At 35.2% G+C, this 56,346-nt stretch carries 65 protein-coding genes and 1 pseudogene (1 of these 66 only partly in view); 43 read left to right on the forward strand and 23 right to left on the reverse strand.

Annotation, left to right across the window (positions count from 1 at the left end):
* The 30 genes and pseudogenes from Q0992_RS06545 to eno all read left to right on the forward strand — a co-directional run.
* Positions 1–172, forward strand: a pseudogene (locus Q0992_RS06545) (50S ribosomal protein L3); the annotation flags it as partial.
* On the forward strand, positions 172–801 hold the full coding sequence (gene rplD, locus Q0992_RS06550; RefSeq protein ID WP_299521544.1) for a 50S ribosomal protein L4: 630 nt from the start codon (positions 172–174) through the stop codon (positions 799–801). The pseudogene Q0992_RS06545 and the gene rplD, both read left to right, overlap by 1 nt.
* A gap of 7 nt (positions 802–808) precedes the next feature.
* Complete coding sequence (gene rplW, locus Q0992_RS06555) at positions 809–1,099, forward strand: 50S ribosomal protein L23 (protein WP_111685495.1); 291 nt, start codon at positions 809–811, stop codon at positions 1,097–1,099.
* 5 nt (positions 1,100–1,104) lie between these two features.
* Positions 1,105–1,932, forward strand: a complete 828-nt coding sequence (rplB, locus tag Q0992_RS06560) for a 50S ribosomal protein L2 (RefSeq protein WP_299521545.1) — start codon at positions 1,105–1,107, stop codon at positions 1,930–1,932.
* A 10-nt stretch (positions 1,933–1,942) separates the two neighbouring features.
* The gene (gene rpsS / locus Q0992_RS06565) at positions 1,943–2,221 is read left to right on the forward strand and encodes a 30S ribosomal protein S19 (protein ID WP_111685493.1); all 279 of its coding nucleotides are present in this window, start codon (positions 1,943–1,945) and stop codon (positions 2,219–2,221) included.
* Between the two features lie 5 nt (positions 2,222–2,226).
* Entirely contained in the window at positions 2,227–2,634 is a 408-nt protein-coding gene (rplV, locus tag Q0992_RS06570) for a 50S ribosomal protein L22 (RefSeq protein WP_299521546.1), read from the forward strand.
* 9 nt (positions 2,635–2,643) lie between these two features.
* Positions 2,644–3,357: a 30S ribosomal protein S3 gene (rpsC, locus tag Q0992_RS06575; RefSeq protein WP_076620335.1), complete on the forward strand. Its 714-nt coding sequence runs from the start codon at positions 2,644–2,646 to the stop codon at positions 3,355–3,357.
* A 20-nt stretch (positions 3,358–3,377) separates the two neighbouring features.
* Positions 3,378–3,797, forward strand: coding sequence for a 50S ribosomal protein L16 (rplP, locus tag Q0992_RS06580; RefSeq protein ID WP_299361178.1), 420 nt, complete (start codon positions 3,378–3,380; stop codon positions 3,795–3,797).
* Positions 3,798–3,808: 11 nt separating this feature from the next.
* Positions 3,809–4,000, forward strand: a complete 192-nt coding sequence (rpmC, locus tag Q0992_RS06585; protein ID WP_299361176.1) for a 50S ribosomal protein L29 — start codon at positions 3,809–3,811, stop codon at positions 3,998–4,000.
* A 17-nt stretch (positions 4,001–4,017) separates the two neighbouring features.
* Complete coding sequence (gene rpsQ / locus Q0992_RS06590; RefSeq protein ID WP_111685488.1) at positions 4,018–4,275, forward strand: 30S ribosomal protein S17; 258 nt, start codon at positions 4,018–4,020, stop codon at positions 4,273–4,275.
* Between the two features lie 2 nt (positions 4,276–4,277).
* Positions 4,278–4,646: a 50S ribosomal protein L14 gene (gene rplN, locus Q0992_RS06595; protein WP_208154601.1), complete on the forward strand. Its 369-nt coding sequence runs from the start codon at positions 4,278–4,280 to the stop codon at positions 4,644–4,646.
* Between the two features lie 12 nt (positions 4,647–4,658).
* Positions 4,659–4,970 (forward strand): 50S ribosomal protein L24, encoded by a 312-nt coding sequence (gene rplX, locus Q0992_RS06600; RefSeq protein WP_299521547.1) that lies wholly within the window; start codon positions 4,659–4,661, stop codon positions 4,968–4,970.
* Between the two features lie 2 nt (positions 4,971–4,972).
* Positions 4,973–5,524, forward strand: a complete 552-nt coding sequence (gene rplE / locus Q0992_RS06605) for a 50S ribosomal protein L5 (protein ID WP_299521548.1) — start codon at positions 4,973–4,975, stop codon at positions 5,522–5,524.
* 2 nt (positions 5,525–5,526) lie between these two features.
* On the forward strand, positions 5,527–5,796 hold the full coding sequence (rpsN, locus tag Q0992_RS06610; RefSeq protein ID WP_299361157.1) for a 30S ribosomal protein S14: 270 nt from the start codon (positions 5,527–5,529) through the stop codon (positions 5,794–5,796).
* A 103-nt stretch (positions 5,797–5,899) separates the two neighbouring features.
* A complete protein-coding gene (gene rpsH, locus Q0992_RS06615) occupies positions 5,900–6,298 on the forward strand; it encodes a 30S ribosomal protein S8 (RefSeq protein WP_299521549.1) in 399 nt (132 codons plus the stop codon).
* A gap of 11 nt (positions 6,299–6,309) precedes the next feature.
* On the forward strand, positions 6,310–6,852 hold the full coding sequence (rplF, locus tag Q0992_RS06620) for a 50S ribosomal protein L6 (protein WP_299521550.1): 543 nt from the start codon (positions 6,310–6,312) through the stop codon (positions 6,850–6,852).
* 89 nt (positions 6,853–6,941) lie between these two features.
* Entirely contained in the window at positions 6,942–7,298 is a 357-nt protein-coding gene (gene rplR / locus Q0992_RS06625) for a 50S ribosomal protein L18 (RefSeq protein ID WP_299521551.1), read from the forward strand.
* Between the two features lie 6 nt (positions 7,299–7,304).
* Entirely contained in the window at positions 7,305–7,829 is a 525-nt protein-coding gene (gene rpsE, locus Q0992_RS06630) for a 30S ribosomal protein S5 (RefSeq protein WP_299521552.1), read from the forward strand.
* An 11-nt stretch (positions 7,830–7,840) separates the two neighbouring features.
* On the forward strand, positions 7,841–8,020 hold the full coding sequence (gene rpmD, locus Q0992_RS06635) for a 50S ribosomal protein L30 (RefSeq protein WP_111685480.1): 180 nt from the start codon (positions 7,841–7,843) through the stop codon (positions 8,018–8,020).
* A gap of 16 nt (positions 8,021–8,036) precedes the next feature.
* Complete coding sequence (gene rplO / locus Q0992_RS06640; protein WP_299521553.1) at positions 8,037–8,489, forward strand: 50S ribosomal protein L15; 453 nt, start codon at positions 8,037–8,039, stop codon at positions 8,487–8,489.
* A 12-nt stretch (positions 8,490–8,501) separates the two neighbouring features.
* On the forward strand, positions 8,502–9,866 hold the full coding sequence (gene secY, locus Q0992_RS06645) for a preprotein translocase subunit SecY (RefSeq protein ID WP_299521554.1): 1,365 nt from the start codon (positions 8,502–8,504) through the stop codon (positions 9,864–9,866).
* An 82-nt stretch (positions 9,867–9,948) separates the two neighbouring features.
* Positions 9,949–10,164: a translation initiation factor IF-1 gene (infA, locus tag Q0992_RS06650; RefSeq protein ID WP_007094967.1), complete on the forward strand. Its 216-nt coding sequence runs from the start codon at positions 9,949–9,951 to the stop codon at positions 10,162–10,164.
* Positions 10,165–10,249: 85 nt separating this feature from the next.
* On the forward strand, positions 10,250–10,366 hold the full coding sequence (gene ykgO / locus Q0992_RS06655; RefSeq protein ID WP_008269159.1) for a type B 50S ribosomal protein L36: 117 nt from the start codon (positions 10,250–10,252) through the stop codon (positions 10,364–10,366).
* A gap of 100 nt (positions 10,367–10,466) precedes the next feature.
* The gene (gene rpsM, locus Q0992_RS06660) at positions 10,467–10,841 is read left to right on the forward strand and encodes a 30S ribosomal protein S13 (RefSeq protein WP_299521555.1); all 375 of its coding nucleotides are present in this window, start codon (positions 10,467–10,469) and stop codon (positions 10,839–10,841) included.
* 103 nt (positions 10,842–10,944) lie between these two features.
* Complete coding sequence (gene rpsK, locus Q0992_RS06665; protein WP_299521556.1) at positions 10,945–11,328, forward strand: 30S ribosomal protein S11; 384 nt, start codon at positions 10,945–10,947, stop codon at positions 11,326–11,328.
* Positions 11,329–11,513: 185 nt separating this feature from the next.
* Positions 11,514–12,119 carry a 30S ribosomal protein S4 gene (gene rpsD / locus Q0992_RS06670; protein WP_299521557.1) on the forward strand — a complete coding sequence of 202 codons (606 nt, stop codon included), beginning with the start codon at positions 11,514–11,516 and terminating at the stop codon, positions 12,117–12,119.
* Between the two features lie 97 nt (positions 12,120–12,216).
* On the forward strand, positions 12,217–13,209 hold the full coding sequence (locus Q0992_RS06675) for a DNA-directed RNA polymerase subunit alpha (protein ID WP_111685475.1): 993 nt from the start codon (positions 12,217–12,219) through the stop codon (positions 13,207–13,209).
* 145 nt (positions 13,210–13,354) lie between these two features.
* Positions 13,355–13,837 carry a 50S ribosomal protein L17 gene (rplQ, locus tag Q0992_RS06680; RefSeq protein WP_299521558.1) on the forward strand — a complete coding sequence of 161 codons (483 nt, stop codon included), beginning with the start codon at positions 13,355–13,357 and terminating at the stop codon, positions 13,835–13,837.
* A 202-nt stretch (positions 13,838–14,039) separates the two neighbouring features.
* Complete coding sequence (carA, locus tag Q0992_RS06685) at positions 14,040–15,143, forward strand: glutamine-hydrolyzing carbamoyl-phosphate synthase small subunit (protein WP_299521559.1); 1,104 nt, start codon at positions 14,040–14,042, stop codon at positions 15,141–15,143.
* A 211-nt stretch (positions 15,144–15,354) separates the two neighbouring features.
* Positions 15,355–16,647: a phosphopyruvate hydratase gene (eno, locus tag Q0992_RS06690; protein ID WP_299521560.1), complete on the forward strand. Its 1,293-nt coding sequence runs from the start codon at positions 15,355–15,357 to the stop codon at positions 16,645–16,647.
* A gap of 58 nt (positions 16,648–16,705) precedes the next feature.
* Here eno and Q0992_RS06695 read toward each other — a convergent pair whose 3' ends face one another.
* Positions 16,706–17,461, reverse strand: a complete 756-nt coding sequence (locus Q0992_RS06695) for a DUF481 domain-containing protein (RefSeq protein WP_299521561.1) — start codon at positions 17,459–17,461, stop codon at positions 16,706–16,708.
* A 212-nt stretch (positions 17,462–17,673) separates the two neighbouring features.
* Here Q0992_RS06695 and Q0992_RS06700 point away from each other — a divergent pair, with 212 nt between their 5' ends.
* Together Q0992_RS06700 and Q0992_RS06705 are read left to right on the forward strand one after the other, a co-directional pair.
* Positions 17,674–18,960: a citrate synthase gene (locus tag Q0992_RS06700; protein WP_299521562.1), complete on the forward strand. Its 1,287-nt coding sequence runs from the start codon at positions 17,674–17,676 to the stop codon at positions 18,958–18,960.
* 59 nt (positions 18,961–19,019) lie between these two features.
* On the forward strand, positions 19,020–19,931 hold the full coding sequence (locus Q0992_RS06705; protein WP_299521563.1) for a dimethylarginine dimethylaminohydrolase family protein: 912 nt from the start codon (positions 19,020–19,022) through the stop codon (positions 19,929–19,931).
* Positions 19,932–19,937: 6 nt separating this feature from the next.
* On the opposite strand, the gene Q0992_RS06710 is transcribed toward Q0992_RS06705, so the two are convergent.
* From Q0992_RS06710 to rsfS, 6 genes are all read right to left on the reverse strand, one after another.
* Positions 19,938–20,204 (reverse strand): acyl-CoA-binding protein, encoded by a 267-nt coding sequence (locus Q0992_RS06710; protein WP_299521564.1) that lies wholly within the window; start codon positions 20,202–20,204, stop codon positions 19,938–19,940.
* The gene (locus Q0992_RS06715; RefSeq protein WP_299521565.1) at positions 20,201–20,854 is read right to left on the reverse strand and encodes a phosphatidylserine decarboxylase family protein; all 654 of its coding nucleotides are present in this window, start codon (positions 20,852–20,854) and stop codon (positions 20,201–20,203) included. Before Q0992_RS06715 ends, Q0992_RS06710 begins: the two co-directional genes overlap by 4 nt.
* Positions 20,844–21,665 (reverse strand): phosphatidate cytidylyltransferase, encoded by an 822-nt coding sequence (locus tag Q0992_RS06720; protein ID WP_299521566.1) that lies wholly within the window; start codon positions 21,663–21,665, stop codon positions 20,844–20,846. The genes Q0992_RS06715 and Q0992_RS06720 overlap by 11 nt, the downstream gene beginning before the upstream one ends.
* Positions 21,665–22,273 (reverse strand): LUD domain-containing protein, encoded by a 609-nt coding sequence (locus tag Q0992_RS06725; protein ID WP_299521567.1) that lies wholly within the window; start codon positions 22,271–22,273, stop codon positions 21,665–21,667. Before Q0992_RS06725 ends, Q0992_RS06720 begins: the two co-directional genes overlap by 1 nt.
* A gap of 103 nt (positions 22,274–22,376) precedes the next feature.
* A complete protein-coding gene (ftsH, locus tag Q0992_RS06730) occupies positions 22,377–24,320 on the reverse strand; it encodes an ATP-dependent zinc metalloprotease FtsH (protein ID WP_299521568.1) in 1,944 nt (647 codons plus the stop codon).
* Positions 24,321–24,352: 32 nt separating this feature from the next.
* Positions 24,353–24,724: a ribosome silencing factor gene (rsfS, locus tag Q0992_RS06735; RefSeq protein WP_299521569.1), complete on the reverse strand. Its 372-nt coding sequence runs from the start codon at positions 24,722–24,724 to the stop codon at positions 24,353–24,355.
* A gap of 93 nt (positions 24,725–24,817) precedes the next feature.
* On the opposite strand from rsfS, the gene Q0992_RS06740 reads away from it, so the two are divergent.
* Positions 24,818–25,549, forward strand: a complete 732-nt coding sequence (locus Q0992_RS06740; protein ID WP_299521570.1) for a biotin--[acetyl-CoA-carboxylase] ligase — start codon at positions 24,818–24,820, stop codon at positions 25,547–25,549.
* On the opposite strand, the gene Q0992_RS06745 is transcribed toward Q0992_RS06740, so the two are convergent.
* Positions 25,546–25,941 (reverse strand): SRPBCC family protein, encoded by a 396-nt coding sequence (locus Q0992_RS06745; protein ID WP_299521571.1) that lies wholly within the window; start codon positions 25,939–25,941, stop codon positions 25,546–25,548. The two genes, Q0992_RS06740 and Q0992_RS06745, sit on opposite strands and share 4 nt — an antisense overlap.
* Before the next feature lie 25 nt (positions 25,942–25,966).
* Positions 25,967–26,611 (reverse strand): orotate phosphoribosyltransferase, encoded by a 645-nt coding sequence (pyrE, locus tag Q0992_RS06750; RefSeq protein WP_299521572.1) that lies wholly within the window; start codon positions 26,609–26,611, stop codon positions 25,967–25,969.
* 119 nt (positions 26,612–26,730) lie between these two features.
* Here pyrE and Q0992_RS06755 point away from each other — a divergent pair, with 119 nt between their 5' ends.
* The gene (locus tag Q0992_RS06755; RefSeq protein WP_299521573.1) at positions 26,731–27,312 is read left to right on the forward strand and encodes an NUDIX domain-containing protein; all 582 of its coding nucleotides are present in this window, start codon (positions 26,731–26,733) and stop codon (positions 27,310–27,312) included.
* Positions 27,313–28,128: 816 nt separating this feature from the next.
* A complete protein-coding gene (locus tag Q0992_RS06760; protein ID WP_299521574.1) occupies positions 28,129–29,361 on the forward strand; it encodes a T9SS type A sorting domain-containing protein in 1,233 nt (410 codons plus the stop codon).
* A 61-nt stretch (positions 29,362–29,422) separates the two neighbouring features.
* On the opposite strand, the gene Q0992_RS06765 is transcribed toward Q0992_RS06760, so the two are convergent.
* Positions 29,423–31,174, reverse strand: a complete 1,752-nt coding sequence (locus tag Q0992_RS06765; protein ID WP_299521575.1) for a M14 family metallopeptidase — start codon at positions 31,172–31,174, stop codon at positions 29,423–29,425.
* Between the two features lie 113 nt (positions 31,175–31,287).
* Here Q0992_RS06765 and ctlX point away from each other — a divergent pair, with 113 nt between their 5' ends.
* Positions 31,288–32,220, forward strand: a complete 933-nt coding sequence (gene ctlX, locus Q0992_RS06770; protein ID WP_299521576.1) for a citrulline utilization hydrolase CtlX — start codon at positions 31,288–31,290, stop codon at positions 32,218–32,220.
* On the opposite strand, the gene Q0992_RS06775 is transcribed toward ctlX, so the two are convergent.
* The 4 genes from Q0992_RS06775 to Q0992_RS06790 all read right to left on the reverse strand — a co-directional run bounded on the left by Q0992_RS06775 (position 32,217) and on the right by Q0992_RS06790 (position 36,793).
* Complete coding sequence (locus tag Q0992_RS06775; RefSeq protein ID WP_299521577.1) at positions 32,217–32,849, reverse strand: chromophore lyase CpcT/CpeT; 633 nt, start codon at positions 32,847–32,849, stop codon at positions 32,217–32,219. The two genes, ctlX and Q0992_RS06775, sit on opposite strands and share 4 nt — an antisense overlap.
* Before the next feature lie 38 nt (positions 32,850–32,887).
* Positions 32,888–34,939, reverse strand: coding sequence for a tetratricopeptide repeat-containing sensor histidine kinase (locus tag Q0992_RS06780; RefSeq protein WP_299521578.1), 2,052 nt, complete (start codon positions 34,937–34,939; stop codon positions 32,888–32,890).
* Positions 34,940–35,268: 329 nt separating this feature from the next.
* The gene (locus Q0992_RS06785) at positions 35,269–36,399 is read right to left on the reverse strand and encodes a glycosyl hydrolase 53 family protein (RefSeq protein WP_299521579.1); all 1,131 of its coding nucleotides are present in this window, start codon (positions 36,397–36,399) and stop codon (positions 35,269–35,271) included.
* A 25-nt stretch (positions 36,400–36,424) separates the two neighbouring features.
* Positions 36,425–36,793 carry a VOC family protein gene (locus tag Q0992_RS06790; protein WP_299521580.1) on the reverse strand — a complete coding sequence of 123 codons (369 nt, stop codon included), beginning with the start codon at positions 36,791–36,793 and terminating at the stop codon, positions 36,425–36,427.
* Between the two features lie 121 nt (positions 36,794–36,914).
* Between Q0992_RS06790 and argS the strand changes: the two genes are divergently transcribed.
* Both argS and Q0992_RS06800 read left to right on the forward strand, forming a co-directional pair.
* Positions 36,915–38,690, forward strand: coding sequence for an arginine--tRNA ligase (gene argS, locus Q0992_RS06795; RefSeq protein WP_299521581.1), 1,776 nt, complete (start codon positions 36,915–36,917; stop codon positions 38,688–38,690).
* A 201-nt stretch (positions 38,691–38,891) separates the two neighbouring features.
* Positions 38,892–40,190, forward strand: coding sequence for a carboxypeptidase-like regulatory domain-containing protein (locus Q0992_RS06800; protein WP_299521582.1), 1,299 nt, complete (start codon positions 38,892–38,894; stop codon positions 40,188–40,190).
* Positions 40,191–40,281: 91 nt separating this feature from the next.
* On the opposite strand, the gene Q0992_RS06805 is transcribed toward Q0992_RS06800, so the two are convergent.
* The 5 genes from Q0992_RS06805 to Q0992_RS06825 all read right to left on the reverse strand — a co-directional run bounded on the left by Q0992_RS06805 (position 40,282) and on the right by Q0992_RS06825 (position 45,928).
* A complete protein-coding gene (locus Q0992_RS06805; protein WP_299521583.1) occupies positions 40,282–40,827 on the reverse strand; it encodes a YfiT family bacillithiol transferase in 546 nt (181 codons plus the stop codon).
* A gap of 8 nt (positions 40,828–40,835) precedes the next feature.
* Positions 40,836–42,053, reverse strand: coding sequence for an acyloxyacyl hydrolase (locus Q0992_RS06810; RefSeq protein WP_299521584.1), 1,218 nt, complete (start codon positions 42,051–42,053; stop codon positions 40,836–40,838).
* 93 nt (positions 42,054–42,146) lie between these two features.
* A complete protein-coding gene (locus tag Q0992_RS06815; protein WP_299521585.1) occupies positions 42,147–44,447 on the reverse strand; it encodes a TonB-dependent siderophore receptor in 2,301 nt (766 codons plus the stop codon).
* Positions 44,440–45,333, reverse strand: coding sequence for a FecR family protein (locus Q0992_RS06820; protein WP_299521586.1), 894 nt, complete (start codon positions 45,331–45,333; stop codon positions 44,440–44,442). Before Q0992_RS06820 ends, Q0992_RS06815 begins: the two co-directional genes overlap by 8 nt.
* Before the next feature lie 79 nt (positions 45,334–45,412).
* Positions 45,413–45,928, reverse strand: a complete 516-nt coding sequence (locus Q0992_RS06825; RefSeq protein ID WP_299521609.1) for a sigma-70 family RNA polymerase sigma factor — start codon at positions 45,926–45,928, stop codon at positions 45,413–45,415.
* A gap of 107 nt (positions 45,929–46,035) precedes the next feature.
* On the opposite strand from Q0992_RS06825, the gene Q0992_RS06830 reads away from it, so the two are divergent.
* The 5 genes from Q0992_RS06830 to Q0992_RS06850 all read left to right on the forward strand — a co-directional run bounded on the left by Q0992_RS06830 (position 46,036) and on the right by Q0992_RS06850 (position 52,950).
* Positions 46,036–47,997, forward strand: a complete 1,962-nt coding sequence (locus Q0992_RS06830; RefSeq protein WP_299521587.1) for a hypothetical protein — start codon at positions 46,036–46,038, stop codon at positions 47,995–47,997.
* Between the two features lie 187 nt (positions 47,998–48,184).
* Positions 48,185–49,516: a signal recognition particle protein gene (gene ffh / locus Q0992_RS06835; RefSeq protein ID WP_299521588.1), complete on the forward strand. Its 1,332-nt coding sequence runs from the start codon at positions 48,185–48,187 to the stop codon at positions 49,514–49,516.
* A 74-nt stretch (positions 49,517–49,590) separates the two neighbouring features.
* Positions 49,591–50,217: a hypothetical protein gene (locus Q0992_RS06840; RefSeq protein WP_299521589.1), complete on the forward strand. Its 627-nt coding sequence runs from the start codon at positions 49,591–49,593 to the stop codon at positions 50,215–50,217.
* A gap of 59 nt (positions 50,218–50,276) precedes the next feature.
* A complete protein-coding gene (locus tag Q0992_RS06845) occupies positions 50,277–51,155 on the forward strand; it encodes a bifunctional 5,10-methylenetetrahydrofolate dehydrogenase/5,10-methenyltetrahydrofolate cyclohydrolase (RefSeq protein ID WP_299521590.1) in 879 nt (292 codons plus the stop codon).
* A gap of 61 nt (positions 51,156–51,216) precedes the next feature.
* Positions 51,217–52,950 (forward strand): alpha/beta hydrolase-fold protein, encoded by a 1,734-nt coding sequence (locus Q0992_RS06850; RefSeq protein ID WP_299521591.1) that lies wholly within the window; start codon positions 51,217–51,219, stop codon positions 52,948–52,950.
* A 1-nt stretch (position 52,951) separates the two neighbouring features.
* Here Q0992_RS06850 and Q0992_RS06855 read toward each other — a convergent pair whose 3' ends face one another.
* From Q0992_RS06855 to Q0992_RS06870, 4 genes are all read right to left on the reverse strand, one after another.
* Positions 52,952–53,374, reverse strand: coding sequence for a VOC family protein (locus Q0992_RS06855; RefSeq protein WP_299521592.1), 423 nt, complete (start codon positions 53,372–53,374; stop codon positions 52,952–52,954).
* 97 nt (positions 53,375–53,471) lie between these two features.
* Positions 53,472–54,353 carry a hypothetical protein gene (locus Q0992_RS06860; protein ID WP_299521593.1) on the reverse strand — a complete coding sequence of 294 codons (882 nt, stop codon included), beginning with the start codon at positions 54,351–54,353 and terminating at the stop codon, positions 53,472–53,474.
* Positions 54,354–54,356: 3 nt separating this feature from the next.
* On the reverse strand, positions 54,357–55,553 hold the full coding sequence (locus Q0992_RS06865) for a T9SS type A sorting domain-containing protein (RefSeq protein ID WP_299521594.1): 1,197 nt from the start codon (positions 55,551–55,553) through the stop codon (positions 54,357–54,359).
* Positions 55,554–55,611: 58 nt separating this feature from the next.
* Positions 55,612–56,346, reverse strand: partial view of a helix-turn-helix domain-containing protein gene (locus Q0992_RS06870; protein ID WP_299521595.1) — the 3' portion only. It continues 357 nt past the right edge of the window; only the last 735 of its 1,092 coding nucleotides appear in the window; its start codon lies off the right edge, out of view — the gene reads right to left on this strand; the stop codon is at positions 55,612–55,614.

Genomic DNA, 56,346 nt, shown 5'->3' on the forward strand with positions numbered 1-56,346 from the left:
TTCTTATCCTGCGAGAGTATTCAAAGGAATGAAGATGGCCGGAAGAATGGGTGGTGAAACAGTTAAAGTTCAAAATTTAAGAGTGTACAAAGTAGTTCCGGAAAAGAACTTACTTGTGGTTAAAGGCTGTGTTCCAGGACACAAAAACTCTTATGTAATTATTGAGAAATAATGAAAGTAGCAGTTTTAGATATAAACGGAAAAGATACGGGTAGAAAAGCTGAGCTTTCTAAAGACGTATTCGCTATTGAGCCTAATAATCATGCGGTGTATTTGGATGTTAAGCAATATTTGGCAAACCAAAGACAAGGAACGCACAAGGCTAAAGAAAGAGCAGAAATAGCAGGAAGTACACGTAAGATTAAAAAACAAAAAGGAACAGGTACTGCGCGTGCAGGTTCTATTAAGTCTGGTGTATTTAAAGGTGGTGGTCGTATGTTTGGTCCAAGGCCAAGAAATTACGGTTTTAAATTAAACAAAAACGTAAAGCGATTAGCACGTAAATCTGCATTAAGTATCAAAGCAAACGATAAGTCGATTTTGGTATTAGAGGATTTCAATTTTGATGCTCCAAAGACTAAAAATTTTATTGATGTTTTGAAGGCATTAGAGATTGACAACAAAAAATCTCTGTTTGTATTGGGTGACACGAATAATAATGTATATTTGTCGTCGCGCAATTTGAAAGGTTCTGACGTTATAACTAGTTCAGAATTAAGCACTTATAAGATAATGAACGCTAATAAATTGGTTCTGTTAGAAGGTGCATTAGAAGGAATTGAATCGAATTTAAGTAAATAGAACACAGATGAGTATCTTAATTAAACCGATTATCACAGAAAAAGCAACCATGCAAAGTGAGTTGTTAAATGCCTATGCATTTGAAGTGAACACAAAGGCGAACAAGGTAGAAATCAAAAAAGCAGTAGAAGCTGCTTATGGTGTTTCTGTTGAAAAAGTTCGTACTATAAATGTCCGTCCAGATAGAAGAACACGTTATACAAAAACGGGTATTCAACATGGTAAAACAAATGCTGTTAAAAAGGCAATTGTACAACTGGCGGAAGGTGAGACCATTGATTTATACGCTAACATGTAAGACTTATGTCAGTAAGAAAATTAAAACCGATCACATCAGCTCAGCGTTTTAGAGTAGTTAATGGATTTGACGCCATTACTACTGATAAGCCGGAGAAAAGCTTGCTTGCTCCGAAAAAAAGATCTGGTGGTAGAAACAGTCAAGGAAAAATGACCATGCGCTACATTGGTGGAGGTCATAAGAAGAAGTATCGTATCATTGATTTTAAACGTAATAAAACTGGTATTCCAGCTGAAGTTAAAACCATTGAGTACGATCCAAACAGAACAGCTTTTATAGCACTATTAAACTATCAAGATGGTGAGAAGAGATACATCATCGCTCAAAATGGTTTACAAGTAGGGCAAAATGTTGTGTCTGGTGAGAAAGGCATAGCTCCAGAAATTGGAAACGCAATGCCATTAAGTGAAATACCTTTGGGTACTATTATTTCTTGTATAGAGTTACGTCCTGGTCAAGGTGCTGTTATGGCACGTAGTGCAGGGGCATTTGCTCAGTTAATGGCAAGAGATGGAAAGTTTGCAACTATCAAATTACCATCAGGTGAAACAAGAATGGTATTAGCAGCGTGTATGGCTACGATAGGTGTTATTTCTAATTCAGATCATCAGTTAATTGTATCTGGTAAAGCAGGTAGAAGCAGATGGTTAGGAAGACGTCCACGTACAAGACCAGTTGTAATGAATCCGGTAGATCATCCAATGGGTGGTGGTGAAGGTAAATCTTCAGGGGGTCACCCAAGATCTAGAAACGGTATTCCTGCTAAAGGTTATAGAACACGTTCTAAGACGAAAGCGAGTAACAAGTATATTGTAGAACGTAGAAAGAAATAATTAAGATAGTATGGCACGTTCATTAAAAAAAGGACCTTATATCCACTATAAATTAGAAAAGAAAGTTGCTGAAAATGTAGCTTCGAACAAAAAGACAGTAATTAAGACTTGGTCTAGAGCATCAATGATTTCTCCAGATTTTGTTGGTCAGACAATAGCCGTTCATAATGGTCGTCAATTTGTACCAGTATACATTACTGAAAATATGGTAGGTCATAAATTAGGAGAATTTTCACCAACGCGATCATTCCGTGGTCACGCTGGAGCAAAAAATAAAGGTAAAAAATAAGAATCATGGGAAGTCGTAAAAAACAAATGGCGGAAGCTATTAAGGCTGAGAAGAAGCAAGTTGCTTTTGCCAAGCTAAATAACTGTCCTACATCTCCAAGAAAGATGCGTTTAGTTGCGGATTTGGTTAGAGGTGAAAAGGCCGAGAGAGCGCTTCAGATTCTTAGGTTTAGCCCTAAAGAGGCAGCTCGTCGTTTAGAGAAATTAGTCATGTCAGCCATTGCTAACTGGCAAGCTAAAAACGAAGATGCTGATGTTGAGGAAGCCAATCTTTACATTAAAGAAATTAGAGTAGACGGTGGAACAATGCTAAAGCGTTTACGCCCTGCACCTCAAGGTAGAGCACATAGAATTAGAAAGCGTTCTAATCACGTAACCGTGGTTATCGATGCATTAAATAAAACACAAAGCTAAGATAGAAGTATGGGACAAAAGACAAATCCAATCGGAAATCGTTTAGGTATTATCAGAGGATGGGAATCTAACTGGTATGGCGGAAATGATTATGGAGATAAACTTGCTGAGGATGATAAAATCCGTAAGTATATCCATGCGCGTTTATCTAAAGCTAGTGTGAGTAGAGTAATTATTGAGCGTACGCTTAAACTTGTAACCGTTACTATCACTACTGCTAGACCTGGTATTATTATCGGTAAAGGTGGTCAAGAGGTAGACAAGCTAAAAGAAGAGCTTAAAAAAATTACTGGTAAAGAAGTTCAATTGAACATCTTTGAAATTAAGAGACCTGAACTAGATGCACATTTAGTTGCAGCAAGTATTGCGCGTCAGATTGAAAGTAGAATCTCATACAGACGTGCAATAAAAATGGCTATCGCTGCAGCAATGCGTATGAATGCTGAAGGAATCAAAGTTCAAATTAGTGGTCGTTTAAACGGTGCTGAAATGGCACGTTCTGAGCACTACAAAGAAGGACGTATTCCGCTATCTACATTTAGAGCTGATATTGACTATGCTCTTGTTGAAGCACATACTACGTATGGTAGATTAGGTGTGAAAGTGTGGATTATGAAAGGCGAAGTCTATGGAAAAAGAGAATTGTCTCCATTAGTAGGTCTTTCTAAGCAAAAAGGAAAAGGTGGACGTGGTGGAAACAAAAACCAACGTCGTAGAAAGTAATTTTTTAAAGAAAAGAAAAAATGTTACAGCCTAAAAGAACAAAATTTCGTAAGCAGCAAAAAGGTCGTATGAAGGGTAATTCTGGAAGAGGACATTTGTTATCAAATGGGACTTTCGGAATCAAATCATTAGACTCGTCTTTTATAACGTCTCGTCAGATAGAAGCCGCACGTATTGCCGCTACACGTTACATGAAGAGAGAAGGTTCGTTATGGATTAAAATATTTCCAGACAAGCCAATCACAAAGAAACCTCTTGAAGTACGTATGGGTAAAGGTAAAGGTGCCGTGGAGTATTGGGCAGCTGTTGTAAAACCAGGACGCATATTATTCGAAGTAAGTGGTGTACCATTAGACGTTGCTCAAGAAGCATTGCGTTTAGCAGCACAAAAACTTCCTGTAAAAACTAAGTTTATCATAGCTAGAGATTACGAAGCATAATAAAAGGAATTATGAAGCAATCAGAAATTAAACAGCTTTCTACAGCTGAGTTACAAGAAAAACTTAGTGAGACAAAAAAGAGTTATGCTGACCTTAAAATGGCTCACGCGGTTTCTCCTTTAGAAAATCCAATCCAGTTGCGTACTGTAAGACGTACTGTAGCAAGATTGGCAACAGAATTAACTAAAAGAGACGAACAATAATTGTATTCTGCTGAAAGATGGAAAAAAGAAATTTAAGAAAAGAACGTATAGGAGTAGTTACCAGTAACAAAATGGAGAAATCCATTGTGGTTTCAGAGGTGAAGAAAGTAAAACACCCTATGTATGGAAAGTTCGTGTTAAAGACAAAGAAATATGTTGCGCACGACGAGAAAAATGACTGCAACGAAGGAGATACCGTAAAGATCATGGAAACAAGACCTTTAAGTAAATCGAAGTGTTGGAGATTAGTAGAAATAATTGAAAGAGCGAAGTAATTATGGTACAACAAGAATCAAGATTAAAAGTAGCTGACAATACAGGTGCAAAGGAAGTATTAACAATCCGTGTGCTTGGTGGAACAAAGAAGCGATATGCTTCTTTAGGAGACAAGATTGTAGTGTCTGTTAAAGATGCAACTCCAAACGGAAGTATCAAAAAAGGGGCTGTTTCAACTGCAGTTGTTGTACGCACAGCAAAAGAGGTAAGACGACCAGATGGCTCTTACATTAGATTTGACGATAACGCATGTGTACTCTTAAATCCACAAGGAGAAATGAGAGGTACACGTGTCTTTGGTCCTGTAGCTAGAGAACTTCGTGATAAACAATTCATGAAAATTGTATCATTAGCACCAGAAGTGCTTTAATTGATAAGTAAGATGACAAAGCTTAAAATAAAATCAGGAGATACGGTACAAGTCATTGCTGGAGACCATAAAGGATCAGAAGGTAAAGTACTTAAAGTATTTAAAGATAAGAACAAAGCCATTGTGGAAGGTGTTAATATGGTTAAGAAACATACGAAACCTAGTGCACAGAATCCTCAAGGTGGTATTGTTGAGAAAGAAGCATCTATTCATATTTCTAACTTGTCTTTATTAACAAGTAAAGGAGAAACTACAAGAGTGGGTTATAGAATGGATGGCGATAACAAAGTGAGATTTTCCAAAAAATCTAATGAAGTAATTTAATTATGGCTTACGTTGCAAGATTAAAACAAGAGTATAAGGACAAAGTTATTCCTGCTCTTACAGAAGAATTTGGATATAAGAATGTGATGCAAGTACCTAAGCTAGAAAAGATTGTAATTTCTAGAGGTGTTGGCGCAGCGGTAGCAGATAAGAAGTTAATTGACCATGCTGTTGATGAGTTAACAAAAATATCTGGACAAAAAGCAGTTGCTACGATTTCTAAGAAAGATGTTGCTTCATTTAAGTTACGTAAAGGCATGCCAATTGGTGCAAAAGTTACTTTACGAGGAGAGCAAATGTATGAGTTCTTAGATCGTTTAGTAACTACCGCTTTACCACGAGTAAGGGATTTTAACGGAATCAGAGCTACTGGTTTTGATGGCCGTGGAAATTACAACTTAGGTGTAACAGAACAAATCATTTTCCCAGAGATTGATATTGATAAGATCAACAAAATCTCAGGGATGGATATCACATTTGTGACTTCTGCTGAAACAGATAAAGAAGCGAAGTCCTTATTAACAGAACTAGGATTACCATTTAAAAAGAATTAATTATGGCTAAAGAATCAATGAAAGCTCGTGAGGTGAAGCGTGCTAAAACGGTTGCTAAATATGCTGAGAAAAGAAAAGCTTTAAAGGAAGCTGGTGATTATGAAGCATTGCAAAAGCTGCCAAAGAATGCATCACCAATACGTAAGCATAACCGTTGTAAACTTACAGGAAGACCAAAAGGTTATATGAGACAATTTGGTATCTCTCGTGTAACGTTTAGAGAAATGGCTAATAAAGGGTTGATTCCTGGAGTAAAAAAAGCAAGTTGGTAAAATTGTGAAGCGAATTAGCTTCTGTACAATTATCAATATAACTATTGTATAATCGGGATTTAGGTTCGAAAACATCGAAAACCAATTCCCTAAACTAAAAACTATGTACACAGATCCAATAGCGGATTATTTAACGCGAGTTAGAAATGCAGTAAAAGCTAACCACAGAGTTGTGGAGATTCCTGCTTCTAACTTAAAAAAGGAGATAACTAAAATATTGTTCGATCAGGGCTATATTTTAAGTTATAAGTTTGACGATTCTACAGTTCAGGGTACTATAAAGATTGCTTTAAAGTACAACAAGGATACTAAAGAGTCTGTCATTAAAAAAATTCAAAGAATCAGTAAACCAGGTTTACGTAAGTATGCTGGCGCTAACGAAATGCCGAGAGTATTAAATGGTCTTGGTATTGCTATTGTTTCAACCTCTCATGGCGTAATGACAGGTAAGCAAGCGCAAAGAGAAAATGTTGGCGGCGAAGTACTGTGTTACGTTTACTAAAACAGGAAATTATGTCAAGAATAGGTAAAAACCCAATTACAGTTCCTGAAGGTGTAACTGTAGAGATTAAGGACAACGTCATTACCACTAAAGGTAAGTTAGGTGAATTAACTCAAGAGTATTCAGATATTGAAATAAAATTTGAGGACGGTACAATTACACTAACGCGTCCATCTGAGAAGAAAGATCACAGAGCAAAGCACGGCTTGTACCGCGCATTAATTGCTAACATGATTGAAGGAGTATCACAAGGATTTACTAAAGAGTTAGAATTAGTAGGTGTTGGATACAGAGCTTCAAATCAAGGGCAGAAATTAGATTTAGCGATAGGCTTCTCTCATAATATTGTTATGTCAATAGCACCAGAGGTGAAGGTAGAAACAATTTCAGAGAAAGGTAAGAACCCGATCGTTAAATTAACGTCACATGATAAACAATTAGTTGGCCAAGTAGCCGCTAAAATCCGTAGCTTCCGTAAGCCAGAGCCTTACAAAGGAAAAGGTATCAAGTTTGTTGGTGAAGAAATTAGAAGAAAAGCAGGTAAATCAGCATAACAGGATTTACGATTGTAGATTTTAGAATTACGAAGTAAAACTTGTAAAAGAAAAAATCAAAAATCGTTAATCAAAAATCGTAAATCGATATGGCATTGACAAAGAACGAAAGAAGAACAAGAATAAAAAACAGAATACGTAAAGTAGTATCTGGTACTGAAGTAAGACCAAGATTATCTGTTTTTAGAAGCAATAAAGAAATTTATGCTCAAGTTGTGAATGATGTAACTGGTGAGACCATTGCTGCTGCATCTTCAAGAGACAAAGACATAGCGAAAGCTAAAGGAAACAAGACCGAAGTTGCTGCTTTAGTAGGTAAAGCTGTTGCGGAAAAAGCTATTAAGGCTGGTGTTGAAACTATTTCCTTTGATAGAGGTGGTTACTTATATCACGGAAGAGTAAAATCATTAGCAGAAGGTGCTAGAGAAGCCGGATTAAAATTTTAAGACATTATGTATCAAAAATATAAAAACGCAGAATTAGTAAAACCAGGTGGATTAGAATTAAAAGATCGCCTAGTTGGTGTACAGCGTGTAACTAAAGTAACAAAAGGTGGTAGAGCATTTGGTTTTTCAGCTATAGTTGTTGTAGGTGATGAAGCAGGAGTAGTAGGACATGGATTAGGAAAATCTAAAGATGTTGCTACTGCAATTGCTAAGGCTGTAGAAGATGCTAAGAAAAACTTAGTGAGAATTCCTATTGTGAAAGGTACATTACCACACGAGCAAAAAGGTAAGTATGGAGGTGCTAGAGTAAATATTATTCCAGCTGCACCTGGTACAGGAGTTATTGCAGGTGGAGCTGTAAGAACAGTACTTGAAGCTGTTGGTGTACATGATGTATTATCAAAGTCTCAAGGATCTTCTAACCCTCATAACGTAGTAAAAGCGACATTTGATGCTTTATTACAGCTAAGAGATGCTAAGGCAGTAGCAAGAGAGCGTGGAATTTCACTTGAAAAAGTATTTAAAGGATAATCTAGGACAAGATGGCAAAGATTAAAGTAACTAAAGTAAAGAGTGCAATCAATCGTACCAAAAGACAAAAGCTTACATTAGAAGCTTTAGGATTAAAAAGAATCGGTCAAGTAGTAGAGCACGATGCCACGCCAAGTATCCTTGGTATGGTGAAGAAAGTTGAACATTTAGTTTCTGTAGAAGAAGCTTAAAAATATACACTTAAAAATGGATTTAAGTAATTTAAAACCTGCAGAAGGTTCAGTAAAAAATCAAGGTAAGCGTGTAGGTCGTGGTCAAGGATCTGGAAAAGGCGGTACTGCTCGTAGAGGACATAAAGGTGCGAAGTCGCGCTCAGGTTATTCTAAGAAGTTAGGATTTGAAGGAGGACAAATGCCTTTGCAAAGACGTGTGCCTAAATACGGATTTAAGAATATTAACCGTGTGGAGTATCAAGGTGTTAACTTGGATACTTTACAAGAGTTGGTAGACGAAAAGAAGATTAAAGATACTGTAGATTTTGAAACACTTGTATCATTAGGAAAAGCTGGAAAGAATGATCTAGTTAAAATTCTAGGTAGAGGTGAATTAAAAACAAAATTAACAGTAACTGCTCATAAATTTACTGCTACGGCAAAAGCTGCTATTGAAGCTGCTGGTGGTGAAGCTGTAACTTTATAAGAAAGAATAAGGATGAAGATAATAGAAACATTAAAGAACGTCTGGAAAATCACTGAGCTTAAGGATAGAATTCTATTAACCTTAGGGTTATTATTAGTATATCGTTTTGGTGCTCAAGTAGTATTGCCAGGTGTTGATTTTCCTAAATTAGCGGAATTACAAGATTCAGCAGCACAAGGTGGATTATTATGGTTAATAAATGCCTTTACAGGTGGTGGTTTCTCTAACGCATCAGTATTTGCATTGGGTATTATGCCTTACATCTCTGCATCTATTGTGGTTCAGTTAATGGGTATTGCGATTCCTTATTTACAAAAGCTTCAGAAAGAAGGCGCTAGTGGTCAAAAGAAAATTACTCAGATAACACGTTGGTTAACAATTGGTATTTGTTTGGTACAAGCACCTGCATACTTAGGAACAATTCCTTCTTTATCAGGTCTGAACTCAATCAGCCAAATGTTAATTCCAGGTTTCTCTGAAGGTGTGTTCTACTTTTCGTCAGTAATTATATTGGTAACAGGCTGTGTATTTGCGATGTGGCTAGGTGAAAAGATTACGGATAAAGGAATTGGTAATGGTATCTCATTATTGATTATGGTCGGTATCATTGCGACTATGCCGCAATCATTCGCTCAAAATATGTTCTCTAGATTAGAAGGTGGAAACGGAGGATTTATGATGATCTTAATCGAGTTGGTGATATGGTTCTTAATCATTTTGGCATCAGTATTCTTAGTGATGGCAGTGCGCAAAATTGCTGTTCAATATGCAAGAAGAACAGCTTCTGGAGGTTATGAGAAAAATGTATTTGGATCACGTCAGTTCCTACCATTAAAGCTGAATGCTTCTGGTGTAATGCCAATTATATTTGCACAGGCAATTATGTTCGCACCTGCTTATATTGGTAGATTATTTGGGCCAGAGAGTGGAGTAGGTCAATGGATGCAAGCTAATTTTCAAGATATTTTCGGATTCTGGTACAACTTGGTATTCGGATTGTTAATTATAGTATTTACATACTTCTATACGGCAATTACTGTACCAACAAATAAAATGGCAGATGATTTAAAGCGTAGTGGCGGATTTATTCCAGGCATAAGACCAGGTACAGAAACAGCAGAATATCTAGATAAGATAATGTCTCAAATTACATTGCCAGGATCTATTTTCTTGGCATTAGTAGCAGTATTTCCGGCTTTTGTGTATCAATTAGTAGGAGTACAACAAGGTTGGGCATTATTCTTTGGTGGCACATCACTATTAATTATGGTGGGTGTGGCTATTGATACCATGCAACAGATTAATTCTTATTTATTGAATAAGCATTATGATGGCTTGATGAAAACAGGTAAAAACAGAAAATCTGTTACCACATAATTATAAAACCAATTTGGAAAGTTCAATGCTAAATTTTAGGCAAGGTATTTGTTAAATGAGAATTGAACACTAAAAATAATTTATGGCAAAGCAAGCGGCAATAGAACAAGACGGAACTATCATTGAAGCATTATCAAATGCAATGTTTCGTGTGGAATTAGAAAATGGTCACATCGTGACTGCACACATATCTGGTAAAATGCGTATGCATTACATTAAACTTTTACCAGGGGATAAAGTAAAATTAGAAATGAGTCCTTACGATTTAACGAAGGCTCGTATAACTTATAGATACTAAGAAGTTCAAAGTTCAAAGTTTAAAATTCAAAGTTTTTTGACCTTGAATTTTGAATACTGAATTATGAATTTTAAACTAAAAAAAGATGAAAGTAAGAGCATCAGTTAAAAAAAGAAGTGCCGATTGCAAATTGGTACGTCGTAAAGGAAGACTTTACGTTATTAATAAAAAGAATCCTAGATTCAAACAAAGACAAGGATAAAAGAAAAAGTCATTAGTAATTAGTAGTTAGATGAATCTGCTCGAAATAGAAATGTTTAGGATTCTAACAACTAAAAACTAACAGCTAAAAACTAAATTATATGGCAAGAATTGCAGGTGTAGACATACCAAAACAAAAAAGAGGAGTAGTGTCCTTAACTTATATCTATGGAATAGGTAGAAGTAGAGCTAAAGAAATTTTAGACACAGCTAAAGTTGACGAAGGCACAAAAGTACAAGATTGGACTGACGACCAAATCGGAGCTATCCGTGAAGCCGTTGGATCTTACAAAATCGAAGGTGAGTTACGTTCTGAAACCCAATTGAACATTAAGCGTTTAATGGACATTGGATGTTACAGAGGTATTCGTCATAGAGCTGGTCTTCCATTACGTGGACAACGTACTAAGAATAACTCCCGAACAAGAAAAGGTAGAAGAAAAACAGTTGCTAACAAGAAAAAAGTAACTAAATAATAACAGACAGTAGTCATTAGTAATTAGTAGTTAGATGAATCTGCTCGAAATAGAAATGTTTAGGATTCTAACAACTAAAAGCTAACACTAGAAACTAAAACATATGGCAAAGTCAAGCACAAAAAAACGTAAAGTAATAGTTGATGCAACAGGTGAGGCACACATTACAGCTTCATTCAATAACATCATCATTTCTTTAACAAATAAAAAGGGTGATGTTATCTCTTGGTCATCAGCTGGAAAAATGGGCTTCAGAGGTTCTAAAAAGAATACTCCTTATGCGGCACAGTTAGCAGCAGAAGATGCAGCAGAAACTGCAAAAGAAGCTGGTCTAAAGAAAGTAAAGGTTTATGTAAAAGGTCCTGGTAACGGTAGAGAATCTGCTATCAGATCTATACATAATGCAGGTATCGAAGTATCAGAAATCATTGATGTTACTCCAATGCCACATAATGGTTGTCGTCCACCAAAAAGACGTCGTGTTTAACCTGAACTAGTTTCAGGTTCTATTAAGATAAACTAATCTCAACAATAGGTGTTGAGATTAGTTTATTTTGCGTAAATTTGCAAACTGAAAAATTTGAAATAAATAAGTATCAACGAGAGACTTACGATTGTAGAAGGATAAGCTTAAGACCTTAATTTTAGAATCGCTCTCATAATTTAATTAAAATGGCAAGATATACTGGTCCTAAAACAAAAATCGCTCGTAAGTTTGGGCAACCTATCTTCGGAGACGACAAAGCCTTCGAAAAAAGAAATTACCCTCCAGGTCAACATGGAAATAACAGAAGACGTGGTAAAAAATCTGAATACGCTATTCAATTAGCAGAAAAGCAGAAAGCAAAATACACCTATGGTATTTTAGAACGTCAATTCAGAAACATGTTTAAGAGAGCAACTGCAGCTCAAGGTATTACAGGTGAGGTATTGTTACAATTATGTGAATCGCGTTTAGATAACGTTGTTTTCAGAATGGGTATCGCTCCTACAAGAAGTGGTGCAAGACAATTGGTATCTCACAGACATATTACAGTTAATGGTGAAAAGGTAAATATTCCTTCTTACCAATTAAAAGCTGGTGATGTTGTTGGAGTTAGAGAAAAGTCTAAGTCTTTAGAGACTATTCAAAACGCATTAACTAACTCTAGCAATGTTTACGAATGGATTACCTGGAATAACGATACTATGGAAGGAACATATGTGTCTGTTCCTGCGAGAATTCAGATTCCTGAGCAAATCAACGAGCAATTTATCGTTGAACTTTATTCTAAATAATAAATTAATCATATTGGGATTTAGCCAAAGGGTTTATTGGTCTTCTTCAAACTCATAGACCGCGCAACTAAATAGCAATTAAAACGAAGAACAAAAAATGGCAATATTAAATTTTCAGAAGCCTGACAAAGTAATCATGATCTCTTCAACTGATTTTGAAGGTAAGTTTGAATTCAGACCTTTAGAACCAGGATACGGATTAACAGTTGGTAATGCTTTACGTAGAGTATTATTATCATCTTTAGAAGGTTTTGCAATTACATCAGTGAGAATAGAAGGTGTAGATCACGAGTTTTCTACAATTTCTGGTGTAGTTGAAGATGTTACTGAAATGATTTTGAACTTAAAGCAGGTTAACTTTAAGCGTCAGATCGATGAAGTTGATAACGAAACCGTTACCATTTCAATTTCAGGGCAAGACCAAATCACTGCTGGTGATTTTCAAAAGTTTATTTCGGGTTTCCAAGTGTTAAATACAGATTTAGTTATCTGTAACCTAGATCCTAAAGTAAACATCAATATGGAGTTGACTATAGAGAAGGGAAGAGGTTATGTTCCTGCCGAAGAAAACAAAAAAGCTTCTGCACCAATAGGAACTATTTTTACGGACTCTATTTACACGCCAATAAAAAATGTTAAGTATAGTATCGAAAACTTCCGTGTTGAGCAAAAAACGGATTATGAAAAATTAGTTTTCGAAATTCAAACGGATGGATCTATTCATCCTAAGGATGCTTTAACAGAAGCTGCTAAAATATTAATTCACCACTTCATGTTATTCTCTGATGAGCGTATTACCCTTGAAGCGGATGAAATTGCACAGACAGAAACTTATGATGAAGAATCACTTCACATGAGACAATTATTGAAGACTAAATTAGTTGACATGGATCTTTCTGTACGTGCTTTAAACTGTCTAAAAGCAGCAGAAGTTGATACTTTAGGTGATTTAGTATCATTCAATAAAAACGACTTAATGAAATTCAGAAATTTTGGTAAGAAGTCTTTAACCGAACTAGAAGAGCTAGTAAACGTTAAGGGGCTTAATTTCGGAATGGATTTAAGCAAATATAAATTAGATAAAGACTAAATGTTTGTCATTCCTGTGTCACACTGAGCGCAGTCGAAGTGCAGCAGGAATCTCATTCAAATAGGAACAATTAATAATTAATCATATTTTGCTCTCCAGAGCTTTTACTCTCTGGATTTGGTAGCAAGATGATAAAACAAAAGTCATGAGACACGGAAAAAAATTCAACCATCTAGGTAGAAAGTCGGCACATAGAAAAGCAATGTTAGCTAATATGGCATGTTCTTTAATAGAACACAAGCGTATTAACACTACGACCGCTAAGGCAAAAGCTTTAAAGCAGTTTGTGGAGCCTTTGATCACAAAATCCAAGGAAGACACAACACACAACAGAAGGATCGTTATGTCTAGATTAAGACAAAAAGAAGCTGTTACGGAGTTGTTTAGAGATATTGCTGCAAAAGTAGGCGATCGTCCAGGCGGTTACACACGTATTATTAAGTTAGGAAACCGTTTAGGTGATAACGCAGATATGTCAATGATTGAGTTAGTGGATTACAATGAGCTTTACAATGCTGGTAAACCTGCTGCTAAGAAATCAACGCGTAGAAGCAGAAGAGGAGGTGGCAAGAAAGCTGCTACTGCTGTTCCACCAGTAGAAACTAAAGCGACTAACGAAGAAGAATAAATGTTAATAAGCATTTGATATATAAAGGGTAATCTATTTTAGGTTATCCTTTTTTTTATGGATTTTTGCAAAGTTTAATCTTTAATGTCATTTCGCATAGCCTTTACTGAGCAAAGTCGAAGTGAGTGAGGAACGAACGACGAAAAACCAAAGGTTAAGCAAAGCTAAATCCCACAAACTCATTTAACATAGGACTACAGAAATGAAATACAAACAAAGAAAGAAGGCACTTATTTTATTAGCTGACGGCACCATTTTTTATGGTAAATCTATTGGTAAAGAAGGTACAGCATTTGGTGAAGTATGCTTTAATACTGGAACAACAGGTTATCAGGAAATTTTCACAGATCCTTCGTATTATGGACAGTTAATGGTAACTACCAATGCGCATATAGGCAATTATGGTACTAAAGAAGACGAGAACCAATCGGATACTGTAAAAATAGCTGGATTAATTTGTAAAAATTTTAGTTTTGAGTATTCAAGACCTGCCGGAGATGCTTCTTTGGAAGATTATTTTGAGAAGCATAATACATTAGCAATAGCAGATGTAGATACACGAGCACTAGTGAGCTACATCAGAGATCATGGCGCTATGAATGCGGTAATTTCAACAGAAGTTGATAATATTGAAGGATTAAAAAAGCAATTGGCTGAGCAACCAAACATGGAAGGTTTAGAATTAGCATCTAAAGTTTCAACCAAAGCGCCTTATTACTATGGGAATGAGAATGCTACCTATAAGATTTCTGCATTAGATATAGGTATTAAAAAGAATATCCTTGAAAACTTAGCAACAAGAGATGCCTATGTAAAAGTATTTCCGCACAATTCCAAGTTTGAAGATTTAGAAGCTTTTAATCCTGATGGTTATTTTATTTCTAATGGACCTGGTGATCCAGAACCATTAGTTGAAGCACAAGCTGTAGCTAAAGAAATTATTTCTAGAAACAAACCGTTATTTGGAATTTGCTTAGGACATCAAGTGATTGCATTAGCCAATGGAATTTCAACCTATAAAATGCATAACGGTCATAGAGGAATCAACCACCCAGTCAAAAACTTAATTACTGGTAAAGGTGAAATAACCTCTCAAAATCATGGTTTTGCGATTAACAGAGAAGAGACTGAAGCTAATGCTAATGTTGAGATTACGCACGTGCATCTTAATGATAATACGGTAGCTGGTATTAAGATTAAAGATAAAAACTGCTTCTCGGTGCAGTACCATCCCGAGGCGAGTCCTGGACCAAATGATTCTATATATTTGTTTGATCAATTTATAGAAAATATTAAAAACGCTTAATGGAAGAAACGCAACAAAATTTAAATTTCGTTGCGTTTTTTTAGTTTCGAAAACATTATCGTAAATATTAATCGCAATTATGATTTTTGTTCTGTTTTGCGGTACATATTTTCGTAATTTTGACTTGCAAAAGTAAGTCATACTGTCCCGATAGCTGTTGGGATGTTTCAGTATCATTTGTATTTTATAAATAACTAAAACCAATTTAAAGATGAGCATTATAGTTAATGTACACGCAAGACAAATTTTAGATTCTAGAGGTAATCCTACCGTAGAAGTTGATGTGGTTACCGAAAGCGGAATTATGGGAAGAGCTGCTGTGCCTTCAGGAGCTTCTACTGGAGAGCACGAAGCTGTAGAGTTGAGAGATGGCGGTGATACGTATATGGGCAAAGGCGTTTCAAAAGCTGTTGAGAATGTTAATTCTATTATCGCTCAGGAGTTATTGGGCGTGTCTGTATTTGAACAAAATGCCATTGATGAATTAATGATAGAATTAGACGGCACAAAGAACAAATCAAAATTAGGTGCTAATGCCATATTAGGTGTGTCTTTAGCAGTTGCCAAAGCCGCGGCTAACGAATTGGGTATGCCACTTTACAGATATGTAGGAGGTGTTTCAGCTAATACATTACCAGTACCAATGATGAATATTATTAACGGAGGTTCGCACAGTGATGCTCCAATTGCTTTTCAGGAATTTATGATTATGCCTGTAAAAGCCAAAGATTTTACGCATGCCATGCAAATGGGAACCGAAATTTTCCATAATCTAAAGAAAGTATTACATGATAGAGGTCTAAGTACTGCTGTGGGTGATGAAGGTGGATTTGCACCAAATTTAGCTGGCGGAACTGAAGATGCTTTAGACTCAATAAAACTAGCGGTAGAAAAAGCAGGCTATACTTTTGGAGAGGATATAAAGATTGCCTTAGACTGTGCAGCTGCTGAGTTTTATAAAGATGGAAAATATGATTACACTATTTTTGAGGGTGACAAAGGTGTGGTTAGAACAAGTGCAGAACAAGCCGAATATATTGCTGAGTTGGCTTCTAAATATCCAATTATCTCAATTGAAGATGGTATGGATGAAAATGACTGGGACGGATGGAAGTTACTAACCGATAAAATAGGTGATAGCGTCCAATTGGTAGGAGATGATTTATTTGTGACTAATGTAGAACGTTTGTCTCGAGGTATAGAAAATGGTATTGCAAACTCTATTTTAATTAAGGTAAATCAAATAGGTTCTTTAACAGAAACTATAGCCGCAGTTAATATGGCAAAAAATGCAGGCTACACCTCTGTAATGTCTCACAGATCTGGAGAAACAGAAGATAATACTATAGCCGATTTAGCAGTGGCTTTAAATACAGGTCAGATTAAAACAGGTTCTGCATCGCGTAGCGACCGTATGGCAAAATACAACCAGTTATTACGTATAGAAGAAGAATTAGGCGATGTGGCTTACTTTCCACAAGAAAAGGCTTTCAAAGTGAAATGATTTTTTTAAAAATAAAACTCATCAAAACCTATCCATTAACTTGGATAGGTTTTTTATTTTAAAAGGTATATAATAAGCCGTTAGTGAATTCAAATTGTGTTTTTGGTACATCAGGTGTCACAGGAAAAGCATCATGAAAGAAATTAAAGTTCGCTTTAAAAGCTAAATCTTCAAAAATCTTAAATAGTAACGATGTATTACTCGAAAAACGATAATCATTAAACCCATCTATTCTCGGTTGATAATAACTTGTACTGATTATAGTAATGGTTTCAGTAGGATATAAACTAAAGGACAAATAAGTACTACCTCTAATATCGCGTTGTATACGATTTGGAATAGGATTTGATGCCTGTTCATATTCATACATAATTAAAGCACCCAAATAGAACCTGTAGTTATCATCTTTTGTCAATTTAAAACGTGGGCCAGTACCCAACAGGCCTCTAAAACCAATTTCGGAAATGGCATCGTACTGCCCTTGTGCAAAAACTTCCCATTTAATTCTTTCGGAAATTCTTCGATTATATCTAAGGTGCTGCGTGCCACGATTTACTAGAGAATTGTCCTCAATCTTTTGAAGGTTAAGATCATTAACAAACAACCAAAAGTCAATATCATTGTCATATTGAATATGGGCTTTATTGGCAATTCTAAAAATGTCATTGGTGTTTTTAATCAGTGATACATCCAAGCTCACCGAACCTATCCACTTTGTAGAATCACTGGGTCTGCGTAAAGACTCAACATTGATGACTTGCGAAAAGCATGAAGAACTGATTAAAAAAAAGAAAATCCTGAGGTAATTCATCATTAACAGTTAGCGAAGCAAAATTAACAATAATGCTGTTCTATTCAACATAGTGACGCTTAAAACGCTACAATTTCATTATAAAAAAGTTGTACTGTTGAAGCTGTTTTTGTCAAAGACCATTATTGTTAAATCGGTTATAAATCTACTTCCGAAATCGTTTGAGATTTCGTAAATTTACAATCCTTAAAAATTCACAAAAAACAAGTAAAAATATGTCAGATAAAGCTACCTTAGAAATTAATGGTAATAAATACGAATTTCCTTTAATAGTAGGGACAGAAAATGAAGTTGCTATTGATGTTAAAACCTTAAGAAATGCAACAGGAGGAGTAATTACCATTGATCCGGGTTATAAAAATACTGGAAGTTGTGAAAGTGCCATTACATTTTTAGATGGTGAAAAGGGAATTCTAAGGTACAGAGGTTATTCTATAGAAGAATTGGCAGAAAAGGCAGATTTTCTTGAAGTGGCTTATCTTTTGATTTTTGGTGAATTACCAACTCAGGAGCAATTAGATAAATTTCATTCGGACATAAAACATCATTCTGTAGTTAGTGAAGATGTAAAGAAGATTATAGACGCTTTTCCTGTTTCTGCTCATCCAATGGGAGTCTTATCGTCACTTACTAGTGCATTAACAGCATTTAATCCTACTTCTGTTGATGTAAATTCAGAGGAAGCTATGTATAATGCCATAGTACGAATTATGGGTAAGTTTCCTGTTTTGGTGGCTTGGACCATGCGTAAAAAAAATGGTCTACCGCTCGAATATGGCGATGATAATCTCGGATATGTAGAGAATGTGTTAAAGATGATGTTCAAAAGCCCAAATAAAGAATATGAGCAAAATCCAATTCTAATAAATGCACTAGACAAATTGCTTATTCTTCATGCTGATCATGAGCAAAATTGTTCTACATCGACCGTAAGAATTACTGGCTCGTCCCATGCGGGTTTATTTGTGTCTTTGGCCTCAGGTATTTCTGCACTTTGGGGACCGTTGCATGGAGGTGCTAACCAAGCGGTATTAGAAATGTTAGAAGCTATCAAAGCTGATGGTGGCGATACTAAAAAATATATGGCTAAGGCTAAAGATAAGAATGATGTTTTCCGATTAATGGGCTTTGGTCATCGTGTTTATAAAAACTTTGACCCTAGAGCAAAAATTATTAAAGTAGCTGCTGACGAGGTTTTAGGGGATTTAGGTGTTGAAGACCCAATTTTGGATATTGCTAAAGGACTAGAAAAAGAGGCCTTAGAAGATCAATACTTTGTTGACAGAAAGTTATATCCTAATGTTGATTTTTATTCAGGTATTATCTATAGAGCGATGGGTATACCTGTAGAAATGTTTACGGTAATGTTTGCTTTAGGACGTTTACCAGGTTGGATTGCACAATGGCGCGAGATGCGTTTGCGCAAAGAACCCATTGGTCGACCTAGACAACTTTATGTAGGTGAGACTTACAGACCGTTTAGATCCATTAATGAACGATAATTAAAAATAATTGTCGAAAAGCTTCATAAACCTATGAAGCTTTTTACTTTATACACTTCATGAGATTAAACATACAAAACGAAACTTCGCGTCTTAGAGCCGTAATTTTAGGGACTGCAGAAAGTAATGGTCCTACACCCAAAGTTGAAGAGTGTTACGATCCTAAAAGTCGTCAACATGTTTTGGCAGGAACTTATCCTTTAGAAGCCGATATGATGAAGGAAATGGATGCTGTTGCTAAGGTGTTAGAGAAATACAATGTTAAGGTGTATAGGCCAGAAGTCATAAAGGATTACAATCAAATTTTTGCCAGAGATATTTCTTTTGTGATTGATGACAAAATTATTATTGCCAATATTTTACCTGATCGTAAGAATGAAGTTGAGGCTACTGAATACGTTTGGACCAATGTTGATAAATCCAATAGAATTATATTACCAGACGAATGTCACGTAGAGGGTGGTGATGTTATGCCTTGGAACGATTATATCTTCATAGGTACTTATTCAGGGGAGGATTATCCAAATTATATAACTGCACGTACTAATATTCAGGCTGTTAAGGCCATTCAAGACTTATTTCCTAACAAAACGGTCAAAGCCTTCGAGTTAAGAAAATCTAATACGGACCCATACAATAATGCGCTGCATTTGGACTGTTGTTTTCAGCCAATAGGTAAGGATAAAGCCATTATTCATAAAAATGGGTTTTTAGTTGAAAGCGAATACCAATGGCTAGTGGACTATTTTGGAAAGGAAAACGTTTTTGAAATTTCAAAAGACGAAATGTACGATATGAATAGTAATATCTTTTCAATCTCTGAGGATATTATTATCTCAGAACAAAACTTCACTAGACTTAATACTTGGTTGAGGGAAAATGGGTTCACTGTAGAAGAAGTCCCTTATGCGGAGATAGCAAAGCAGGAAGGTTTATTGCGATGTTCTACCATGCCTTTGATTAGAGATTAACTTTCTCTATTTGCGGTATAAAAAATAGTTGTTAACCAGTTTGATGTATTCTTCCTTGGCCTCGTCCTGACTTATATCTTGGACCTGAAAAAGCGCATTAGTTTTAAAAGCATTAATAATAGGCTTACGGCTACTTGGCCTACTATAATCGTTGGTAGCTTTTTTATAATAAGCATAAAGACGAAGTAAAAAATCTGCAGGAAAAGGTTCTGTATGGGCATTTATACGTTCTACAGAGTCTTCAAACTCTTTATGTAATTCTTCTGGTGTCATTTCATCTCGGCAATGATACTTTCTCCTCCTCTTACTTTTTGATTCAGCTTTACCTTTATTTCTGCATCTAAAGGTAAAAATAAATCTACTCTAGACCCAAATTTTATAAAACCAGAATCTCTACCCTGAATGACATGGGTATCTTTTTTTGCATAATTAACAATTCGCTTGGCTAAGGCACCAGCTATTTGTCTGTAAAGCACTTTGCCAAAACCTTCATTTTCAACTACTACTGTTGTACGTTCGTTTTCTTCACTGGCCTTGGGGTGCCACGCTACTAAGTATTTTCCTGGATGGTATTTACTAAAACTAATTTTACCTCCAATAGGATAACGGGTTACATGGACATTTAAAGGAGACATAAACACCGAGACTTGAATACGCTTATCTTTAAAAACCTCATTTTCCATAACTTCTTCAATCACTACAACTTTACCATCAACTGGCGATAATGCTTGCTTGTTATTGGCATGTGTATAGCGTTTTGGATTTCTGAAAAATTGTAGAATTAGAATAAAGAAAATGAGAATGGCAATCATCAACCCCTTTCTAAGCCATTCAATAGTAATAAATTCATCGATTAGAAAAAATGAACCTACAACAATAACCAATGTTATGAATATGATTTTATGACCTTCTTTATGAAACATAGCTTAAAATTCTTAAAAACAAATAGATAAATGGTGATGCAAAGATAATACTATCTAAGCGGTCCAATAAACCACCATGCCCAGGCATTATAACTCCACTATCTTTAACACCTGCTTGCCGTTTAAATTTAGACTCTATTAAGTCTCCTAATGTACCCAGAACACTTACTATTATCGCTAAAATAAGCCAACTTGTAAAACCTAAGGTTTTAGTATACAAAGAAATAAAATAACTAGATACACAAGCAAAGAATAGGCCTCCTAAAAAACCTTCCACTGTTTTTTTTGGGGATATTCTTGGAAATAATTTTTGCTTGCCAAAATTCTTACCAATTAAATAAGCAGCGCTATCATTAACCCAAATTAGTATGAACCCTCCTAATAGAAGTTGCGGCGTAAATACGTTTTGGTAATTGGCGATAAGTAACATAAAAATAAAGCCACTCGTTAAATAAAAGGTGGTTACAATGTAGCTTTTAGAACTGAATATTGGAATCCTTTTGGTTGTAAATAAATCCTTTATAAGGATGAGATTTACAAATATGGTGATGACCAATAAAATTTGAATAGCCTCGTCACTACCACTTAAATTTTTTTCCCATAGGCACAAATACCAAAATCCTCCAAAAAACAGGATAAATATAATGTATTGCACAAATGATTTTAGATGAATCAAATTGCTAAACTCAACGAGACTTAAAATACCAAATAGGGCTAATAATGCCGTCAATGCATCTTGCATGTAAAGTGAACCGATAAGTAGCAGAACATATATAGCGCCCGAGATTGCCCTTATGGATAATTCTTTCATTATAAGTCTTCTAGTAGAAGTAGGTACAAATTTTTAGCACTGCTCCCATAGGTAAGAAAATCTTTATCGTCAGCAGTCTTAAAATGCTTAATTGTTGTAATATTGGTTGGTATTTTAGTTTTACTCTTGGCTTTTATGCCTTTTAATCCTTCTCCAATATTTTCAACAAATTGACTTGTGGTAGCATAAATGATAAAGTGTTCTGGTAGTTCCTTAAGTTTCTTTTCTGCTATTTGATTTGAGGAAATCAATAAAGAGCCATCATCCGAAATCAAATACTCACACGTTGAGAGGAAATAAGAGCTTTCGGAAATTTTAGTTGTGCTGTTAAGGTTAAAGTCCTTAAAAAGGGCAGATAAGCGCTCATCAATAAGAAAAACTTTATCGTTATGCCATTGGTTCTCATCTAAAATAGAATTGAAGCTATCTTTAACTTCATCCATATTTTCACAATACAAGAATTTACCACCATTAGCTTTGAAGTTTATGGTAAAGCGTTCATCAGCAGGTAACTTAATTTCGGGCATGTATTTGCCACGTTCTTGATTTGGTATTTGTTCTTCAGACTGATCAGATTTTTTTCCAAAGAGTTTACGAAATAAGCTCATTTAATGACTGCTAATAATCTATTTTATGAGGGGAATACCCAAATATAAAAAAACTTAAATTAACATTCAGTCAATTTAAGCTTTTTATATGATTATAATACTTTTATTCTTCTTCTTCTGTAGTATCCTCTTTTTTATCAAAAGCACGTTTTCCAAAGATTTTTTCGAGATTATCCTTGAAAATCACTTCCTTATCTAGTAAAACCTCTGCAAGTTCTGTTAATTTATCTTTGTTCTCTTCGAGAAGTCTAACGGCTCGATCGTATTGCTCCTCAATAATATCAGATATTTCTTTATCTATAAGTACAGCTGTTTCTTCACTGTAAGGCTTTGTAAATCCAAATTCAGATTGTCCGGAAGAGTCGTAGTAAGTAAGGTTGCCTACTTTATCGCTAAGGCCATAGATGGTCACCATGGCTCTTGCTTGCTTGGTCACCTTTTCTAAATCGCTAAGTGCACCTGTTGAAATCTTGCCAAAGATGACCTGCTCAGCTGCTCGTCCTCCTAATGCAGCACACATCTCATCTAACATTTGCTCAGGTCTTACGATAAGTCGCTCTTCGGGTAAGTACCAAGCCGCACCGAGTGAGCGTCCACGAGGGACAATTGTAACTTTTACAAGTGGGGCAGCATGTTCTAACATCCAACTTACAGTGGCATGGCCAGCTTCGTGGAAAGCAACCGCACGTTTTTCTTCTGGTGTGATGATTTTATTCTTCTTCTCTAAGCCACCAATAATTCTGTCCACGGCGTCCAAGAAATCTTGTTTGTTTACGGCTTTTTTTCCTTTTCTTGCAGCTATTAAAGCGGCCTCATTACAAACATTGGCAATATCTGCACCTGAAAAACCAGGGGTTTGTTTTGCTAAGAAATCAACATCGAGTTTTTCATCCTTTTTTAAAGGACGCAGATGAACCTCAAAAATTTCTTTACGCTCCCTAACATCTGGGAGATCGACATAAATCTGTCTGTCAAATCGACCAGCACGCATTAATGCATTATCTAAAACATCCGCTCTATTAGTGGCTGCCAAGACAATAACATTGGTGTTAGTGCCAAAACCATCCATTTCAGTTAATAATTGATTTAAGGTGTTTTCGCGTTCGTCATTTGATCCTGAAAAATTATTCTTTCCTCTGGCTCTACCAATAGCATCTATTTCATCTATGAAAATGATTGAAGGAGATTTTTCTTTTGCTTGTTTAAATAAATCTCTTACACGTGAAGCTCCAACACCTACAAACATTTCAACAAAATCAGAGCCCGATAAGGAGAAGAACGGTACCTTAGCTTCACCAGCAACAGCCTTCGCCAATAATGTTTTACCAGTTCCCGGAGGTCCTACAAGCAAGGCACCTTTTGGTATTTTTCCACCTAAAGAAGTATATTTTTCGGGGAATTTTAAAAAATCAACGATTTCCTGAACTTCTTCTTTTGCTCCTTCTAAGCCGGCCACATCCTTAAAGGATGTTTTAGTATCCGACTTTTCGTCAAAAAGTTTGGCTTTGGACTTCCCTATATTAAAAATCTGTCCTCCAGCTCCTCCTCCTGCACCTGAAGACATACGTCTCATTATGAAAATCCATACTCCGATTATTAAGATAAAAGGTAACAGGGTCAACAAGAAATCACCCCAGACATTTTGTTCTGTCTCATACTTAACTTCAGTACTCAGGTTATTTTCTTCAATACTTTGTCTAATATCTTTTTCAAAATTCTGAAGATCACCAAATTCGAACTTATAGTTTGGAATAGGCGTTACAGAAGGTAGAATCGATTTTGGTTTAGACTTTTTATGAATCTCTTGTTCTTGAGCTTCTTTGGTCAAATAAACTCGTGCCTCTCGTTTATTAACAATCTCAACCTTAGCCACATCTCCTCTGTCTAGGTATTCTAGAAACTGTGATGGTGTTGTTTGTGTACCTGTAGATCCACCGAAACCACCTGAGAATAACTGTATGGATAAAAATACTGCAATTATTACCCCATAAATCCAATACGGATTTACTTTAGGTTTTTTATTTAAATTTTTATTGTCTTTTGCCATTTTGTTGCCGCGAATGCGGTACTCTTTTTTGTTTAATAACTCGTTTCTATTTGCGTCATTTTAGCGTCTCCCCAAAGACTTTCAATGTCATAATAATCTCTGATGTGTTTCTGAAATATGTGAACAACAACATTAACATAGTCCATTAAAATCCATTCTGCATTATCTTTACCTTCTATGTGCCAAGGCTTGTCTTTAGTGGTTTTGCTAACTTGTTTTTGTATGGAGTTGACGATTGCGTTAACTTGTGTGTTTGAAGTGCCTTCACAAACTATAAAATAATCACAAACCGTATTTTCAATATCTCTTAAATCTAAAATTGTAATTTCTTTTCCTTTGACCTCTTCTATTCCACCAATAATTGTTGTAATGAGTTGGTCTGCACTAGTTTTGTCTTTCGTCATTAAATTGAATTAAATTTATGCAAAGTTATTATTTTTTTAGTTCTTGTAGGTTCTAATTCTCATAAGAAAACTATAAAATACTACGCCATTTAAATGTTTATAATCAAACTTGATGCCACCGATTCTACAAATACGTATCTAAAGGATATGGCATCAGTTGCTATGCCAAAAGATTATACAGTTGTTGTTGCCGAACAGCAGACTTCTGGGAGAGGACAAATGGGAACCCAATGGGATGCTGAGATAGGTAAAAACCTTACCGTTAGTGTGTTTAAGAAGTTTGCGAATTTTAAAGTAGAAAATCAGTTTTATATCAGCATGGCAGTATCTTTGGCGATTTGTAAAGCACTTAAGTCATTTAAAATCCCAAAACTATACATTAAGTGGCCTAACGACATTTTGTCAGCAAACCAAAAAATATGTGGGATTTTAATAGAAAATGTCATTAAAAACAATAAATTCAAAGGTTGTATTATAGGTTTTGGGCTCAATGTAAATCAAAAGTTTTTTAACGATTTACCTAGGGCCTCATCTATGAGTCTATTAACTGGAATTATCTATAATAAAGATGAAGTCTTATCCAAAATTTTGAACGCACTTCAATTCTATTTCAAGATGCTAGAATCTCATAAATATGAAGAGTTAAAGACACAATATGAACGACTTCTGTTCCGCAAAGGAAAACCTTCAACATTCAAGTGTGTCAATAACAAAACATTTTCTGGTATTATACAAGGTATATCAGAAACTGGAAAACTCGTCCTTTGGATGGAAGATGATGTGGTTAAAACTTTTGATTTAAAGGAGGTAACCTTGCTGTACTAAAACACGGTTTTCATGTTAGTAGCCAAAGTCTCAATAAACTTGCTAATAGGTCCTTTAATCATCATAGCCATCATAGCGTTAAATTCACCATTGAAAATCAATTGAACTTCACTTTTATTGGCGTCAATTTCGGTGATAGTTCCAGTAAGCGAAAAATCCAATTTTCCTCCTGCAGCACCCAATACAACTTTGTTATTTGGATTAGCTTGCTTCTTCTTCAAGGTAATTTCTGGCATCCCTTTTAATGCAAAAAGAAATGTGTCTTCTTCTAATACCTCAAACTTACTAATGTTTTCAGGCATTAAACTTTCAAAATTCTTTATATCAGATAAAAAACTAAATGTGTCTTCTGCCGATTTATCTAATGTAACTTTAGGTGATTCTAGATTCATTTATTTCTGTTTTTGAAAGTGTATATCAATTAGCGTTCCATTCACTTGGATTGGAGTTCCATTGTGCTAAAATGTCTTGTTCTTTTTTAGTGATATAGTTGGTATCTAAAGCTTGCTCTAAAAGATTTTCATAATTACCCAGGGTGTGGAGTTCCACTTTGGCATCATGAAAATTTTTTGTGGCTACATCAAATCCATAAGAAAAAATAGCAACCATACCTTTAATGTTAACTTCAGCTTCTTTAAGAGCATTTACAGCATTTAAGCTACTTTTTCCTGTGCTTATTAAATCCTCTATAACTACTACCGACTGTCCTTTTTCTACATGGCCTTCAATTTGGTTTTTGCGACCATGATTTTTAGCTTCGGGTCTTACATAAACAAAAGGGAGATTTAGATATTCTGCAACCAAAGCTCCAATACCAATTGCACCAGTAGCTACACCAGCAATAACATCGGGTTTGCCATAATGGGCTTCAATATGTTTAGCCATAGTTTCTCTTATATAATTCCTAATTAAAGGATAAGAAAGAACGATTCTGTTGTCACAATAAATTGGCGATTTCCATCCCGATGCCCATGTAAATGGGTTATTGGGTTGTAATTTTATGGCATTTATTTGCAATAAAACTTCAGCGGTTTTTTTTGCAGTTTCTTTATTAAAAATCATTTTGCAAAACTAATGAATTTTATAAGCTTTAGAATTTTAACTGAAATTAATTGTAAATTAAAAAGAGTTTCGTAAAAAATAATACTTTTACATTAGCTAAGTTATAACTTACCAAATCCATGTACACCATTTATGTAGGTGATAAACCTATTATTCTGACTACAGAAGTCAAGAAAGAAACTGATTTTAAGTCTTTTCTTTTGAAATCTGTCAATATTGGGAAAGTGATTAAGACACTTAGCAATACAGATTTAAAAGCTGTCCATTTAATACATGATAATCCTGATAAACTTTTAAAGCATTTTTTAAAATTATTACCCAATGTAATTGCGGGCGGTGGTAAGGTTTATAATGCTAGAAATGAAGTATTGTTCATCTACAGAAATAGCAAATGGGATTTACCAAAAGGAAAAGTGGAGCAAAGAGAGTCTATTAAAGAGACTGCTATTCGTGAGGTTGAAGAAGAAACCGGAGTTAAGGGACTAAAAATTACTAAATCGTTATCCACAACCTATCATATTTTTAAACGAAACGGTAAGCATAAAATTAAGATAACCTATTGGTTTGAAATGAAGACTAATTTTGAAGGTAAGTTACATCCACAAGAAAAAGAAGGCATTACCGAAGTAAAATGGCTAGATAATAAAGCGTCTCAAAAAGCCCTAGAAAATAGCTACGCAAATATCAAAATATTAGTTTAATCGGTTTATCAGCAAAAAACTACTTTTCATCCGATTTCTTGTTAATAATTCTTAAATTTTAAAAGGGTGCAAACCATCGATTTATATTTTGTTTAACTTTATTGAAAAATAATTAAACAAAAAGCAATGAAAAACAAGTTACTTCTAGAGACCCCAAATCTAAAAGTCAACCTATTTGTTTTATTTTTTAGTTTTTTAACACTTGGTTTAGCTCAAAATAAATCTCGATGGTGTGGTGACATTGAGGGTTTTGAATTTACCAACGGACACGAATCAGTCCATATTGATAACAGTGGAACTTATGAAATTTCAGAACTGCCAGATGAGTTCTATCTTAATGCTAATATTGATGGTTACTCACAAAGCCTTAGATATAAGGTACAAAATTTAGATACTGGTCAAGTTTATCAAATTATTGAAAATGTGTTACCATATACATTTCCTGCAGGAGGTAATACTTGGAACTTAGGAACAGGAACTTATAAAGTTACGGCGAATCTATATAGGCGTAATCGGGCTAGAGGACGGACTTGTGATAGAGATATTATAACATTCACCATTACAGAATCGGAAGAGTGCTTGACGGATGCCGGGACCTTGACGGCGACAGAGACACAGGTCTGTTCCACGGGCGAGGCGACGATATCAGCCCATCCCAACGGAGATGCCTTTGTACCGGAAGGCTTCAGTACGCTGTTCGTGCTGACCAGAGGAGAAGGCCTTGTCATTGAACAGGTAGGCCCATCACCGGAGTTTACGGTAACGGGCGGAGGAGACTATACGATCCACACGTTTGTCTATCCAACGGGCTTGGACTTGAGTATCGTCCAGCTGGGCATCACTACGGGCTTCGATGTCAACGGTTTATTGATTCAGGGCGGAGGAGAGCTGTGCGCCTCTTTGGACGTAGCGGGAGCACCTGTGCACATTACGAATCCCGACGCAGGGACCTTGACGGCCGATGAGGGCAACGTTACACTGGAAGGAGGGTCCGCAACGATATCAGCTACACCGAACGGTGATGCGAACCAGCCGGAGGGCTACAGCACGTTGTTCGTATTGACGCAAGGCGAAGGCCTAGTGATACTGCAGGTAAGCGGAACCCCAGAGTTTACGGTTACGGAGGCAGGCGATTATACGATCCACACGTTGGTCTATCCAACGGGCTTGGACCTGAGCATCGTGCAGTTGGGAGTGACCACTGGCTTTGATGTCAACGGTTTATTGGTACAAGGTGGCGGCCACTTATGTGCGGCATTGGACGTACCTGGAGCACCGATACATGTTGAAGAGGAAGAAGAATGTACTGCGTTTTCAGGAACATTATATTCAAATCATCCTATTCAGTGCTTAGATGGAGGTGTTGCAACAATATATGCTGAAATAGCAGACCAACCAGTAATTCCTCAAGGATTTTCTCAAATTTTTGTTTTAACTAACGCCTTCAATTTGACCATCCTTAATGTTTCTAATACTCCTCAATTTGACGTAACTAATGTAGGCTTTTATAGAATTCATAGTTTGGTATATAATCCAAATACATTGGATTTGAGCATCGTCCAATTTGGTGTAACCACTGCATTTGATGTACTACCATTATTACAACAAGATGGCGGTGATATCTGTGCATCATTAGAAGTTAGGGCTCCTGTAAGTTTAGTTTTACCAAGGTTTTTCTGTAAAATTTTCAGTAATGTCTTTAGAAGTAACAAAAGCTCAAATCCGGATGTTGAAATTGTAAATAACTTGATAAATCAATTTGATAGTTATGACAGTTTCGAAAAATCAATGTTGGGTGAATTAACGGAGACTTCAGTATATCCAAATCCTGTAAGATCTAACTTGAATATTAAAACAAAATTATTAGAAGACGAAACCATTAACTATTCAATAATAGATTTGCAAGGACGCTTACTAAAACGTGGAGTTATTACAACATTATCTAATGGTACACATCAATTAGATATGAGTAATCTAAATAATGGGACATATATTGTTCAACTTAACTCAGAATTTAGAAACTTCACTACCAAAGTTCAAGTATTTTAATAGCATTTATAATTACGACAACTTAGGTTTTAAAGCCACCATTTAGGTGGCTTTTTAGTTTTTATTTAACTCGGTAAACAGGATACCGCAAATGTGCTTTTTCGTAGTACTTGCTCTTTTTATGGATCCAATCGAGTTGCGCATACCAGTTATTAGCAAACGCTTCATCATAGCTTAGCATTATATTGTATTCGATCTGTAATTTCGGATTAGCTTTTAAGAGCTGTTTTGCTTTATCTTCCCATACATATGGAGAAAACCCCTCTTTTTGTTGTAAAATGGTATCAAAGAAATTCCAATTAAAAAAGGAATCTGGCGCAGTAGGTTCTAAGGTTTCTAATAAATAGCGAATTGCTTTTTGGTCGGTCTTTACTAAATAATCTCCTTGTCTAAAGGTTAAGGTTTCTTCAGAGGATTTTACTTTGGTATTATAGTGCTGATAGTGGCCTTCATAAGCTGATCGTCTCGTATTATAATCACCAATTTTATAAGACTCAACTTTTAAGAGGGTATCTTTTTCAAATGTTTTTAATTCTACCTTGTTGATTTTCAATAAATCAATGACATCGTGCCACCCTTGAGGAATAACATAAGCTTTAGGAATAGTAATTTCAGATGCTGGGACAAAATAATTTTGATAGGTGACATCCTTTATAAATGGCTTTGATCTATCATATTTTAAGCGTTGTGCTCCGGTTAGATCACTTGGCACCATAGTGCCTTCATAACCTTTGAATTTTAAAGTCGAGGATTTTGTGGTGTCGACGGACCAGGTCAATGGATAGGTGCTGCCTGCTGACCATGTTTTAGCTTGTGCGTTTCTAAGCTCTGTAATTCTGGCTCCTAGCTCATCAGTAATCTCTAGCATACTCTTCATAAGTTCATAAGTGCCCTCAACACGCTGCTTATAAGGTTTTAGCATATGTGTTTCGACCATCATTCCCAAAGTATTGAATAAGGTTGTATAACCCGTAGAGTAGCGTGGCGAATCCATAAATTGCGAAAAACCAGATTCTGGAGTACGATTATATACATTAACATAAGGAGTAATGTCCCAGGATTTTGCTTTGAGCTTTTGTTCTAATGAAGGCATTATGTTATTATGAAGATAATTCCCCAAGGGACCACCTAATTTATTATGTTGGGTAAATAAATGGGTTAAAGTATACTGATAATCTGCACCGTTACTGACGTGATTGTCTATAAAAACATCTGGTTGAATCATATGGAATATTTGTGCAAAAGTTTTTGCGTTTTTTGTATCACATTTTATAAAATCCCTATTTAGATCATAGTTGCGTGCATTTCCTCTAAACCCATATGCTTTTGGACCATTTTGATTGGTTCTTGTTCCCGAATTTCTATTTAAACTACCGCCAACATTATAAATGGGTATGGTCACTAAAATAGTATGCTTTGGTGCTTCAATTGTACCATTAGCTAAATCTCTAAATAGCATCATCGTTGCATCTATACCATCTGATTCGCCAGGATGTATGCCATTATTTATCAGTATAATTCTATGGTCGGTTCTTAGTTTTTCAAAATTATCACCAGATCTGCTCATGTTTAAGGTAACAATATGCAATGGTTTGCCAGAGTCTGTCTCACCGATTTCTCTAATCGAAATTTCTTTATAGCTATCAGCTAAATCCGTGTAATATTGAATGGTTTCTTCATAAGTCGCTGTTTCCAGTCCATTACTCTTTTCAAAAACAGTTGTGAAATCAATATCGGATGTATCCCGACCATTTTTTTTTGAATTTTCTGAACAGGAGGTTAGGATAAAAAGAAAGATTAGAAGTTTTTTCATAACGTATGTGATTGAGTTTCAAACTTACAGCTTTTAAGCCATAAATATTGTGAATATCGTAAAATTCAGATAAGAAAAAAGACTAATTTTGCATCACTTTCAAAAGTTCAATAATGCAACAAACAACCAATACAATTTTGATGATTCGTCCTATAAGTTTTAGGATGAATGAACAAACGGCTGTCAATAATTATTTTCAGGAAGATTTAGATCTTAAAAATGCCGAAATTAACCTGAAAGCTCAGAATGAGTTTGATGCATTCGTTGAAAAATTAGAGGCTGTTGGAGTTGATGTTGTTGTCGTAAGCGATGATGAGTTGTTTGATACTCCTGATTCAATTTTTCCGAATAATTGGGTAAGCTTTCATAATAATGGAGATGTGGTTATTTACCCTATGTTTGCCGAAAATAGGAGGAAAGAAAGACGGGAAGACGTTTTTATACGACTTGAGGAAGAAGGTTTTAAAATAGAGCATATAGTAGATTATACATCTGCTGAAGATGAAGGTGTTTTTTTGGAAGGCACTGGAAGTGTGGCTTTAGACCGTATCAATAGAAAAGCGTATTGTGCTTTATCGCCTAGAGCAGATGAAAATCTTTTTATAGAATTTTGTGAGGATTTTGAGTATACTCCAGTTATTTTCACAGCGAACCAGACCGTTGATGGAAAGCGACTGGCGATCTATCATACCAATGTAATGATGTGTTTGGCAGAGAATTATGCCGTGATTTGTTTAGATGCTATTGACGATAAAAAAGAGCGTAAAAATGTGATAAAACATTTAAAGCAAGACGGTAAGGAAATAATAGCCATCACCGAAGCCCAGATGCACCAGTTTGCAGGGAATATGTTACAAGTACAAGGGTCTAAAAATCAACGTTATTTAGTGATGAGCGAGGCTGCTCGTAAAAGTTTGACCAAAAATCAAATTAAGCGTATTGAAACGTATTGCCCAATTCTTTCGAGTTCTTTAGAAACCATTGAAACCTGTGGTGGCGGCAGTGCACGTTGTATGATGGCTGAGATATTTTTACCGAAAGCTTAATCTAGCTTATTAAAAATATAGGGTCCTTTTTCAGCTCCCCAAACGTAGTTGCCATCAGCATCAAAACCTCTATCCCAAGAGATTACTTTATCTTCTAATATTTCAACCTCACTTCTTGCAAATGATGCGCCTCGCAGAGTACTTACACAAGTTGTGTCTCCTGTTTTTCCCATAAAGCGTTTTTCAGACATACGCTTTAGCACTACTTCACACCCTTTTTTTAGTGCGATATCATTTAACGAGATAGAATCAAAAGCTTTTGGTGTTTTCCATTTACCAATCCAAAGAGAATCGACATCCAATGAATACACTGCCGAGCTAAAGGTACTGTCCGATAATCTGGTAACTTCATAGATGCGTTGACGATAGGGTCTATCTTGCATACTGTTTAAAGCTTGTTCCACATAGAGGAAGTTGCCTTGGTCTTCCCAAATAGGATACATATGTAGCGAAATATTAAAGTAAGACGAATCCACTTGCGATTGAATTTCAGAATTAAAAGATCCTTGCATTAATGCGAATAACTCTTTAAGTTCTGTATCCTCTTTGACCTCAGGTTCAGACTTAGTTTCATTTTTACAATTAAAAATTAAAGTTGCGAGAATTAAAAAAGGAAATAAGCGTTTCATATATCTATATTTTGAGACCTAAATATAGATAAAATTAATTAAGCCGTAGGTGCAGCTTTCGGAAGTTCAATAAAGAATTTACTGCCCATATTAACAGTGCTTTCTACCCAAATTCTTCCGTCATTGAGTTCCACTAAATCTTTGGCAATGGTTAATCCAAGTCCTGTCCCTTTCTCATTTTTAGTGCCAACAGTTGTAAAGTTTTTATTTGCATTAAAAAGCTTATCGATATTTTCTCTAGATATACCAACTCCCGTATCTTCAACACAAATCAATGCTTTGCCATCTACATCTTGATTGGAAACCGTAATCACATCACCAGTTCTGCTAAATTTAACAGCATTGGTAATTAAATTCTGAATAACAATTTCAACCATGCTACGATCTGCATAAACAAAATCGCGTTGCGATTCATCAATAAGTACTATACGCTTGTCTTCAACCTTTTGCTCTACTAATGCCATTTTTGTGTGGAAGACCTCTTGGATATTGAAAAGTTCTGGTTTAGGTTCTAGACTTTGCATTTGTGATTTAGACCAATTCAATAAATTGAATAGTAGCGAAGATGCATTATTGGCATTTTCGCTCAATTCAGGGATTAATTCCCTGAACTCTTCTTTGGATATACTGTCTTCCTTTAATAAATCTAAAAAGGCCTTTATGGATGAAATGGAATCTTTTAAATCGTGAGAAACTATTGAGAATAATTTGTCCTTTACTTGATTAATTTCTTCAAGATGATGCGTCTGTTCTAGTATAGCCTCATTTCTAACCTGTTCTTGTGCTAATTTCTCATTTTGATTCGTAATGATTTCCCTATACTTTCTATTCTTCAAATAATTAAGTAAGAGCAGTGTCAATAAAACAAGAGCAGCAGCAAGTGCTCCATATACAACCAAAGGATTATTTAGCCATGATTTTTTAGCTTTATTATCTTCTTCAAAATTGTCAATTTCCTTTTCAATTGGATTTGAGTTGTAGATATCAATAGGTTCAATATCAGTAGGAAAAGTGAGTGGTTCTACTTTTGATAGTTCTTCTTTTAGATCGTAGTATTTATTTTGCCAAAAGAATGCATTCTGGAAGTAACCACGAGTTGAATCTAAGGCTATATGAAGTTTATAGTTTTCTAATAAAGCCGTTTTATTATCTATTTTTTGGGCAATACCATAGGCTTCGTTAAGTTGAATCTCGGCAAGTTTTACCTTTCGTTTCTGAAGATTTAAGTTTCCAATAGCATTTAACGCTCTTAAAAGCCCTTCTTGATTATTCTGTTTTCTGTTATATTTTAAGCCTTCAACCAAATATTGCGAGGCCTTGTCGTATTCCTTGAATTCTAAATACTCGCTACCAAGTTTAGGAAGTATTTCACCTCGCATATCTTTATCCGTTGTTGGATTCAGCATATCCAAAACGTCTTCATAGTACTCAATAGCTTTGCGATGCTCTTTTCTTAAAGAATACAGATCAGCAATATTTTTGGTCGAAACTATAATACCGTTACGATCATCGATACGTTTTCTAACATCGAGGGCTTTAAGGTTAAACTCAATGGCCTTGTCAATTTGATTGGTCTTAAAATAAGCTTCGGCCAAATTGTTGTAAGCAGAACTAAGTTCATCTATTAAACCGCGTTTTTCAAAAATATCAATAGCGGATAATGAGTTTTGAAGTCCAACAGCATAGTTTCCGCGTTTTATCTCAATAAGACCAATACTATTGCTCACTTTAGCAACACCCAAGGTATCGCTGATTTGAAGATAGTACTTTCTCGATTTATCATAGTTGTCAATAGCGTTGTAGTAATCGTTACGCTCGGTGTAAATTAAGGCTCTGTAGTAAGTGCTTTCGGCAAGTCCTTTAGTGTAGTTTAACTGTTCGGCAAGTTTTGCAGTTTGATTAACATAACGTAGCGCTTTATTGTAATCTTCAATGGCATAGAGTTCGTTAATGAGCATTAGCGATAAGTCAACCTTAGTGGAATCGGCATTTTGATAGGCTAATTGTACCGTAAGGTCGTCTATTCTTTCATTTTGGGAAAAACCAATGAAAGAAACAAGACAAACAGCCAAGGTCAGTAACTGCTTCATCTTCTAACGGTTGATAGACGAAGTACAATGTTTTGGTGTATGTAACTTTTATAGAGGGATGCCAAAAGTAAGTCAACACTAAACAATAACAACGTGGTTAATGTTCGATAATTAAGCCTCATTAATGTTTGGGACATTGTTTAATAGCCTATCAAAAATGCCATAATGTGCTCAATTACACTAATATTTGGGATTTAATGCTAATAAATTAGATGAAATGACAGATGAAATTCACAAAAAAAAAGCTGTATCGATTAACGGCAGAAATCCTAGAAAAACGACCATTTTATCGATAAAATGCATTTTTGATTTAAAACATTGATATTCATTTAGTTAGAATTAAAAAGGTCTAGTGCTGGTAGTGCTTTTAGCTCAAAATCGAATAAACATTGATTTTCCCAAGAGCTACCCACAGTTGAGGTTGCTTCATTCCCATCAAAAGCCACCCAATCCGGTGCCCAATAACAGAAGCCAATACCATGATTGTTGGGTATATTTTTAATGGTCTCTATAAGCCATTCAAAATAAGCTTTTTGACCTTGGGGAGAGGGAGAGAATTCTTCTAAGATTTGATCTGTACTTCCAATAAAATTGGTCTGATTGTCATTCCATAACAATGTAAAAGGGTAGGCCACTTCAACCATTAAAATATCTTTATTAAATGTATTGGCCAGTTCATTTAATTTAGATTTAACGAGGTTTAAATCTTGTGTGTGAAATTGTGGGTAATAAGACAGGCCGATAATATCAAAATCGAGATTAAAGGACTCCAGTTCATTAAAAAAGAAGATAGCGCGTTCTACGTCTGAATGATGAAGCATAATACGGACATTGTTTTCTGTATCAACCTCTTTTATGGCTCTAATGGCCTCTGAAACCAAGGCTGCATAATTTGGCCAATTATCACTAAAATCATCCCAAACCCTTCCAAAATCCCATAAAAAACCGCTATTGGTCTCGTTACCAATTTGAATGATTTCTGGTAAAGTATTTTGTGCTTTTAGCTGTGTAACCACATCCTTTGTGTATTCATAAATGGCGACTTCTACCTCTTGAAACGTCATATTCTGCCAAGCTTGTGGTGGTGTCTGAGTTCCAGGGTCTGCCCAAAAGTCACTGTAATGGAAATTGAGCAGAAAATCCATGTTTTTGGATTTTATCCTTTGGGCATAAGCTTTTACATCAGCTAGACCATTTTCGCCATTTTGTGGTGTGTGCCAAAGCTTTAATCTTACAAGATTTGTGCCCTTGGATTTTACAAAGTCCAATAGTCCAACAGTGTTTCCGTCCGCATCCTTATAATCAATATTATAATCTTCCAATTCGCTCTGAAAGGATAAATCCATTCCTTTATAGAAGGTATTTGCATTATCGGGACCATTATTTGAATCATTATTGGAATCGTCGCTGGTTGAGCAGGCAATACATAAAAATAAAACGATAAACCTTAGAGTTTTCATAGTAGGATTCAATTTTTAAAAATCATTATTCCTCGATTTCTTGTCCAAATTTAATTAAATTTCCATCTTCATCTAAAATAGCAAATTCTCGCATTCCATATGGCTTGTCTTCTAATATGCCATTGGGATGAATGACGTTAAAAGATACTAATTCATTGTAAAGTGTATCAATGTCCTCTACATCTACGTAGCAACTTGTATTTTCTGGATGAATTTTATCATTACATTTCCAAAAATGGACAACAAAATTATCACGAGCAATAACAGCATAATTGTCATCTAAATACCCAACACGGTCAAAACCAAGTTTTGTTTTATAAAAGTTAACAGTTTTATTGATGTCCAATGATGCTAAGACAGGAATACCTCTTAGTAAGTGTTTTTTTCGTTTCATTTTTTTATTGATGTTTTAGTAGAGCTTTAAAATTAGGGAATTATGAGGGTTCAAAACCTTAATGAAATAATAAAACTGCTATCTTTGCCGACGTTTAAAAGCGCAAAGTGTAAAATAAAATATGAAGCTTCAGGATACTTTAGAATTACAGGTTATGGCTGCTGTAAAAGCCTTGTTTCAATCGGAATTAGAATCTGTTGAATTCCAAGCCACTAGGAAAGAGTTCGCTGGAGATATCACTGTAGTTGTATTTCCAATGCTGCGCGTTGTTAAAGGAAATCCAGCTGTTATCGGTCAGCAAATCGGAGAATACCTTAAAGATAATGTGGATTTAGTTAAAGCCTTCAATGTGGTTAAAGGCTTTTTAAACATTGAAATCGACGATACTTATTACACAAACTTCTTTAATACCATAAAGGATAACGATGACTATGGCTTTGTAAAAGAAAAAGATGAAAAAGCCATCATGGTGGAATATTCTTCACCAAATACCAACAAACCGTTGCATTTAGGACATGTTAGAAATGTATTGTTAGGGTATTCAGTTGCTGAGATTTTAAAAGCTGCAGGGAAGACCGTTTATAAAACCCAGATTATCAACGATAGAGGGATTCATATTTGTAAGAGTATGTTGGCTTGGCAGCGCTTCGGCAATGGGGAAACTCCTGAATCGACTGGCTTAAAAGGAGATAAACTTGTTGGAAACTATTATGTGAAGTTTGATAAAGCTTACAAAAAGGAAATTTCTGAATTAGTATCTCATGGTTATTCAGAAGAAGAAGCAAAAAAGAGTACACCAATTCTGTTAGAAGCTCAAGATATGCTTAGAAAATGGGAAGCTGGTGATAAAGATATTGTTGCACTTTGGGAAAAAATGAACGGTTGGGTTTATGAGGGTTTTGAAGCGACATATAAGGCTATTGGTGTCGATTTTGATGAATATTACTATGAAAGCCAAACCTATTTATTAGGTAAAGAATTTATTGCGGAAGGGCTAAAAACAGGGGTTTTTTACAAGAAAGAGGATGGTTCGGTTTGGTGTGACCTTACCGAAGATGGTCTCGATGAGAAAATCGTATTAAGAGCTGACGGTACAGCAGTGTATATGACCCAAGATATTGGTACAGCCATACAACGAATAAAGGATTATCCTGATGTTGGTGGTATGGTGTATACCGTAGGTAATGAGCAAGATTACCATTTTAAGGTTTTGTTTTTGATTTTGAAAAAACTAGGCTTTGACTGGGCGAAAAACTTATATCATTTGAGCTATGGGATGGTCGATTTACCAAGTGGTAAAATGAAGAGTAGAGAAGGAACAGTTGTAGATGCCGATGATCTTATTCAAGAAATGACGGACACAGCTCAACAAATAGCTGATGAAAAAGGAAAGTTAGATGGCTATTCTGAAGAAGAGAAAAAAGAAATTTATAAATTAATAGGTTTAGGAGCTCTTAAATATCAAATTCTTAAAGTCGATCCTAAGAAACGAATTTTGTTTGACCCTAAAGAATCTATTGATTTTAATGGTGATTCAGGGCCCTTCGTCCAAATGATGTATGTTAGAACTAGAGCTATACTGAGAAAGGCAAATTTTGATTTTCAGAAAAAAATTAACTCATTAAAGTTACATGAAAAGGAGAAAGAGATTTTAAAACAATTGAAGTCTTTTCCTGAGGTGATTCAAAATGCTGCCCAAAATTACAACCCTTCCGCAGTTATCAATTTTGCATATGATTTAGCAAAAGAGTATAGTTCATATTATCAATTAGTTCCAATTCTTGGTGCTGATAAAGAAGAGGAAAAAGTCTTTAGGGTACAACTTTCAAAAACCGTTGGGCAGACCATAAAAAATGCATTCAGCGTTTTAGGTATTGACGTACCAGAGCGTATGTAGGTCTATCATATGATTGAGCCCTATTGTATTGTTTCAATTTTTAACACTATGGCTTAAAGGCTTCCCGTGTTTTTTACTTATCTTAGTAGATGGTTAAAAGCTAAATAGTTATACCGTAAAATCAGCTATAAAACTATAGTATACAAAAGGTGATATTACAGTAAATCATTTCTGGGCTTATAGAATAAAAAAATTAAACAGATGAAAAGACTTATATCATTTAAATCGCTAGCCAGTAATTTCATCGCTATACTTTTGGTGACTTTTACATTAAGTGCCCAAGAAGGCTTCACTGAATTTAGTGGTAGAGTGGTTGACGGAAAATCAAAAAAAGGCTTAGAAGCGGCCAGCCTTAATATTAATGCAACTAACATTGGTACTATTACTAATTCTGAAGGGGAGTTTATACTCAAAGTTCCTGACGCTTATTTAGACTCTAAGATTTTGGTAAACTTATTAGGGTATAATACTAGGGTAATTCCGGTTTCAGAACTAAACAAAAAAAATAATAGAATAGAACTATTAAGTGTTGTTACCGAATTATCTGAAGTAAATATCTCAGCTTTTAAAAATGCTGAGACTCTGATCAGACGAGTGTTTGAAGACAAAAATAAACACGATCGCTCAGAATCAGTATTTATGACAGCTTTTTATAGAGAGACGATAAAAAGACGTAGCCGAAATGTGTCTCTGACGGAGGCGGTTGTTAACATTCTAAAGCAATCTAACAATGCCACGCAAAGAGATATTATTCAGTTGGGTAAGGCGAGAAAAAGTACAGATTATAAACGCCTCGATACCGTATCGGTGAAGCTTCAAGGAGGTCCTTTTTCGACTATTTATTTAGATATCATGAAATATCCGGAATATATATTCAATGAAGAAACCATTGGTAGTTATGCCTTTTCTTTTGACGCTCCATCAAGTATAAATAATAGAAATGTTTATGTCGTGAACTTTGCCCCTAAGAGCAATGCGCTTAACTATAGCTATATTGGTAAACTATATATCGATGTAAAATCATTGGCCTTGGTAAGTGCCAATTATGCACTTGATCTTAGCGATAAAAGCAAAAGCAAAAATCTTCTGGTAAAAAAGAAACCTAGTAACATCATAGTGTATCCTTTGGAAGCTAATTATAAGGTGGACTATAAATCTAATGGCAATAAATGGTATTATAGTTATTCAAATTTAAACTTAAGGTTTAAAGTCAATAAAAAACGTCAGTTGTTCAATAAAGTTTATAGCTTATCTAGTGAAATGGCAGTTACGGATTGGGAAATAAACACGTCTAATCGAAAAATTAAGGTTAGGGATAGGCTTAGCCCTTCCATAATAATTACAGATGCCATACTGGGATTCTCTGATCCGGATTTTTGGGGCAAGTACAATTTGATAGAACCCGATAAATCCATAGAGAATGCCATTGACAAAATAAGGAAGAGCATTGAAAGACAGAAGAAAAAAGAAGAGCGTAAAACGGCTAATGGAATTCCATAATAAGAGATTTCTGTAACCTTCTTTAACCTATGTTGCCTTTTTGTTTCACCAATCGGAAAGAACTTGAATTCATAAATGAGTTAATTAGCTTTCAACGAAAACTTTCCTTATAACGAAGCGCTTGTTCAATATGGGAGAAATGATGATTGCTATGCCATGCATAGACACCAATGGTTTCTTCCAAAGAAAAACGTTTTCCATGTTCGGGATGAATAAATTCTCGTTTTAAATCTGCTTCATTAAAACTTTTTAGTAAAACGGAGAGTTTTTCGTGAACCCCTTTTAAAATAAAAATGGATGCATCTATGGGCTCTGAGTAATCAATTAACTTGGCAAAACGGTCTTCATAATAGGGTCTTATAGTCGGTCTATTTTCGGTCAGTGAGAGTTTAAATCGTATAATACTGTTCATGTGGCTATCGGCACAATGGTGTGCCACTTGTTTAATAGTCCAACCATTCGGTCTGTACTTATAGTTTAATTCTTTAGCATTGAGTTGTTTTGTTACTGATTCTATACGTTCTGGGAATGACTCTATCGTGGTAATCCATTCTCTTAAATGCTCTTGGGTGATAGTTTCAGGCTTTGTAAATTCACCGATAGAAAACCGTAATTTATGAAATTCTTGCTCAGTCATGACGATAATTACTTGGTGGTTTTGGTTTTGTACTTAAACCTATGTATATATCCTAAACTCAATTCTGTAAAATCCGCTTGTCCAAGGTTAGCATTAATATGCGCTCCAATAAAAATATTATGCTTTGGGGAATGGTTATTGGACCACAGATAATATTTTAATCCCATTCTTGTTGAAACTGTTCGTTTTATTTCATAATACCAATCTAATTCGCCAAGAACGGTAACAGTATCACCATTTCCGTTTTCAAAAGTGTATCCTTGGTTTAAAATCCAGTCAATCTTATAGAAAGGTTTATAAATATTTAACCCAATATCAAACTCAAAACCAAAATGACTCAGCAATAATTCAGAGGTTGCATAAAGCCCAAAATTTGTGGCATAGCCATATGGGTTTTCTTTAAAAATAGGATATTCTTCTTCAACTAAGGCTTCATTATTTTTGATGTAATCGTAATAATGCTCATAAAATCGGTAGTAAAAACCAGCTCCAAATTTAAAAGTGTTGTTGATAATTTTACCATAATCTAAAGCAAATGCAAATACTTCTCTTTTATCATTAAATACCTCAGAAAGTACATTCTGTCCGATACCAAACCTCGATGATAAATAACTTTGGGATTTCGAATCGAAGCTGTGCTTTTCTGGTTGGCTGAATACTATTTCTTTCTGATTAAATTTGGCAGAAATACTAGCAGCTAAAGAGTTAAGCCCCTGATTTGGAAGTCTGGTGTGTCCATTAGACTGATGAAGATAGCCTAAACCAAAGCGCCATGTCGTTTTACCCTGACTAAAGACATCATAGTACAAAAATGACCTAAAAGACCAATTAAGCTTTGTTGTAATGGCTCTGTTCAACGGGTTATTTATTGAATCGAATAGCGTATTAATATAAGACGTACCAATACCAATTTGCAAGTTTAATTTTTTGGTATATTTTTTTAAAATATTAAACTCTATAAACGGCATTAATGTGAAAGCCTCACCAACTTTTTCAGAATTTCCGTAATCTGTATAGCCAAGACTAAGACCAGTTTTCGGATAGTTTAATCGCGCTGCCCATTCTTTATCAGGGGAGAAGTTGTAATGTCCGAGGCTAATGAAAATGTTTTTTTGAAGTTTGGTTTCTGGAAAGTCTGTATTTGCAGGGAGTGTTTTTCCTATAAGCAATTCTGGAATTACAAAATAGGATTCACTGCTATTTTCTGTTTTTGTTTGACCGATCATATAAAATGAAGTAAACAAAAAAAGATAAACGAAAAGCAAGTTTATGGCTTTAATCCGAGTTGATTTTAGTTAGTTACAGGCTAAAAATAGTAACTAAAACTGTATTCTCAAACTTAAGTTGGGTGTGAGTTTTAATGATCTGTTATCAACTTCCACAATATTGTCGTCGGCATCAAAGGTATAATAACGATTAATGATATTAGATCGGTTGAATACATTCCAAATAGAAGCACCAGCTTCGGCTTTAATCCCTTTTGATATATTGAATTTATAAATGGCTGATACGTCAGTTCTGAAATAGTCTGGTAATCTATCATCATTAGGGTTGTCGTACTCTATAAAAGAATTATTTTCAATTTGGGTTTCAGAAGGCTCTGTATAGGCACGACCAGAATGCCAATTAATTCCCAGTCCTATTTTAAAATTGTTAAGGCTGTAAGTTAAGGAGGCATTAGCCACATGTGTTAAGTCTACTGTATTTGGAAAAGCGCTACTTTGGTTTATAGTATCAAACTTATAATCGTTGTTGCTTAAAGTATAGCTAAGCCAAGCGCTAAAATCATTAAAGCGCTTATTAACAAGAAAGTCCAAGCCAGTAACCGTATAAGAGCCAATATCATTTACAAACTGAAATTGATTTTGAAAGCCTTGACTTTGTGCCGTAATATCATCGACATTTTTGTAATAACCTTCAAGCGAAATCAATAGGTTGTTTTGGTTATAACTAAGGCCTAATGATATTTGCTGACTTCTTACTAGCGGCACGTCTTCAGAGTTAGAAAGTTGCCAACGCCGTTTTTCAATACCAAAAAAATCTTGTTGAAGATCGATGACCTGGGTTATGGATTGGCTTTTTAATTCTCCTAAAACTTCGAGCCTAATAGCATCAGAAATTTTTTGATTGAAGGCAAATCTAGGTTCTATGACAAGCTCTTTTACCTTTTCAAAATAACTAATCCGAGCGCCCAAGCGTATATAGGTATTACGTGATTTAGAATAGCGTTCTGTCTCGCCAAAGAAAGCATGGGTGCGTATAATTTCCTTAACTAAACTGGTAAAATTTGGGTTAACTACATCTTCAAAATCTGTGACGCTAACTTCATTGAATTGATAACCTCCTCTTAGTTTTGTGTTATTATTTACAGTTTTTGAAATGTCTAATCGTAATCCGTAATCTTCTACTTTATTTTCTTGAATAAGGAGCTGACCATTTGTAACGTCATTATTTTGTGCGTCCAAATCATAGTTAGAATAATAAAATTGAACTGATGCCTGTATGTTATCTTTAAAGACTTTAGAATAGGTTGCACTAGCACCGTAACTTACTTGATTTAGTGCACTTCTGGTTTCTTGAATATTATTATCTGAATTTGTAAATATTTGATTGTAATCAAGGTCATTGTAAATGTTAAGTAAACTCACACGAAGTTTTGAAGTACTATTGATGTCATAAAGAAATTTGGCATTAAGATCATAAAACAAAAAACGCTCGTCTAAAGCAATAATAGAACTGATATCATTGGATATATTAAGTTCTGAGTCTCTAAAAATTCGATCAAAATAAGCATCATAAGTTGTCGAAGCTAGCACATCCGTAAAAGATCGCCTTGCAGACAACTGCAATTCCATTTTTTTGCTTAAAGGAATTTTTGCATAGCCATCTGTATTCAGAAGATTGGTGGCTATACCAGCATTGAATGTAGAATCAATTTTATCTGAATTTTTGATAGAAATGGTGCTAGAAACACCGTTTCCATAAAGCGCACTGGTTCCATTTTTAGAAATTCTTATCTCGTCCGATAAATAAGGATTAAAAGCAGATATGAGGCCAAAAAAATGACCAGATTGATACATTCTGATACCTTCATATAGTATAAGATTTTGATCGTTGGTGCCTCCCCTAACGTTTATGTTAGAGATACGTTCATCAACACTTATGATTCCTGGCAGATTCTGCAAAATCTGCAAAACATCAGGTTCAATCAATCCAGGAAGTATATCAAAAGCCTTTGCGTCTACTTCTACGGCACCATTATTGGTTTTAGAGATGCCTTTAGTTAAATAGTTGGTCACCACCACTTCTTCAAGACGCTGTACAGTACTCTGCTTTGGTGTAATGGCTATGAATCTAATGTCTAATACCTTAAATTCTAATGATGTTAAAAACCGTAATTCGCTCAATGCCTGTTCCAATGATAACTCAGGGTTTAGCGGTGGAACTAAGATACTGTCTATGGTTTTTGTTTCGTAAGAGAATCTTACATTATAACGTTTTTCTAGCTGCTCAAGAATTTGAATTAGTGGTTCTGGTTCCTCATTTTGGCTATGAGCTAAATTGAAGAAAGAAGTAAAGATTAAAAAAAATAAAACTACACGTAGTAAAAGTTTATTCACGCTTTAATACAATAGAAGTTCCCGACTTACTATAGTTTAAATTTAAAGGTATTGTAATAGATTGCAATGCCAAATCTAGGTTTTTATGTGTAAAGCTTCCGCTAAATAATCGCATCTTGTCAGCTTGGTCTACCAATATCTTAATGTCATAATAATTCTCAAGCTCAGTAATAACGTGTTTTAAAGGAGTGTTTTTAAAATTACTTTCACCACGCAACCATGATGGTTGCGTAGCGATTTCTTTTTCATTAGCAAGTAACTTCCCATCTATTATTTTAATACAATGTCCAGCTTTTAATTTTGTGAAGCCTTCACTGGTTGTAACACCAACTAACCCTTCGAAGCATGTCACCTCAAAGTAATTATGACGTTGTTTTACGTTAAAATGAGTACCTAATACACTTATAATTCCACTATCCGTTATCACGTCGAATTTTTCCCCTTTTGAAACTTTAAAAAAAGCTTCACCACTTAACTTCACTTCTCGGTTTTTAGTCCATTTACTTTCATTGAAAGCAATTGAAGAGTTTGCATTGAGGATAACGTTAGAGTCGTCAGGTAATTCAATATTAGCTTGTTTTGCAATTTGGGTATTGATATGAGTATCTAATGTTGTGGTGTAGTAATATACGCTGAAACAAATCGCTAAAATAGCAGCTATTCTCAAAAGAGGTTTGTGCCATTTTTGTTTGATTTTCTTAGGCTTAAGTTTTGGTTTTAGATCTTCGTAATGCTCATCAACAGAGAACTTGGGGGATTTAAAAGATTTTAATGCAGCATCCATTTGGATTAGACTATTGTAATCCTCTAGTTGCTCAAAAGCTTTCAGCTCTTCCGCATTTAGGTTATTATCTAACCATTTTTTTATGAGTGTTTCTCTGTCCATTACTTTATTTCAACTATATAACAGCTAATTCATATAAATTCCTACCCATCATAAATTTATCTATAACTTTGATGATTAATTATAGACCTTCAATATCTTCCCGCAACTTTCTCAATGCTCCATAAATGCGTTTTTCAACGGCTTTAGTGGATATATCTAAAATTGCTGCAATTTCCTTAAATCGTTTTCCCTCGACACGATTCATTAAGAATGCCACGCGTTGGGCTTCGGTTAAATTAGCAAGTGCATTTTGTAGCTTTTTATAGTATTCTTTTTCTTGTAAAACAAATTCTGGCGATTCGTTGGTTGATTTTTTTTGAGGAAGCTTCTCGTATTTCAAAACTACTTTTTGGTGGGCAACTGCATTGAGCATTAAATTATTTGCAGTTGTAAATAAGAAGCTTTTTGCCTTATCGGGAGAAATCTTCCCACAGTTCTGCCACAGTTTTATAAAAGCCTCCTGTACATTGTCCTTTGGGTTTAGATGCTCTCCAAACTTGTAATAAAGAAAATCATGGAGGTTTTTTGAGTGCTTTTTATACAAACGCTCAAACAGGTGCTCTTCGCAAATATGGTCTTGTAAAGGTTGACTCATCATTTTTCGCGTTACAAATTATGAATAAATTTTATAAGCAGGAGGTAGGAGAAATAAATCTTGGATTGTTGTATAATAAAAATTGAATAGCTCCAAATATTATGAAAATGAAAATTAATAAGTTATTACTTTACGCTTTTTTTGCCCTTTTAGCCTTAACGTCTTGTCAAGATGAAGAAGTCGAGGCTATTACTGCAGATGAACAGGAAATTATCCAGTCCGACACACCGTTGGCTGTATTTATGACTAATATTACTTCTAATTATGGTGCATACGATGATATTCTTGACGAATCGAGTTGTTTTTCTATCGAATTGCCTGTAACTATTATAGTGGGAGATGTTACCATTGTTATAGAGACCTTGCAAGATATCGAAGATTTAGAGGAGCTGTTCGAAGAATTCGAAGATGAAGAGGATTTCTTTGATTTTGTTTTCCCTATTACAATAATTTTTAGCGATTATACAGAAATTGTTATCGAAAGCATAGACCAGCTCGAAGGATTTATTGAAGAATGTGATCTTGATGGGTATGAAGACGATAACATTATTGAGTGTGTAGACTTTGTATATCCAATTTCATTCTCGGTATTTAATGCTGATTTCAATATTGTGGATACCATCACTATAGAAAATGACGAAGCCTTGTACAACTTTTTAGAGGATTTGGAAGATGATGAAAATGCCTTAATTGTCAGTTTAAATTATCCTGTAACCTTGGTTTATGCTAACGGAGAAACCGTAACGGTAAATTCTAATCAAGAATTGGCCGATGCTATTGAGGCTGCTGAAGACGATTGCGACGATGACGACGATATTTGCGAAATTGGTCTCGAAGAACTCGAAGCATATTTGTTAGAATGTGCGTTTGAAGTAGAAATTTATAACCAGGAGGAAGATTTAGTTGATACGCTGCAATTTGAGTTTAATGCATCTGGCTCAATAGTAGTGACAGGTGATGCAACAGTGGTTGATGAGGGAGAATGGGATTTGCTGGAAACTGATTTAGGAAATAAGCTAATCATTGAGGGATTACAAACCTTTACCATGGCTAATGGGCTGTGGTTACTCAAAGAATGCGATGAGGATGATGAGCTAGAGTTTGTTAAAGAAACAGATACTGGTGACATAACTATGGAGCTTGAGCTCGATTGCGAAGACGAAGTTTTTGATTGCTTTGATGATTTTGAGTTAGTGGAATGCCTTGGACCTAATAATGAATCAGAATTTAATCTAAGTGCCAATACCGTAGGATTAGTAGATTGTCCTTACGAATTTATCCCATCTTTCCACGTTACTGAAGCGGGTGCTGAAGCTGATATCGATGCTATCGAAAACACGGAATCCTACTGGTCGGCAACAGGAGAAGTGTATCTTAGAATAGAGTCGACTAATGGAAATTTTGAAGTTTTTACAATTTATTTAATTGCTGAAGAGTGCAATTATTTTGAATGTTATGGTAATTACAATCTTACAGTGTGCGATGAAGATGACGGTGCAGAAGATGGTTTTGGAGTGTTCGACCTGAACCTTATTTTTTCGAATTGTCCAAATGATGATGTGGAATATAATTTCTACGCAGCATTAGAAGATGCAGAAAATGAAGTTAATGCATTGGCCAATCCTTTCGTTAATACAATCGTAAGCCCACAATTGATTTATTCTAGAGTTGCATTAGCAGGAGATCCTAGTGCTTATGAAATATTTACCCACGAATTAATTGTCGAAGATTGTTACGCGGATGGCTGTTCAGAACAAGAAGTGGATGCTTACTTGCTAGATTGTATTTGGAACGCTGTAAATTATAATGGTAGTGATAACTTAATGGAATGGAATTTTGATTTTGAAGGTGCCAACAATATAGTTGTGATCTATACCGATACACAGACCATTGATGCTATATGGACCACATCACAATCTGAGGATGGCGTTGTTGTGACTTTTGATGGTGTTTCTGGCCCAAATATTCAAGCCATTACAGGTGAATGGTTGGTTGTAGAATGTAGTGAGGACTTTTTCCACCTAGAACGAGGAGACGATACCCTACTATTACAAAGAAATTGTGATTAATAAAAAGAAACCGCTAAATGAGTTAGTAATTTAGTAAGTTTAAGTTGATGAAGAGGGTTGCCAACCGCTAGGTAGCCCTTTTCTTTTTAGTGAAACTCTCAAATATAGCATTATAGAATTATAGGTATGCAATTCGTTTATCTCTTGTAAATTCTTAAATTTGCATCTTCAAAAAGAGATAAAGATTATGTTCAATAATTTAAGTGAAAAGTTAGATAAAGCGTTACACGTCCTCAAAGGCCACGGAAGTATCACAGAGGTCAATGTTGCAGAAACTTTAAAAGAAGTAAGACGTGCGCTTTTAGATGCCGATGTTAATTTCAAAATTGCTAAAGAATTTACCAATAAGGTAAAGGAAAAAGCATTAGGTCAAAATGTATTGACCACGTTGCAACCAGGACAGTTAATGGTTAAAATCGTCAAAGACGAATTAACCGAACTTATGGGTGGTGATGCAGAAGGGATTAATCTTTCAGGCGACCCTAGCGTTATCTTAATGTCTGGTTTACAAGGTTCTGGTAAGACCACTTTCTCAGGTAAACTTGCCAATTATCTCAAAAGTAAAAAGACTAAAAAACCTCTATTGGTAGCTTGTGATGTTTACCGTCCTGCAGCGATTGATCAGCTTCATGTGGTTGGAGATCAGATCAATGTTGAGGTTTATAGTGATAAAGGAAATAGCGATCCAGTCGCAATTGCGCAAGCTGGTATAGCTCATGCAAAAGCTAATGGTCATAATGTGGTGATTATAGATACGGCTGGTCGTTTGGCAGTCGACGAAGCGATGATGACTGAGATTTCTAATATCCATAAAGCCATTCAGCCTCAAGAAACCTTGTTTGTTGTAGATTCAATGACGGGTCAGGATGCAGTGAATACAGCAAAGGCTTTCAACGATATCCTAAATTTTGATGGTGTTATCCTTACCAAGTTAGATGGTGATACTAGAGGTGGTGCTGCGATTTCCATTAAATCGGTAGTTAATAAACCCATAAAGTTTATCGGTACTGGTGAGAAGATGGAAGCTATTGATGTCTTCTATCCATCGCGTATGGCGGACCGTATTTTGGGAATGGGAGATGTGGTATCTCTTGTTGAGCGTGCCCAAGAGCAATTTGATGAAGAGGAAGCGCGTAAACTTCAGAAAAAAATTGCTAAAAACCAGTTTGGATTCGATGATTTCTTGAAGCAAATTCAGCAAATCAAAAAAATGGGTAACATGAAGGATTTAATCGGAATGATACCTGGTGCTGGTAAAATGATGAAAGGAATAGACATTGATGATGATGCCTTTAAAGGTATTGAAGCCATTATACATTCCATGACACCTGCCGAACGTGCTAACCCATCCATCATAAATGCTAGTCGTAAAAAACGAATTGGTAAAGGTTCTGGGACTTCGGTGCAAGAAGTCAATCAGTTATTGAAACAGTTCACACAAATGAGCAAAATGATGAAGATGATGCAAGGTGGTGGAGGCAAACGCATGATGCAAATGATGAAAAATATGCCGAGATAGTTTAGTTTGCAGTCTCAGATTGCAGTATAGTATTTGTATAATGAATATTTAATATGGGTTTCAAAAAAATCCTCTTGTTATTATTAGTGCCCTTTGTAACTGTTTGCTTAAAAGCCCAAGAGAACGTTGATGAATCTTCATCTGAAGGTATTATAAAAAATGAATGTGACCCAAGTAAGAGTTATCTGGGTAAGTTTATTTTTTCTGTTCCTAAAGATGTGAATATTTACTTTCCAACTACATTTGGTAATGAATACGAAAGAATTGAAAGTCATTGGAATAAAATTTACGATGAAGCTGATTTATATGATACAGAAGTCTTGAATCTATTGACTTGTTCTAATTTGTCAAATTCTCAAAAAGAGTTTTTAATTGATGCAATGAACGGTCTTAAATTAGATGAATATATAAATTTTACAAGTGGATGTTTTTCTAAATACAAAAAGAAAACAATTAGTAAAGACTTACTAACCTATACAATATTTAAACCTGTTTTGACTAAGAACTATTTTGCAAAATATTATGAAAATGCAGAAGTGATCAAATTACTTTCTGATATCAAAAATAATGATCGCATAAAGGGTACTGAAATTGAAAAGAGCATTGATAGTATTTTATCAGGTGAAAGATTAAAAAAGATAACGAAGTTTCATAAAAGTTCCTCAGGACCAATGAGTACGGACATTATTGATAGTTGGTAATTTGGTCTGCAAATGATAAGAATTTTAGAATTGTGGTTGCAATTGAAAACTAATAAAAGATGACTATACTAGACGGAAGAAAGACAAGTAAGGACATAAAAGACGAAATCAAAATCGAAGTTGATAAAATGAAGGCCAATGGTGAAAAAGTACCACATCTCGCAGCCGTAATTGTAGGTAATGATGGTGCAAGTTTAACCTATGTTGGTAGTAAAGTAAGAGCATGCGAACGCGTTGGGTTTGAATCTACTATGGTCCGTTTACCAAATACCACGAGTGAGATAGAATTATTAGATACTATTGATAAATTAAACAACAATGATGATATCGATGGTTTTATTGTTCAATTACCATTGCCACCACAAATTAATACACAAAAGGTCTTAATGGCTGTTCATCCAGATAAGGATGTAGATGGATTTCATCCTATGAATTTTGGGAAAATGGCCTTGGACATGTCCACATTTATTCCAGCGACACCATTTGGCATTCTAGAGCTTATTGACCGTTATGGTGTAGAAACCAAAGGCAAGCATACGGTTGTGATTGGTCGTTCACATATTGTTGGTCGCCCAATGAGTATACTTATGGGCCGTAAAGGCTTTCCAGGAAATTCTACAGTGACATTAACACACAGCCATACCAAAAATATTACACAGATTACGTCTCAAGCAGATATCATAATAACAGCTCTTGGTGTACCAGGCTTTCTAAAAGCAGAAATGGTAAAAGACGATGTCGTAATTATTGATGTAGGTATCACGCGTGTTCCTGATGATTCCGAAAAAGGCTATTACATTACTGGTGATGTCGATTTTGAAAATGTAAGCAAAAAGGCAAGCCATATTACTCCTGTACCTGGTGGAGTAGGACCAATGACTATTGCCATGCTTTTAAAAAATACATTACTTGCCAGAGAAAGACATCGTAGCCAATAGATTTTTTTAAACAAATACATCTGAGAAATAATAAGTATCTTTTACACTAAAACTACTTATTATGAAATTCAGACCATTTATTGCTTTACTTTTCCTGGTTGTTTTTAGTTGTAAAGATGCACGAGTTAAAAATCCTACCAGCATCTTTAAAGTCACAATCTCTCAAGATATTTTTGAAAGCCCCTTAGATGGTAGGTTACTATTGATTTTAGCCGATGATGATAAAGATGAGCCTCGTTTTTTAGTAAGTGAAGGACTTAATGCACAACCCATATTCGGAAAAAATGTTGACGATTTTAACCTGAAAGATGAAGTTGTCTTTGATGAGGACGTTTTTGGTTTTCCATACAGCAGTATTTCCAAGATAAAACCTGGTAAATATTATGTGCAGGCCGTTTTAAATGTTTATGAAACATTCAACCTTTCAACAGGACATACCGTTAAATTACCAATGGATAATGGTGAAGGGCAACAGTGGAATAAGTCACCTGGAAATTTATTTAGCAAGCCATTTGAAATTGAAATTAAGGAAAATGACACTTCAGAATTTAGCATTTTATTAGATCAGGTTATTCCCGAAATTAAAGTCCCAGAGGATACAGAGTGGATTAAGCATATTAAAATGAAATCTGAATTATTGTCTAAGTTTTGGGGACGAGATATGTATTTAGGAGCTCATGTGCTTTTACCCAAGGGTTTTGATGAACATCCTGAAGCCAAATATCCTTTAATGATTTTTCATGGGCACTTCCCGTCAGATTTTGACGGTTTTAGAACGACGCCACCAGATAAAGATTTAGAACCTGATTATTCAGAGCGTTTTGATGTAAAAGGGTATAATAATATTCAACAACAAGAAGCTTATGATTTTTATAGACGTTGGAATGAGCCAGACTTTCCAAGATTTTTAATAGTGGAAATTCAGCATCCTACGCCGTATTATGACGACTCATACGCTGTAAATTCTGAAAGTCAAGGACCCTATGGTGATGCTATAACCTATGAACTTATTCCTCATTTAGAAAAATTGTTTAGAGGCCAAGGTGAAGGTTGGTCCAGATTTTTATATGGTGGTTCCACTGGTGGTTGGGAGGCTTTGGCTGTACAAGTTAAATATCCAGATGAATATAATGGATGTTTTGCCGCCTGCCCAGATCCTATAGATTTTAGGGCATATTGCCTAAATAATATATATGAAGACGACAACGCCTATCACGCCAAAAGTAATCATAAGGACATTGAGATTCCAATGCGCAGAGATTACTTGGGCAATGTCAGTTCTACAGTAAGGGAAGCCAATCATTTAGAGCTTGTTCTTGGCGATAAATCTAGATCTGGAGCGCAATTCGATATTTGGGAAGCGACGTATTCACCACAAAATAATGACGGTTATCCTAAGCGACTATGGGATAAAATGACAGGAGACATTAATCATGACGTTGCTGAATTTTGGAAAGAAAACTATGATTTGAGGTATATTTTAGAGCGTGATTGGGATAGTCTTGGAGATAAATTAAAAGGAAAAATTCATATTTATTGCGGTGATATGGACAATTACTATTTAAATAATGCCGTTTATTTAATGGAAGACTTTTTAGAAAGTACGACAGATCCATATTACGATGGCGAGGTTGATTATGGGGATCGTGCAGAACATTGCTGGAATGGTGATCATGAGAACCCAAATCATATTTCAAGATTACGCTACAATAGCATGTATGTACCTAAAATAATGAAACGTATAGCTGAAAGTGCACCTGCAAATGCAGATTTAACGAGTTGGCGCTACGAGTAATTTAGTTGGCGAATAGCTGGCCTATATCTTTAAAAGCCTTAAATTCTAAAGCATTCCCAGAAGGGTCTTTAAAAAACATCGTAGCTTGTTCTCCGACTTGTCCTTTAAATCGTATGTAAGGTTCAATAATAAAGTTGATACCTTTAGATTTTAAACTGCTTGCAAATTCTTGAAAAGTTTCCCAAGGTAAGACCACACCAAAATGAGGCACAGGTACATCTTTTCCATCTACAGAATTGGTATGCATATCTTCCTCGGTTTTTGGCTTGTAATGAATGACCAATTGATGTCCAAAAAAGTTATAATCTACCCAGTGATTACTACTTCGTCCTTCTTCAAAGTTCAGGATATTAGTATAGAAATTGCGGCATTCTTCTAAGTTTGAGACTGGAATTGCCAAATGGAAAGGTGCAATTTTTGACATGATCTTATGTTATAATATTATCAAAGATACATTAAAAAAAGGCTTGCTAAATATAGAATTTAACAAGCCTAAAACAAATCGATCTAACCATCATCAATCAATTCAATTTTCCTGTTTTTCTTTTATATAATCCATCAAAACTTAATGCCCATGTTTTTCCTTCGTCAGAGCTCGATTCCATCGTTTGTCTAACAGTGTCTTCGGTTTTATCGTAAGTGTATACCATTTTATACCAAACTCCATCCGCTTTAGCAATCAGTTGCATGTCTCCTTCAGAATAGTCATCTGGTTCTTCAAAATGACTCACACTGCCATTAGCTACCCAGTTTTGCTTCCACTTTTTGTATGTAGAATCGTAATAACTAATGGAGCTTCCGCCATTACTATTGGTAGGACGCCAATTTTCTAAAATACCACAGTCGCCATTACTATTGGTAATGCTGCTTTCTGCAACTTTCTGACCATTTACATATACATCCCATTCGCCAACCCAAAAATCAAACTTTCTATAGTTCTCGTCAAACTTACAGGGATTAGCTAGTTTATACATATTGTTTTTTATCTTCTTAAACCGGCTATCTTCCTTTAAGACGTCAAAAGCTTTATCTTCTAATTGTTTAGAAAAACCAACTTGTAGACTATCTAAAGCTTCGAGTTCATGAATTGCTTTATCTGTTTGGTTATCTGCCGAATAACTCTTAGCTAACCAGAGACGTACATAAGGTCCTTTGAGACCACTTTTCTTGGCAATTTCAAAATTTTTAATCGCTTTATTATGCTTACTTAAATAGGCGTAACTAAAAGCCATGTAATAATTAGCCATTGAATCTTTAGAATTCAGTTTTAACTGCTTTTTGGCAGTTTCGATGACCTTTTCAAAGTCTTTGTTTCTAAAGTCGAGTTGATAAGGGTTATTATTTTGAGCAAAATTGAATTGATAAAAAACACCGAGCAGAAGACAAGTGATTTTTTTTTTCATACTTTAATTCTTTATTATTATTTTTTGAGTGATTTTCTTTTCTCCAGATATTACAGAAATAAAGTAAATCCCGTCGTTATAATTGTTAGGAATCCATTCCATTGAATTATCTAGTTTTATATGTTTCAATTGTCTTCCACTTAAATCATTAAATATAATGCTATCGTTGGCATTGACAATATTGGCGTCGAAAGTGAATTTATTTCCAATCGTTGGGAATAAAAAGGGAATTTCTTTTTTGGTCACTTCGGTCAGTGATAAGGTTGCAGATGTGATATAGAAAGCATTGGTATTGATGAGGTTGGCCTCCATTGAAGCTTGGGCATCTATAAAATCCTCTATAAAAGTACCATTGCTATCATACATCTTGATGAGTCCAGTAATACCGTTTCCTATTAAAAAATTTCCGTTTTCTAAAAAGGCAACGCCCTCAGGAGTGCTAAGGCCAGTGATTATGGTGCCAATTAAATTACCTTCGCTGTCAAAACGTTTTACCGAATTGCTGTTATAATCGATTACCCATAGGTCGCCACTTCCCGATTTGTCAAACCAAATATTGGTCGGTCCAGCAAGGTCGGTTTCTGATATAAAAACAGATTCAAATTCACCTTGAGAATTGTAACGATATATTTGTGCAGGAATTGCAGGATTTCCGTTAAAGGGCGGACTTCCATAGGAACTTAAATAAAAATTACCGTCGCTATCCCAATCCAATCCAATACTCAGGGTAGTTCCAGTGTCGGTGAAATTACCAAGAGGTGTCCCATCGAGTGAATATCGCAATACAAATTCTGGTGCAGATTGATTGAACCATTGTAAAACATAAAGTTCATTATTCCTTATATGCATTCGGGTTGGACCGCCTATTCCTGTAGCGAAATCGCCGACATAATTTCCATCGAGATCATATTTTGTGATTTTTCCACTGAATAAGTTTGAAACTAATACACGATGACCTTCATTGGGAATTTCGGCTATGAGTATGTCTTGAGGCCAAGAGAGCTCGACATCGGTAAATAACTCTCCATTTTCCCCATTGTTGTCAAATTTTAAGATTTTATAGTCTGACGTAGGCGTTACATTGGCGGTTATATCACTGACTAAAATGTAGGAACCTTCTGGAAGTTGGGGAAATACTGTAATGGGAAAGAGCATTATTGCGACTATAATGACAAAGTCGTTGAAGGTAATTTTTTTCATGATGGCATATTTTTGTATACTCAAAGCAACATTACAATCTTTACAATAGTGTATAGAATTATAAATGCTTACTTTTTTTGAATTCTGTAGGAGTGCAATTATGCTTCTTTTTAAAGACTTTGTAGAAAGTGACTTTATTGTTAAAACCGACATCAAAATAAATTGTTTTTACACTGTGATCATTATTGTCGGAGATTAAAAGTTTTTCTGCTTCTAATAAACGGTATTCATTGATAAAATTATTGAAGTTTTTGCCAGATTTATTATTAATGATTTTAGATAATAAATGCGTAGAATATCCAACTTTATCCGCCAAGTGAGCTAGTCTCAATTCATTATCTTTAAAAGGTTTTTCAGTTTCAATAAAATTGACCAAATTATTGTAAAATTCGTTGATTAAATCATCTTCAAAATTATCATCTTTGTTCTCTGTTGGGAGAAACAGCTTTGTAAAGAATTCACCATCAAAAATCTGAGGTTCTCTATACACAAAGTAGCCTATCATATAAATGGCCATTGACATAGAAATAGATATCATATAATCCCATTGATTATTGAAGAACGAAAAATTGATTAGGATATAATATGAAATATAAGATAGCAAAAAGAGGCTATAAAGCGCGATTAAAACTTTTACCCAATTATAGCGTATTTTTTGGTACTCAGTTTTAACACTATTGTTCTTTTTTATAAACCATAACATTAAAACAAGGTATAAGACTAAATGAATGATTATAAAAATGTAATTAGACAAAAAAACAAATATCTTGTCTAGTGTTAAATTGTAATTAAA

The sequence above is a fragment of the Winogradskyella sp. genome (assembly GCF_028289625.1).
Lineage (GTDB): Bacteria > Bacteroidota > Bacteroidia > Flavobacteriales > Flavobacteriaceae > Winogradskyella.

Bases quoted from the DNA above. Each gene is read 5' to 3' on its own strand.
- rpsS (WP_111685493.1), top strand. From the start codon at position 1,943: ATGGCACGTTCATTAAAAAAAGGACCTTATATCCACTATAAATTAGAA.
- Q0992_RS06785 (WP_299521579.1), bottom strand. From the start codon at position 36,399: ATGAAAACTCTAAGGTTTATCGTTTTATTTTTATGTATTGCCTGCTCA.
- Q0992_RS06800 (WP_299521582.1), top strand. From the start codon at position 38,892: ATGAAAAGACTTATATCATTTAAATCGCTAGCCAGTAATTTCATCGCT.
- rpsE (WP_299521552.1), top strand. From the start codon at position 7,305: ATGTATCAAAAATATAAAAACGCAGAATTAGTAAAACCAGGTGGATTA.
- ctlX (WP_299521576.1), top strand. From the start codon at position 31,288: ATGCAACAAACAACCAATACAATTTTGATGATTCGTCCTATAAGTTTT.
- rplO (WP_299521553.1), top strand. From the start codon at position 8,037: ATGGATTTAAGTAATTTAAAACCTGCAGAAGGTTCAGTAAAAAATCAA.
- rplN (WP_208154601.1), top strand. From the start codon at position 4,278: ATGGTACAACAAGAATCAAGATTAAAAGTAGCTGACAATACAGGTGCA.
- Q0992_RS06845 (WP_299521590.1), top strand. From the start codon at position 50,277: ATGACTATACTAGACGGAAGAAAGACAAGTAAGGACATAAAAGACGAA.
- rplR (WP_299521551.1), top strand. From the start codon at position 6,942: ATGGCATTGACAAAGAACGAAAGAAGAACAAGAATAAAAAACAGAATA.
- rpsN (WP_299361157.1), top strand. From the start codon at position 5,527: ATGGCTAAAGAATCAATGAAAGCTCGTGAGGTGAAGCGTGCTAAAACG.
- Q0992_RS06820 (WP_299521586.1), bottom strand. From the start codon at position 45,333: ATGGACAGAGAAACACTCATAAAAAAATGGTTAGATAATAACCTAAAT.
- rpmC (WP_299361176.1), top strand. From the start codon at position 3,809: ATGAAGCAATCAGAAATTAAACAGCTTTCTACAGCTGAGTTACAAGAA.
- argS (WP_299521581.1), top strand. From the start codon at position 36,915: ATGAAGCTTCAGGATACTTTAGAATTACAGGTTATGGCTGCTGTAAAA.
- rplF (WP_299521550.1), top strand. From the start codon at position 6,310: ATGTCAAGAATAGGTAAAAACCCAATTACAGTTCCTGAAGGTGTAACT.
- Q0992_RS06705 (WP_299521563.1), top strand. From the start codon at position 19,020: ATGAGATTAAACATACAAAACGAAACTTCGCGTCTTAGAGCCGTAATT.
- rplD (WP_299521544.1), top strand. From the start codon at position 172: ATGAAAGTAGCAGTTTTAGATATAAACGGAAAAGATACGGGTAGAAAA.
- carA (WP_299521559.1), top strand. From the start codon at position 14,040: ATGAAATACAAACAAAGAAAGAAGGCACTTATTTTATTAGCTGACGGC.
- rplP (WP_299361178.1), top strand. From the start codon at position 3,378: ATGTTACAGCCTAAAAGAACAAAATTTCGTAAGCAGCAAAAAGGTCGT.
- rpsQ (WP_111685488.1), top strand. From the start codon at position 4,018: ATGGAAAAAAGAAATTTAAGAAAAGAACGTATAGGAGTAGTTACCAGT.
- rsfS (WP_299521569.1), bottom strand. From the start codon at position 24,724: ATGACGAAAGACAAAACTAGTGCAGACCAACTCATTACAACAATTATT.
- Q0992_RS06780 (WP_299521578.1), bottom strand. From the start codon at position 34,939: ATGAAGCAGTTACTGACCTTGGCTGTTTGTCTTGTTTCTTTCATTGGT.
- rpsC (WP_076620335.1), top strand. From the start codon at position 2,644: ATGGGACAAAAGACAAATCCAATCGGAAATCGTTTAGGTATTATCAGA.
- Q0992_RS06700 (WP_299521562.1), top strand. From the start codon at position 17,674: ATGTCAGATAAAGCTACCTTAGAAATTAATGGTAATAAATACGAATTT.
- rpsD (WP_299521557.1), top strand. From the start codon at position 11,514: ATGGCAAGATATACTGGTCCTAAAACAAAAATCGCTCGTAAGTTTGGG.
- Q0992_RS06865 (WP_299521594.1), bottom strand. From the start codon at position 55,553: ATGAAAAAAATTACCTTCAACGACTTTGTCATTATAGTCGCAATAATG.
- Q0992_RS06860 (WP_299521593.1), bottom strand. From the start codon at position 54,353: ATGAAAAAAAAAATCACTTGTCTTCTGCTCGGTGTTTTTTATCAATTC.
- Q0992_RS06775 (WP_299521577.1), bottom strand. From the start codon at position 32,849: ATGAAACGCTTATTTCCTTTTTTAATTCTCGCAACTTTAATTTTTAAT.
- infA (WP_007094967.1), top strand. From the start codon at position 9,949: ATGGCAAAGCAAGCGGCAATAGAACAAGACGGAACTATCATTGAAGCA.
- Q0992_RS06725 (WP_299521567.1), bottom strand. From the start codon at position 22,273: ATGAGCTTATTTCGTAAACTCTTTGGAAAAAAATCTGATCAGTCTGAA.
- Q0992_RS06810 (WP_299521584.1), bottom strand. From the start codon at position 42,053: ATGATCGGTCAAACAAAAACAGAAAATAGCAGTGAATCCTATTTTGTA.
- Q0992_RS06805 (WP_299521583.1), bottom strand. From the start codon at position 40,827: ATGACTGAGCAAGAATTTCATAAATTACGGTTTTCTATCGGTGAATTT.
- rplQ (WP_299521558.1), top strand. From the start codon at position 13,355: ATGAGACACGGAAAAAAATTCAACCATCTAGGTAGAAAGTCGGCACAT.
- Q0992_RS06675 (WP_111685475.1), top strand. From the start codon at position 12,217: ATGGCAATATTAAATTTTCAGAAGCCTGACAAAGTAATCATGATCTCT.
- Q0992_RS06855 (WP_299521592.1), bottom strand. From the start codon at position 53,374: ATGTCAAAAATTGCACCTTTCCATTTGGCAATTCCAGTCTCAAACTTA.
- ykgO (WP_008269159.1), top strand. From the start codon at position 10,250: ATGAAAGTAAGAGCATCAGTTAAAAAAAGAAGTGCCGATTGCAAATTG.
- Q0992_RS06710 (WP_299521564.1), bottom strand. From the start codon at position 20,204: ATGACACCAGAAGAATTACATAAAGAGTTTGAAGACTCTGTAGAACGT.
- rpsH (WP_299521549.1), top strand. From the start codon at position 5,900: ATGTACACAGATCCAATAGCGGATTATTTAACGCGAGTTAGAAATGCA.
- pyrE (WP_299521572.1), bottom strand. From the start codon at position 26,611: ATGATTTTTAATAAAGAAACTGCAAAAAAAACCGCTGAAGTTTTATTG.
- rplV (WP_299521546.1), top strand. From the start codon at position 2,227: ATGGGAAGTCGTAAAAAACAAATGGCGGAAGCTATTAAGGCTGAGAAG.
- rpsK (WP_299521556.1), top strand. From the start codon at position 10,945: ATGGCAAAGTCAAGCACAAAAAAACGTAAAGTAATAGTTGATGCAACA.
- Q0992_RS06695 (WP_299521561.1), bottom strand. From the start codon at position 17,461: ATGATGAATTACCTCAGGATTTTCTTTTTTTTAATCAGTTCTTCATGC.
- rplW (WP_111685495.1), top strand. From the start codon at position 809: ATGAGTATCTTAATTAAACCGATTATCACAGAAAAAGCAACCATGCAA.
- eno (WP_299521560.1), top strand. From the start codon at position 15,355: ATGAGCATTATAGTTAATGTACACGCAAGACAAATTTTAGATTCTAGA.
- rpsM (WP_299521555.1), top strand. From the start codon at position 10,467: ATGGCAAGAATTGCAGGTGTAGACATACCAAAACAAAAAAGAGGAGTA.
- Q0992_RS06720 (WP_299521566.1), bottom strand. From the start codon at position 21,665: ATGAAAGAATTATCCATAAGGGCAATCTCGGGCGCTATATATGTTCTG.
- rpmD (WP_111685480.1), top strand. From the start codon at position 7,841: ATGGCAAAGATTAAAGTAACTAAAGTAAAGAGTGCAATCAATCGTACC.
- rplE (WP_299521548.1), top strand. From the start codon at position 4,973: ATGGCTTACGTTGCAAGATTAAAACAAGAGTATAAGGACAAAGTTATT.
- Q0992_RS06740 (WP_299521570.1), top strand. From the start codon at position 24,818: ATGTTTATAATCAAACTTGATGCCACCGATTCTACAAATACGTATCTA.
- Q0992_RS06825 (WP_299521609.1), bottom strand. From the start codon at position 45,928: ATGAGTCAACCTTTACAAGACCATATTTGCGAAGAGCACCTGTTTGAG.
- rplX (WP_299521547.1), top strand. From the start codon at position 4,659: ATGACAAAGCTTAAAATAAAATCAGGAGATACGGTACAAGTCATTGCT.
- ftsH (WP_299521568.1), bottom strand. From the start codon at position 24,320: ATGGCAAAAGACAATAAAAATTTAAATAAAAAACCTAAAGTAAATCCG.
- secY (WP_299521554.1), top strand. From the start codon at position 8,502: ATGAAGATAATAGAAACATTAAAGAACGTCTGGAAAATCACTGAGCTT.
- Q0992_RS06745 (WP_299521571.1), bottom strand. From the start codon at position 25,941: ATGAATCTAGAATCACCTAAAGTTACATTAGATAAATCGGCAGAAGAC.
- Q0992_RS06755 (WP_299521573.1), top strand. From the start codon at position 26,731: ATGTACACCATTTATGTAGGTGATAAACCTATTATTCTGACTACAGAA.
- Q0992_RS06850 (WP_299521591.1), top strand. From the start codon at position 51,217: ATGAAATTCAGACCATTTATTGCTTTACTTTTCCTGGTTGTTTTTAGT.
- Q0992_RS06715 (WP_299521565.1), bottom strand. From the start codon at position 20,854: ATGTTTCATAAAGAAGGTCATAAAATCATATTCATAACATTGGTTATT.
- Q0992_RS06790 (WP_299521580.1), bottom strand. From the start codon at position 36,793: ATGAAACGAAAAAAACACTTACTAAGAGGTATTCCTGTCTTAGCATCA.
- ffh (WP_299521588.1), top strand. From the start codon at position 48,185: ATGTTCAATAATTTAAGTGAAAAGTTAGATAAAGCGTTACACGTCCTC.
- Q0992_RS06765 (WP_299521575.1), bottom strand. From the start codon at position 31,174: ATGAAAAAACTTCTAATCTTTCTTTTTATCCTAACCTCCTGTTCAGAA.
- rplB (WP_299521545.1), top strand. From the start codon at position 1,105: ATGTCAGTAAGAAAATTAAAACCGATCACATCAGCTCAGCGTTTTAGA.
- Q0992_RS06830 (WP_299521587.1), top strand. From the start codon at position 46,036: ATGAAAATTAATAAGTTATTACTTTACGCTTTTTTTGCCCTTTTAGCC.